Origin of the sequence: Stenotrophomonas sp. JAI102 (assembly GCF_013409105.1) — a bacterium.
Classification (GTDB): Bacteria; Pseudomonadota; Gammaproteobacteria; order Xanthomonadales; family Xanthomonadaceae; genus Stenotrophomonas; species Stenotrophomonas maltophilia_AA.
In genome coordinates this window covers 794,138-851,808 of the sequence record NZ_JACCCI010000002.1, presented here as the reverse complement: position 1 = coordinate 851,808, position 57,671 = coordinate 794,138, and the positions used below count along the sequence as shown (strand labels likewise).

Genomic DNA, 57,671 nt, shown 5'->3' with positions numbered 1-57,671 from the left:
TCGCCGCCCCGCTCTCGCGGGTGCGCTCGGCCAGCAGCGCATCGCGCTGCGCGTGCTTGCCACGCTCGTAGGGGGAGGCATTGGGCACGATCACCAACTGCGCGCCGGCGCGCACGGTATCGGCCAGCGGTTCGGCGAACCACAGGTCTTCGCAGACCAGCACGCCGACCGGCACGCCCTTCAGCTCGAACACGCAGCTGCCGCCGTCCGGATCGACATCGAAGTATCGGCGCTCATCGAACACTGCGTAATTGGGCAGCTCGCGCTTGCGGTAGGTGTGTTCGACCTTGCCATCGCGCAGCACGCTGGCTGCGTTGTAGACCACCGCACCCGCCGCCTGTGGCCAGCCAACCACGGCCGCGATGCCGGTGGTGGCCGCCGCGATGCGCTCCAGCGCCTGCTGGCAGTCGTACAGGAAGCCCGGGCGCAGCAGCAGATCCTCCGGCGGGTAGCCGCTGATCGCCAGCTCCGGGAACACCACCAGCTCGGCCCCGTACTCATCGCGCGCCTCGGCGATCATCGCGATAATGGTGTCGGTGTTCTGCGCCACTGCGCCAACCGGAAAATCGAACTGCGCCAGGGCAATGCGGAGCGACGTCATGGGGGTCCAGCCTGTGGTTGCAATACGCTCATTGTAGTGCCGGCCGCTGGCCGGCAACCACGCATTCGGCGGCAGCACGATGAGGCGCCGGCCAGCGGCCGGCACTACGTGGCGTGCGTACCGACCAACGGTCGGTACCTACCGGTCCGGGTAGTGCCTGAAACGCAGAAAGGCCGCCCGGAGGCGGCCTTTCTGTTTCAAGCAGCCGAGCATGGCTCGGCTCTACCCGATCGTCAGCCGCTGCGCGGCTGCGGTCTTATTTGACCAGCTTGGCGATGGCAGCGCCCAGGTCGCCCGGCGAGCGGACGGTGACGACACCGGCAGCTTCCATGGCGGCGAACTTGCCTTCCGCGGTGCCCTTGCCGCCCGATGCGATCGCACCGGCGTGGCCCATGCGCTTGCCGGCCGGAGCCGAGGCGCCCGCGATGAAACCGACGACCGGCTTCTTCACGTGGTTCTTGATGTACTCGGCACCGGCTTCTTCAGCGTCACCGCCGATTTCGCCGACCATGATGATGCCTTCGGTCTGCGGATCTTCGTTGAACAGCTTCAGGCAGTCGACGAAGTTCAGGCCGTTGATCGGGTCACCACCGATGCCGATGCAGGTGGACTGGCCCAGGCCGACTTCCGTGGTCTGCTTGACCGCTTCATAGGTCAGGGTGCCCGAACGCGACACGATGCCGATCTTGCCCGGCTTGTGGATGTGGCCCGGCATGATGCCGATCTTGCACTCACCCGGGGTGATGACGCCCGGGCAGTTCGGCCCGATCAGCACGGTGTCCGGATGCGAGCGGGTCAGCACGTTCTTGACGCGCAGCATGTCCAGCACCGGGATGCCTTCGGTGATGCACACGATGACCTGGATGCCGGCAGCGGCCGCTTCCAGGATCGCGTCAGCCGCGTACGGCGGCGGCACGTAGATGACCGAAGCGTTGGCGCCGGTGCTCTGCACGGCGTCGGCAACGGTGTTGAAGACCGGCAGGTCGATGTGGGTGGTGCCGCCCTTGCCGGGGGTCACGCCGCCAACAACCTGGGTGCCGTACTCGATCATCTGAGTGGCGTGGAAGGTGCCCTGCTGGCCGGTGAAGCCCTGCACGATCACCTTGGTGTTCTTGTTAATCAAAACAGACATTGGATTTCCTTCGGTGTCGGATCAGGCAGCGTTCTTGACAGCTTCGACGACCTTCTTGGCACCGTCGTTGATGTTGTCGGCCGGGATGATGGCCATGCCGCTGTCACGCAGCAGCTGCTTGCCTTCTTCCACGTTGGTGCCTTCCAGGCGCACCACGACCGGAACCTTGACGCCCACTTCCTTGACCGCGGCGATGATGCCTTCGGCAATCATGTCGCAGCGGACGATGCCGCCGAAGATGTTGACGAAGATGCCTTCGACCTTGTCCGAGGACAGGATCAGCTTGAACGCTTCGATGACGCGCTGCTTGTTCGCACCGCCGCCCACGTCCAGGAAGTTCGCCGGCTCGCCGCCGTTGAGCTTGATGACGTCCATGGTGGCCATGGCCAGGCCGGCGCCATTGACCATGCAGCCGATGTTGCCGTCCATGGTGACGTAATTGATGTCCAGCTCCGAAGCGGTCACTTCGGTCTCGTCTTCCTGGGTCTTGTCGCGCATGGCGACCAGCGCCTTCTGACGGAACGCGGCGTTGTCGTCGCTGTCGAACTTGCCGTCCAGCGCGTACAGGTTGCCGTCGTCCAGGATGGCCAGCGGGTTGATTTCAACCAGGGCCAGGTCCTTTTCGTTGAACAGGCGGTACAGGTTCACCATGATGCTGGCGAACTGGCCGGCCTGCTTGGCGGTCAGGCCCAGCTTGAAGCCGAAATCACGGCCGTGGTAACCCTGCACGCCTTCAACGAAATCGACGTTGAGCGAGTGGATCAGCTCGGGGGTTTCAGCGGCGACCTGCTCGATCTCCACGCCGCCTTCCGAAGAGGCGATGTAGGTGATGGTCTTGGTGCCACGGTCGACCAGCACCGACAGGTACAGTTCCTTGACGATCTCGCCGGCGGTGGTCACCAGCACCAGGTTGACCGGGAGTTCGACGCCGGCGGTCTGGTAGGTGGCCATCTTGGTGCCGAGCATCTTGGCCGCAGCGGCCTTCACGTCGTCGGTGGTCTTGCAGAACTTGACGCCGCCAGCCTTGCCGCGGCCGCCAGCGTGGATCTGCGCCTTGACCATCCAGGGGCCCTGGCCCAGGGCGTTGGCAGCTTCAACCGCTTCGTCCGGGGTAGCCGCGACCTTGCCGGCCGGAACGGGAATGCCGTACTCGGCAAGCAGCTGTTTTGACTGGTATTCGTGGAAATTCATGCGTCACCGTGGGAATAGGAACGACCGCACGCATCTCCAAGGCTCCCTCACGGGGGCGCCGGTCAGGACCGCGGCGGGCCCACTATTGTGGACGACCCAGCGCGCGTGCGCAAAGAAGTCCGTCCGGAGACAGCCACGCCAGCGGGTTTCCGGCGCAATTTCAGACAGTTGCGGCAGGGGCCGGAAACCGCCTTGCGGACGCCTCGCCGCACCGCCGCGCAGCCGGTCGGCGCCCGCCCACCGTCCCGCCTTCACACGCCCGGCCCCGGCCGCCCGCCCCCAAACCCGGCCGGACCCCCTACACTGCCCCCGTGCCAGAAGGGGAGTTCCGGCGTGTCACCCAGTGCTTCATTGATCGACCGCATCGAATCGATACCGCGGCGCGAGCTGTATTTCTTCGCGTTGTACCGCCTGCTGATGGCCACCGTCATCGGCGCGCTGCTGTTCAGCCCGTTGACCAGCCTGGTCGGGGCCGCCGACCACCCGAAGCTGGCGACGATCGTGGCCAGCGGCTACCTGCTGGTGGCCGTGCTGGTGCTGCTGTTCGGCCGCAACGAGCGCTGGCTGCGCACCATCGTGGTGTGGAGCGTGGCCGCCGACATCATCGCTGCCACCCTGCTCGCCCATGCCCTGCCCGGGGCCAGCGCGGGCATCTCGATGTCGCTGCTGTTCAACATCGCCGCGGCCGCCACCCTGCTGCCCTTGAGCATGGGGCTGGGCCTGGCCGCTGCCGCCAGCGCCGCCACCGCCGGCGAATACCTCTGGAAACAACTCGAAGGCGGCGACCCGACCCGCACCCTGGCCGAGCTGGCGATGTTCGTCACCAGCTACCTGGCCATCGCCTTCATCAGTTACCAGGTCGGCAACCGTGCCCGCATGAACCAGCAGCTGGCCAACCAGCGCGGCGATGAAGTGGCCAACCTGTTCCAGATCAACGAGCTGATCATCCGCCGCATGCGCACCGGCGTGATCGTGGTCGATGGTGCCAACCGCATCACCCTGGCCAACGAGGCCGCCTCCACCCTGCTCGGCGATGCCGACGGCAACAGTGGCAGCGGCCGGCTGGAACTGGGCAGCGCCGCGCCCGAGCTCAGCCGCCGGCTGCAGCGCTGGCGCAACGGCTGGACCAACGAGGAAATGCCGCTGCAGCTCTCGCCGGACCAGCCCGAAGTGCAGCCGCGTTTTGCCCGCCTGCTTGCCGGCAGCGACCTCACCCTGGTGTTCCTGGACGACTCCACCGTGGTCTCGCGGCGTGCCGAATCCTTGACGCTCTCGGCGATGGGCCGCTTCTCGGCCAGCCTCGCCCATGAGATCCGCAACCCGCTGGCAGCGATCAACTACGCCGCCCAGCTGCTGGAAGAATCCACCGACATCGGCGACACCGACCGCCGCCTGCTGCAGATCATCAACCAGCAGTGCCAGCGCACCAACGGCATCGTCGAGAGCGTGCTCGGGCTGGCCCGGCGCGAGCGCGCCAACCCGGAAAACGTGGACCTGGCCGCGTTCGTGCGCCGCTTCGTGCTCGAGTACAAACAGGGCCTCTCGCTGGAGACCGACAGCGTGGAGCCGATCATCAGCGAGACCTCGGTGCACGCCCTGGTGGACCCGCGCCACCTGCACCAGATACTCACCGTGCTGGTCCACAACGCGCTCAAGTACGGCCGCGTGGCGGAAGAGCCTGCGCGCGTGCGGCTGCGCGTGGCGCGCCAGGACCGCACCGCCATCATCGATGTGATGGACCGCGGTCCCGGCATTCCCGAGACCGTCGCCAGCCAGCTGTTCCGGCCGTTCTTCACCACCTCCGAGCATGGCACCGGGCTGGGCCTGTACATCGCCCGCGAACTCTGCCGGGCCAACCAGGCACGGCTGGAGTACGTCTCGGTGCCCGCCGGCGGCGCCTGCTTCCGGCTGGTGCTGGCCGGCCCGCACACGATGATGGCCGGATGAGCCGCGCACACCCGCTCACCACCGTCGAACATTTGTCGCCAACGACCGCCCTCCGCTATCTTCCTTCCTTATGAATGACACCCGCAGCGCCCTCGTCGTCGACGACGAGCGTGACATCCGCGAACTGCTCGTACTGACTTTGGGCCGCATGGGCCTGCGCATCAGCACCGCGGCCAACCTCGCCGAAGCCCGTGAGCTGCTGGCCAGCAACCCGTACGACCTGTGCATCACCGACATGCGGCTGCCCGATGGCAACGGCATCGAGCTGGTCACCGAGATCGCGCAGCACTACCCGCGCACGCCGGTCGCGATGATCACCGCGTTCGGCAGCATGGACCTGGCGGTGGAAGCACTGAAGGCCGGCGCGTTCGATTTCGTCAGCAAGCCGGTGGATATTTCGGTGCTGCGCGGACTGGTCAAGCACGCACTGGAACTCAACAACACCGAGCGTGCCGCGCCCGCAGCGCTGGCCCCGGAACAGGCCGCACGCCTGCTCGGCGATTCGCCGTCGATGGACGTGCTGCGCGCCACCATCGCCAAGGTCGCGCGCAGCCAGGCGCCGGTCTACATCCTCGGCGAATCCGGCGTCGGCAAGGAGCTGGTCGCCCGCACCATCCACGCGCAGAGCGCGCGTGCGCCGGGCGCATTCGTGCCGGTCAACTGCGGCGCGATTCCCTCGGAGTTGATGGAGAGCGAATTCTTCGGCCACAAGAAGGGCAGCTTCAGCGGCGCGCATGCCGACAAGCCCGGGCTGTTCCAGGCCGCGCATGGCGGCACCCTGTTCCTGGACGAAGTAGCCGAGCTGCCGCTGCAGATGCAGGTCAAGCTGCTGCGCGCGATCCAGGAGAAATCGATCCGCCCGGTCGGCGCCGCCACCGAGGTGCCGGTCGACGTGCGCATTCTCTCGGCCACGCACAAGGACCTGGGCGAGCTGGTCGAAGACGGCCGCTTCCGCCACGACCTGTATTACCGCATCAACGTGATCGAACTGCGTGTGCCGCCGCTGCGCGAGCGCCGCAGCGATCTGCCCGCACTTGCCGCCTCGATCCTGGCACGGCTGGCCCGCACCCACGGCCGCCCGACCCCGCTGCTGGCGCCCTCGGCGCTGGACGCCCTGGCCCAGTACCACTTTCCCGGCAACGTGCGCGAACTGGAGAACATCCTCGAGCGCGCCCTGGCCTTGGCCGAGGAAGACCGCATCGGCGCCAGCGACCTGCGCCTGCCGCAGCACGCGCCGCGTTTCGGCGCCGGCAATGCGCCCGCCAGCCAGGAAGAAGCGGTGGTCGACCTGCCAGCCGGCAATGGCGCCCTGCCCTCCTACATCGAGCAGATGGAGCGCACCGCGATCCAGAAAGCGCTGGAGGAGAACCGCTGGAACAAGACGCGCACGGCTGCGCAGCTGGGTATTACCTTCCGCGCGTTGCGGTACAAGCTGAAGAAGCTCGGCATGGAGTAGAGCCACCCCATGGGTGGCTGCCCAGCATCCATCGCCCCAGAAACGGAAAGGCCCGCTTGCGCGGGCCTTTCCGTATCAGCCCACCGCGCTGATCAATCCTTGGTCACCCGATTGATCTCCGCCAGACCCGTCACACCGGCGGCGGCCTTGATCAACGCCGACTGGCGCAGGTCATTGACCCCGGCCAGCTGCGCCGCTTCGGCAATCTGCAGCGCATTGCCACCGGCCAGCACGATCGTGGAAATCTCATCGGTCATCGGCATGACCTGGTACAGACCGGTACGGCCCTTGTAACCCTCGGTGCACTCATCGCAGCCGACCGGCTCGAACAGCTTGATGCCGGCGTCCAGCTGGGCCTGGGTGAAGCCTTCCGCCAGCAGCGCGTTGGCCGGCAGCTCCACCGGGCGCTTGCAGTTGTTGCACAGCCGGCGGGCCAGGCGCTGGGCGATCACCAACGTCACCGAACTGGTGATGTTGTACGGGGCGATGCCCATGTTCATCAGGCGCGCGATGGTCTGCGGCGCATCGTTGGTATGCAGCGTGGAGAGCACCATGTGGCCCGTCTGCGCCGCCTTGATCGCGATCTCGGCCGTTTCCAGGTCGCGGATTTCGCCGACCATGATGATGTCCGGATCCTGGCGCAGGAACGAGCGCAGCGCCGCGGCGAAGGTCATGCCGCGCTTGACGTTCTGCTGCACCTGGTTGACGCCGGGCAGGCGGATTTCCACCGGGTCTTCCGCGGTGGAGATGTTGCGCGTTTCATCGTTGAGGATGCCCAGCGCGGTATACAGCGACACCGTCTTACCCGAGCCGGTCGGGCCGGTGACCAGCACCATGCCATACGGCTTGTGGATCGCATCCAGGAACAGTTTCTGCTGGGCCGGCTCATAGCCGAGCTTGTCGATACCCAGCTTGGCCGCGCTGCCATCGAGGATACGCAGTACCACCTTCTCGCCGAACAGGGTCGGCAGCGTGCTGACGCGGAAGTCGATCTGGCGGGTCTTGGACAGGTTGAGCTTGATGCGCCCATCCTGCGGCACGCGTTTCTCGGCGATATCCAGCTGCGCCATCACCTTCAGGCGCGCGGCGATGCGCTGGTTGAGCTTGACCGGGGCCTTGGCCACGTTCTTGAGCAGACCATCGATGCGCAGGCGCACCCGATAGTCGTCTTCGTAGGGTTCGAAGTGGATGTCCGAGGCGCCTTTGCGGATGGCGTCGACGAGGACTTTGTTGACGAACTTTACGACGGGGGTGTCGTCGCCTTTGGCGTCGACGCCGGAGTCGATCGACCCGCCCTCTTCGTCGCCTGCGGAGACGTCCAGGTCGCCCATTTCGTCGTCAGTGCCAAGCGCTGAACCGAGCGTGTCCTGTTTGGACTGCCACTGCTCCAGCGTCCGGCGGATCTGCTCCTCATCCACCAGGATCGGCTCGACCACCAGATTGGTGTGGAACTTGATTTCGTCCAAGGAATGCGTGGGATTACTGGTACCGACGAACAGCTTGCCGCCGCGCTTGAACAGCGGCAGTACGTGGTGCTTGCGCAGCAACTCCTCGCTGACCAAGCCCATTGCGTTCTGGTTGTTGTCGAACGCTGAAACGTCCATCAGCGGCATGCCGAACTCAACCGCGTTGGCGGCTGCCAGCTGAGCACTGGTAACCAGCTTCTTCTGGGCAAACCACTGCGGCAGAGGGAGCCGCGCGGACGCAGCCTGCGTCATCGCTTCACGCGCGGCAGCCTCCTCAAGCACTCCATCCTGCACAAGACGACGGGCAATGCCAGTGATTCCGACCAGATTGGCTGACGTGACAGCGTTCATGTTCATCATTCCATTCAGTTCTCATGATGCGATTCACGACGCTCATGCATGTCAGACACGGGCGAGCCAAGTGCCGCCAGATATGTCAGCAGCCGCAATCGCCCACTACTGCGAGCATCCGGCGAGAGCTTGCTCCAGTACTTATCTTTCAGCTCACGCGCCTTTGAGGCATTCCCCATAACCAATGCAGCGTGCTGCATGGCACCGAACAGATAGTAGCCAGAAGTGCCGTCCGCCATAAGTTGCTTCCCATTCTCGCCCTGAAGCAATGCCTGGCCAAACATGAGAACGTCTTCGTGCCGACCGGCAGCCGCCGCAGACACTAGGCGCAACGCGTCGCCAGCTGAGCCCTCGTCCGTCTGGCACGCAAGCCATCGATCATTGTTCCACAGCGTGACACGCTCCGCTTCAGGCAAGTACGGGATCGTTTCCCAAGCCAGCGAAAAGATCAGGCTCGTCGCATCTACACCTGAGTCATTCAGCCTACATGCCGAGGCCACGCCCCGAAGCGCTTCAGCCTGCGTGAAATCGACGGCACTGGCCCACTTCCGCTCGACTTGAGACGCCCCGGTCATCACCAAGGACAGCTCAGCCGCCGCGCGTCGCTTGTCTAACAGACGAGATGGAAGCAAATTCTTCCTCTCGTCAAGCTCGCGGTGTAACGGGGGCGAAGAACCCAGAGCCTCTCTCATAGGCCAAGGAGCTGTCATCACTGCCTCAAAGTCACCTACCCTTGCCTGACGGAACCGAGCCGTCGGTGCGTTGAGCTTGAGAACGGGGAAATAGTCAGAGTTCTGAGATGATGGATACAGTGGAACAAATGCTCGCAACGCCTGATCATTCATCGCCAAAGTGTCCTCCAGATCCACCAAACCGTGAACTCCAATGCGAGCGAGCTCCGCACGCAGCATGGGCTGGTCAAAGACATCCGACGATAGTGCCGGCAGTTTACCCTTTGGGGTAGCCACAAGAATCAAGTCACCCTTGTTGGCAAGGTACGCGCGCACGTCAGAGAACTGCCCGACCATGCCTGCGAGCACCGAACTCACCAGCTCGGGAGTGATCTCATACAGCTGCAACCACTGCACAAATATGCCGTCTTCATTGAGATGACGCGGCACAAACGCATAGAACTCTTCAGTAAACAAGGATGCCGTCCCGCCAACCCAAGGATTGGAGGGCTCTGAGACGATTAGATCGTACTTGCGTGGACTGGCTGCGAAGTACGCCTTGGCATCATCGATCACAACATGTGAACGCGGATCTTCGAATGCACGCGTCACGCGATCGCCAAACAGCCGCGCACCTTCAATCATTGCCGGCTCTATTTCTACGGTATCCACTTGGCCTACGCGGCTGTCCCCAAGTAGCGTGTGTGTCGTCAGCCCTGACCCAAAACCAATCACACCGATGCGTTCATAGCCATCCCGCATCGCGAGTGGCAACGCACCAAGCAGGATCATCGTTGATTCGTCGCTGGTCGGCGCCTGATCCATCGAAACCGCCATGCCGGCGTCAACTTTTCCATTGGTAGCGACGGAGCGAATGGTACCGATTGCACTGTCATTCTCGTAAAGAGAAATTGTCGCCGTCGCACCGTCCCTAAAGTACAGCATTCTGGCAGATTCGCTGAGACGCGTACTGCCATGGCGGTAAACAGAGGAACTGAGTACGAGAGGATCAAAACGAACAAATGCGACAGCCGCAATGACGCCAGCGACACTAACTAGAGATGCACGAAGGGCCGGATGATGAAGGTAGGACGCGACGTTCGAACTGCTGTACTGCAGCAGCCAAAGCCCCAACCCAAGGTCAACTGCCGCAGCCACGATCAATGCGTACTTCAAGCCCAACATAGGCATGAGAATATGCACCGCAGCCAGCACACCCAATATGGCGCCAACAGTGTTGAATGCATACGTCTGACCGATAGCCTTCTCACCGTGACCCGCCCGCAAGAGTACGAGCGTGAGCAACGGAAGCGTCATACCCGCGAAGAATGCAGCGGGAAACATCACGAGCGCCGCAATCACTGCACTGGCCAGATTGTAGAGACCGTAGCCGTCCGCACTGCGGACAATAACTCGCATCAACCATCCCACCCACTCGAACGACTGGGCATACACAAACATCGAAGCGAGCGCAGCGAGGCCCATCCAAATTTGGACCCATCCAGCCACACGCAAGGGCGACAGCATGCGGTCGGCGCGGTGACGCAGCCAGAAACCGCCGAATGCGATGCCTGCAATAAACGCAGCTAGCATCAGTTCAAAGGAATGCAGCGTCGTACCAAGTGCGAGCGAAAGCATGCGCACCCAAGTGATTTCGTAGACAAAGGAAGACGCTCCGGTCAAAGCGGCTACCAGCAACACCATGACTACGAGGCGAGAGTTAGTCGGCGGTTCATTTGCAGAGGCCGAGAGAGCAACAGAAGTTGGCGTCGCAGCATGTACATTGCGACTCAAGGGGTACACCAGCACTGCTACTGCGAAGTTCAGCAGCCCTGCAGCCATGACTGTACCAGGCAAACCAACGGCAGGCAGAAGTAGATACGTTGAGGCTAGGGCACCACATGCTGCACCCAAGCTGTTGGAAAAATACAAACCTGCGAGCACTTGGCCCTGCGCGTTCGGCTGCATCCGCATGTAGCCGGCGCTCATCAACGGGAAAGTCGCACCTAGCAGCACACACTGTGGGAGAACCAACACCGTCGCGAGCACCCAGCGGAAAGAAGACAGCGAAGCTCCCTCCAGTCCGGGCATGACCTGCGTGTAGGCCCAGCTAGTAACCGCCTGGAATATCTCATCAAATCCGAGACCAAGCGCACCGATGAGCAGTTCAATGATGGCGTAGACCAGAAGCGGCCTGCGCAAACTGCTACTGCGCCTACTCACCAGCCACGCGCCAACAGCCATGCCCCCCATAAACAGCATGAGGACCAGCGATTGGGCGTGGGATGAGTGACCGAGGAACAGGCCAAGGTACTGTGTCCAGATGGACTGATAAATAAGCCCTGCAAATCCCGAAAGAACAAAGATCGCGAGAAGCCAGTTACCTCGAGCATTGCTAAATCTGATCACAACTCCCCCATCAACACGTATTCTTGCCCCATACACGCAGCCCTTGCGTGCCATTCCCAAGCTTACGCTCATTAATCTGAAAGCTCGACGGTGGCTCTTCAAGCGACGCTACCCGAGTCCTTCAGCAATCGCCAAAACCTGTATTCGAGCAACTGCAATTTGGCTGCCAGCTTCCCGCTCAATCAAATACACCGGCCACTCTGACTTCAAAAACAAGGAAAGGGGGCAAAGCCCCCTTTCCAGCACCACAATACTTGAGCTAACGAAGAAGCTGTTAGTCAGCCTTGGTCGCCGCGCCCTGGCAGCTACCCGGACGATACTTGCTTTCGATCGTACCTTCGCAGGTCCAGCTCGGCAGGACGCCATCTTCCAACTTCGTTGCATCCGGAGTCAGGGTGATGGTCTTGGTATCGATATCGTCAGAAATGTTCTGAGCGGTAGCAGTGATCGTCTTGCCGGTGGCATCCCATGCCAGCGACTTGACATACTGGGTTTCCTGGAAGTCTGGCACCCAAGTGGCAGGCGGCAACGCATTGTTGCTTGCGACGTACTCAGAGAGATCCGTACGCAGTGACGAAGCGGCGAGGATCACTTCCGAGACCTTGGCCTTCTTGGTGTAGTTCGAGTATGCCGGCAGCGCGATAGCGGCCAGGATGGCAATGATCGCGACAACGATCATCAGTTCGATCAGGGTAAAGCCCTGCTGCTTCTTCATGAGTACATCCCCTAGAGGTAGAAATATAGATAGGGCACTGGGCCATTGCCTAACCGGCGAACCGGGTGAGCGAGGCGGGCGCCCTGTGCGGGTGGATCGAAGCAGGTTGCGTGCCAACAGTGCCAGCAATGCTCCCCAGCATTCCCCGGCGCAATGATGGCACCAATCTTCAGGATTGGAACCCCCCTCACAACAATTTGCGACGCATCCGGCAATGTGACGTGCTGCGTCACCTTTTGACACCCTTGGTCGGCGCGCGTTGCCCGCGCTGGACACCGATGAGGACTGCCAACACTCCCCGGAACCAGCTACCATGCGGCGAGAAGCCCGCCTGGGGATGGTGTGGCTGGGGAGCCCTGTATGTCTGTCAGCCGTAGCGCGATCAAGAAAGAGCCCGTGGCGCGTAATACCATGGAGTTGAAGCCGTTTGTCTGGGAGGGGACCGACAAGCGGGGCATCAAGATGAAGGGCGAACAGCCCGCCAAGAATGCCAACCTTCTGCGCGCCGAGCTGCGGCGACAGGGGATCATGCCAAGCATCGTCAAGCCGAAGCCAAAGCCCCTATTCGGCCCGGCCGGCGCCCCTGTAAATGCAAAGGACATTGCATTCTTCAGTCGCCAGATGGCGATCATGATGAAGTCGGGCGTGCCAATTGTCAGCTCGCTGGAGATCATCGCCAGTGGCCATAAGAACCCCCGTATGAGGAAGCTGGTCGATACCGTACGTAACGATATCGAGGGCGGCTCCTCCCTGCACGAAGCCATCAGCAAGCACCCCGTTCAGTTCGATGAGCTGTATCGCAACCTCGTACGGGCGGGTGAAAGTGCCGGCGTGCTTGAAACGGTGCTGGATACCATCGCCACGTACAAAGAGAACATCGAAGCCCTGAAGGGAAAGATCAAGAAGGCGTTGTTCTACCCCGCCATGGTTGTAACCGTCGCCATCTTGGTCAGCACGATTCTGCTGATCTTCGTCGTGCCTCAGTTCGAAGAGGTGTTCAAGAATTTCGGTGCTGAGCTACCGGCCTTCACCCAGATGATCGTCTCAGCATCTCGCTTCATGGTGGCGTACTGGTGGGTCATGCTCGCTGTCGTGTTGGGGTCGTTGTTTGGCTCGATATACGCTTACAAACGCTCGCCAAAAATGCAGCACACCATGGATCGTCTGATCCTGAAGGTGCCTGTGATCGGCCAGATCATGAACAACAGTGCGATCGCCCGGTTTGCCCGCACCACGGCCGTGACCTTCAAGGCAGGCGTGCCGCTGGTGGAAGCGCTGGGTATCGTCGCCGGCGCCACCGGCAACAAGGTCTACGAGGAAGCGGTGCTACGCATGCGCGACGACGTGTCGGTCGGCTACCCGGTCAATATGGCCATGAAGCAGGTCAACATCTTCCCGCACATGGTGGTGCAGATGACCGGCATCGGCGAAGAGGCCGGCGCGCTGGACACCATGCTGTTCAAGGTGGCCGAGTATTATGAGCAGGAGGTCAACAATGCCGTGGACGCCCTGAGCAGCCTGCTGGAACCGATGATCATGGTGTTCATTGGTACCATCGTCGGCGGCATGGTGATCGGCATGTACCTGCCCATCTTCAAACTCGGCGCGGTAGTTGGATAACTAATCAATGGCATTTCTCGACCAGCATCCCGGTCTCGGCTACCCCGCCGCGGTCGGACTGGGACTGCTGATCGGCAGTTTCCTCAACGTGGTGATCCTGCGCCTGCCCAAGCGGCTGGAGTGGGAGTGGAAGCGCGATGCGCGCGAGGTCCTGGAAGAACCGGACATCTACGAGCCGCCACCGCCCGGGATCGTGGTGGAGCCCTCGCACTGCCCGCACTGCAAGCACAAGCTGTCCTGGTACGAGAACATCCCGCTGTTCAGCTGGCTGGCCCTGCGCGGCAAGTGCCGCCATTGCCATGCGCCGATCTCGATCCAGTACCCGCTGGTGGAGCTGCTGACCGCCGTGCTGGTGGCTGCCAGCGTCTGGCAGTTCGGCTTCGGCTGGCAGGGCTTCGGTGCGATCGTACTGAGCTGCTTCCTGGTGGCCTTGTCCGGGATCGATCTGCGTACCCAGCTGCTGCCCGACCAGCTCACCCTGCCCTTGATGTGGCTCGGCCTGATCGCGGCCAGCGACAACCTCTACATGCCGGCCAAACCGGCCCTGCTGGGCGCGCTGGCCGGCTATCTGTCGCTGTGGTCGGTGTGGTGGCTGTTCAAGCAGCTGACCGGCAAGGAAGGCATGGGCCACGGCGATTTCAAGCTGCTGGCGGCCCTGGGCGCCTGGTGCGGGCTCAAAGGCATTCTGCCGATCATCCTGCTGTCGTCCATCGTGGGCGCCATCATCGGCTCGATCTGGCTGTACTCGCGCGGCCGCGACCGGGCCACGCCGATCCCGTTCGGGCCGTATCTGGCCATCGCCGGCTGGATCGTGTTCATGTGGGGCGAGCCGTTGATCAACGGTTACCTGAGCTACGCCGGCCTGCGTTGAGGGCCGCGCGATGAGCCGCTTCGTGATCGGACTGACCGGCGGCATTGCCGCCGGCAAGAGCGAGGTCAGCCGCCGCTTCGAGGCGCTGGGCATCACCGTGGCCGATGCCGACCTGGCCGCACGCGCGGTGGTGGCCCCGGGCAGCGAGGGGCTGGCCCGGATTGCCGCTCACTTTGGCACCGACATCCTGCTGGCCGACGGCCAGCTGGACCGCGCTGCCCTGCGCGCGCGCATCTTCGATTCGGCGCAGGACCGCCAAGCGCTGGAGGCGATCACCCATCCGGCGATCCGCCAGCAGCTGCGCCAGGCCTGCGAGCGGGCCGAGGGACCGTATGCGATCGCGGCGATTCCCCTGCTCACCGAGGCCGGTGGCCGCCAGCAGTACCCCTGGCTGGACCGGATCCTGTTGGTGGACGTGCCGGTGGCCGTGCAGCACGCGCGGCTGATGCAGCGCGATGGCATCGACGCCGCCCTGGCCGACCGCATGATCGCCGCACAGGCCAGCCGCGAGGCGCGCCTGGCCCTCGCCGATGACGTGGTGGTCAATGACGGCCACCCGGACCACCTGCAGGCGCATGTGGAGCGGCTGGATCGGGCCTATCGGGAGTTGGCGGCGCGGTAGATCTGGAGGAGCCGACCAACGGTCGGCTCTACCGTGTCAGGCGGGGGAGAAGGTCAGCGTGGCGATCACGCCGCGCCCGGCACCCGGACGGACGTTGACCTGCCAGCCGTAGAGATCGCACAGACGGCTGACGATCGACAGACCGATACCGCCGCCCTGCGAATGCCCCGCGTGGGTGCCGCGGTAGCCACGCTGGAACAGCTTGGCCGCATCTTCCTCGCTCAGGCCCGGGCCGCTGTCGATCACCTCGACCGCGTTGGCACCGACGCGTACCCGCACCGCACCTTCCTTGGAATACTTCACGGCGTTGCCGATCAGGTTGCCGAGTGCGACCGACAGGGCCGATTCCGGCGCGTCGATCACCAGATCGTGGTTGCCTTCCAGGACCAGCTCCAGCGGCTTGCCACCCAGCTGGGCGCGATGCGAATCCAGCAACTGCTCCGAGACGCGGGCGACATTGCTGCTGCCCTGCCCGCGCTCGTTGCGCGAGAGCAACAGCAGCGCGCCGATCAGATCGGTGCATTGCTGTTCGGCGCGCTGGATGCGCTGCAGCCGCTGCAGCACCTTGGGATCGAGGTCCGGGCGGGTCAGCAGCAGTTCGGTGGCGCCGCGGATCACGGCCAGCGGCGTGCGCAGTTCGTGGCTGACGTCCGCATTGAACTCACGGTCGCGCTGCACCACTTCGGTCAGCCGCGCGGAGTAGTCATCCAGCGCCTGGGCCAGCTGGCCCACTTCATCGTCCGGGAAACGCGGCGCCAGGGGTTCTGGCTCGCTGGTGCCACCGCGGTAGGCGCGCAGGCGGGCGGCCAGATCGGACACCGGCTTCATCACCTTGGAGGCGGACCACCAGCCCAGAACGAGGGACAGCACACTGAACACCAGGACCGAGAAGAACAGCGCGCGGTTGAGCTGACTCTCGCCGCGGATGCTTTCCGTCATGTCATAGGCCAGGAAGAACCACACCTCCGGCGTTTTGCGTACCGCCAGCTTGTAGGAAAACGGCTTGCCGCCGTCATCCACGCCGCTGACACCGTGGATGCCATCGTTGAACTCATACCAGTCCGGCTGTTCCAGGCGCAGCGCCTCGAACTTGTCCGGCCGGACCAGTCGGGCGTACATCTGCTGCACCGGAAGGTCTGGGCTGCGCGAGGGGTCTGCCGCGAAACGCTTGGCGTACTCGTTGATGTTGCGGTTCATCACATCTTCGACCAGCTGGTTCTCCACGCGGGCGCGGGTCCAGTTGGTGGCGAACGCAAACAGCGTGGTCAGGCAGAAGCCCAACAGCACGAACGAGACGATGATGCGGCTGCGCAGCCGGCGCCGATATGGCGCGCGGCGACGCCCCCCCCTGCCCGTCACCGGATCAGGCTTCCGGCGCGGCGATGCGGTATCCGATGCCATGACGGGTCTGGATCATCGGAACCTCGAAAGGCTTGTCGACCACGGCGCGCAGGCCGTGGATATGCACGCGCAGGGAATCCGAATCCGGGAGCTCTTCGCCCCACACGCGGGTTTCCAGCTCCTGGCGGGTGACGACGGCCGGGGAGGCCTCCATCAGCGCCTGCAGGATCTTCAGCGCGGTCGGGTTGAGCTGGAGCAGCTTGCCCTGGCGACGCACTTCCAGCGTATCCAGGTTGTACTCCAGGTCACCGGTTTCCAGCACGCGGGTCTGCACGCCCTTGCCGCGACGCGACAGGGCGTTCAGACGCACCTCGACTTCCTGCAGCGCGAACGGCTTGATCAGGTAGTCATCGGCACCGGAATCGAAGCCGGCCAGTTTGTTGTCCAGGGAATCGCGGGCAGTCAGCATCAGCACCGGGGTCTGCTTGCGCGCCTCGTTGCGGAGCTTGCGACAGACCTCGATCCCATCCATGCCGGGCAGGTTGAGGTCCAGCACGATCGCGTCGAACTCATGGACGACGGCCAGGTGCAGGCCGGTGACGCCATCGGCAGCGAAGTCCACGGTGTGGCCGCGGTCTTCGAGGTAATCGCCCAGGTTGGCGGCAATGTCGCTGTTGTCTTCGATTACAAGGATTCGCACTGTGACCTCTAGTTGGAAAAACGACCGACGCGCTGCGCTTGGTCCATGCTGCTCTGGGACGTGTTCTTGATCCGTTCCCGCTGGGCGACCGTCATGCACTGCGTCTGCGGCATGTTGGAGCCCACCACGCGCTCACGCCTGCATATTAGACGGCTATCTTCGCGCGCCTGTGTCAAAACGGTGTTCACCACCTGCTGGTCGTTGAACAGTTCGGTGCGGTTGGCCGCAGACAGGGAGGCCTCGCTGCCGCTCCGCTCGATGATGCCACGCATATGCCCCAAGGCCTGACGGACCCGGCTGCGCTGATCCACGGTGATCTCCGAGTAGGTCTCGCCGCCGTTCAAGTCCGCTTCGATCTTGGTGATCTGTTCAGCCATGGGCTTGCCCGGCTCAAAGATCTCCTTGTTCTTCGGCGCCGCTGCGGCGCTTCCCATTGCCAGTGCCAGTGCCGCGGCCGCCATGGCCATCGTCAAACGCTTCATGTCGAGCTGATCCGTGCTTTGAAGTGAACGCCGAATGTATGCCGGGCCTGCCGGTGGCAGCAAGTGCTGGAGGTCAGGGAGAAAAAGGCCCAGGCGTTTCCGCCTGGGCCTGAAGGTGTTTCCCGATTACCGATCCTGCTGAGGAGGGCAGAGCTGCGGTTCGACAGAGCCTACGCCCGGGTCGATTAAACCGATGTTAAGACCCTGCCCCACCTTGAAAATACGCATCAACTCTTTGTATTTGCTGGCTTTTTCAACGAGGCAACGTGATCGATGATGCGCCCGGCGAGGTCGGCTTGGCAGATCGCCTCGATGCCTTCCAGCCCGGGGGTGGAATTGACCTCCAGCACCAGCGGGCCGCGGCTGGAGCGGATCAGGTCCACCCCCGCCACCCCCAGCCCCAGGGCTTTGGCCGAGCGCACCGCCACCAGCTGTTCGGCCCGGCTGGCCTTGGCGGCGCGGGCGCTGCCGCCGGCATGCAGGTTGGAGCGGAAGTCGCCCTCCGGGGCCTGCCGCTGCATCGCCCCGACCACCTGGTCGCCGACGACCAGGCAGCGCAGGTCGGCGCCCTGCGCCTCGCCGATGAACTCCTGCATCAGGAAGTTGGCATACAGCCCCCGCAACGCCTCCACGATGCCGCGCGAGGCGCTGGCCTTCTCGGTCAGGATCACGCCACGGCCCTGGGTGCCCTCGTTGAGCTTCACCACGTGCGGCGGCGGGCCGAGCATCGAAAGCAGATCGACGGTGTCATCCGGGTTGTCGCCGAACACCGTGACCGGCATGTCGATGCCCTTGGAGGCCAGGATCTGATGCGCCCGCAGCTTGTCGCGGGCACGCAGGATCGCATCGGAGGGATTGGGAGTGCGCGCGCCCATCATCTCGAACTGGCGCAGCACCGCCGTGCCATAGCGCGTGACCGAAGCGCCGATGCGCGGGATCACCGCGTCCACCCCGGTGATTGGCCGCCCTTTGTAGTGCATGGTGAAGCCGTCCGCCGCGATCCGCATGTAACAGCGCAGCGGATCGAGGATGCGCACGGTATGGCCACGCGCACGCGCGGCCTCCACCAGGCGGCGCGTGGAGTACAGCTTGCTGTTGCGGGACAGGATGGCGAGTTTCATCGCGGCGCAGGGGGCGGGAAAGCGCGAAGCATAGCGTGCTGCAGGTAGAGGGCGATGACGACATTCCCCTTCATTTTTCAGCACGCCAATGGCGCCGGCAGCCGGCAGAGCACGTTGGAAAAGGGATTCAGCAGAAGTGCGCGGAAGATGGAGCGGGTGAAGGGAATCGAACCCTCGTCAGTAGCTTGGGAAGCTACAGCTCTACCATTGAGCTACACCCGCAAGGCGCGGCGTAAGTCTATTCGGGCGGGGCCCTCAAACGCAACGGGCGGCACTGGGCCGCCCGTTGTTTCACGCTTCCAGCATGCGTGCGCGGCGCCCGCGGACGGGCGCTGCGCACGGTGGATCAGAAGCTGCCGCCGAAGCTGGCGAACAGCGACACGTCACGGGCGCGCTTCTGCATCGAGGTGGTGCTCATGCCGATGTTGCTGCTCAGGCCCCACAGGTTCAGGCGCGCACCCAGCACGGCGGTGGCGTAATCCTTGTCGAACTCGAGGCCCGGCACCTTGTACATGCCCACGTCCGGCATGGACTGCAGCCAGGCGCTGGCCTGCTTGCCGTCTTCGAACTCGTGGTCATAGGTGACCTGGACGTACGGCTTGACGTTGCCGCCGTCGAAGCGGGCCTGCCAGCCGACGCGGCCGACGGTCGAGTCCGTGTCCTGGTCGGCATAGCCCAGCGCCGAGGCGCTCGGGTTGGACTCGGTGTAGCCGTCCAGCTTCACCTTCTGCCAGATCACGGCGGCGACCGGACCGTGGCGGAAGCCGCCCTCGGTGCCGAACTCATACCCGGCGTTCAACGCGGCGGTCAGGTTGCTGCCTTCCGGCGAGCCCTTGTGGATGCGCGTGGCCGGGCCGAGCTGCAGCTTGCGGGTCACGTCGTAGTCCAGCCAGCTGTAGCTGAGCTGGCCGTTGACCCAGGCGCGGTCGCCATACCAGCCGGCGAACAGGCCCAGCGTGGTGTCGGACTGGGTGAAGTCGCCCTTGTTGTTGCCGAAATCGGCGTCCATGCGGCCGTAGCCAGCGAAGCCACCGACCACTATGCCGTCACGCGCCCAATCCACACCGAACAGGCCGGCCGGGGCCATGCCGTCGTACAGATCGGCGTGGGCATAGCGCTGCATGTCGCCGCGCAGGTTGCCCCACCAGCTCAGGCCGTCGGCCGGACGGCCGTCGACGTGCCAGCTCACCTGGTCGGCGCGCGAGCGGCCGATGGTCTGCGCGGAGTGGGTCAGGATCTGCTGGTTGCGCGGGGCCTCCAGGATCGACAGCGTGTACTCGCCCAGCATCTGGTGGGTGGCGGTGGTCGGGTGCACGCCATCGGCGAACACGTAGCTGTTGGCGGCGTCCGGGGTGGCGTAGCTGGTCGGGTTGCAGGTCAGCGACGAGGCCGTGGTGCAGGCCGGGCTGGTGACGTTGACGAACCCGTACTCGCCCGGGTTGGCGACGATTTCCTGCAGGATGTGGAAGGTGTCGACCGGGATCACCTGCAGGCCGGCGGCCTTCAGACCACCGAACAGGGCGTCGTTGTAGGCCTTGGCCAGCGCGGTACCGGCGGCCATGCCGGCCGGGCCACCGGCGCGGGCGCCCGGGGTCAGGCCGACGTCCGGAATGGTCGGCACCACGATGTACTCGGCGCCGGCGGCCTTCAGGGTGCCGACGATGCCGACCTGGTCGCGGACCGCGTTGGTCAGGGTCGCGACCAGCGGTGCGCCGGCCTGGATGGCGAACAGGTCATTGGCACCGCCCCACACGGTGTACAGGGCGTTCGGGTCGGCTTTGCCGCCGTTGGCGGCCAGGTACTGCGCGGTCTGGGTCTTGAGCGAGTACACCGGCACCGCCGGCGCGCCCGGGGCGAGGATCTGGCTGGTGTCCACGCCGACACGGGCGCCGCCGATGGCGTAGTTGTCACCGTTCTGGCCGTTGCCGTGTGCAGCACCGTTGGTGCCGTAGTAATGCGCCACGTGCTCGGCCCAGACCCAGCCCGGGTTGGTGGTGAACTGGCCGGTCACCGGCTGCACCGAGGCCGGCAGCAGCGGACGGAAATAGCCCGCATCGGTCAGGCTGTCGCCAATGAAAACGGTCTTGGTGTACGGCGACTGCGCCATGGCCGGCATCGCCGCCAGGGCGATGGCCACGGCCATGAGGGAGCGGATCGGGCGTTTGCTGAGCAACATGAAAACTCCTTGAAGGTGGGGAAGACGGCGGACGTACGCCGGCGCACGGTGCATGGTTCCACTGCACCCCGCCGGCATCACGCTGCGCTGCGGCATGAATGCCCAGCCCCGCCGCCCGGCCATCGTTGGCCTGGCGCTCGCGGCACCTCTGCCGCGGGGCGCACAGGGTACGCACTGTGGTGTGATTGGGGGACAATACCGTCATGAACATCCAGCTCAACGGCGAGAACCGCCAGCTTCCGCACACCGCCACCGTCCATGACCTGCTGCACAGCGAGCAACTGCTCGAGCGCCGGGTGGCGGTCGAGGTCAACGGCGAGATCGTCACCCGCAGCCAGCACGCCAGCCACGGCCTGCGCGAAGGCGACGTGGTCGAGATCGTGCATGCACTGGGCGGTGGTTGAGGCAGCATCGTGACGCGTGATAGGCGATAATTCGGGCCATGAATGCACCTGCCCCCACTGATTCGCTGGTGATCGCCGGCAAGACCTATGCTTCCCGCCTGCTCACCGGCACCGGCAAGTTCAAGGATCTGGAAGAAACCCGCCTGGCCACCGAGGCCGCCGGCGCCCGGATCGTCACCGTGGCGATCCGCCGCACGAACATCGGGCAGAACCCGGGCGAGCCGAACCTGCTCGACGTGCTGCCGCCGGACCGTTACACCATCCTGCCCAACACCGCCGGCTGCTACACCGCCGAGGACGCCGTGCGCACCTGCCGGCTGGCCCGCGAGCTGCTGGACGGCCACAACCTGACCAAACTGGAAGTGCTCGGTGACCAGAAGAGCCTGTACCCGGACGTGGTGCAGACCCTCAAGGCGGCCGAGCAGTTGGTCAAGGACGGCTTCGAGGTGATGGTCTATACCTCCGATGATCCGATCCTGGCCAAGCGCCTGGAAGAGATCGGCTGCGCCGCGGTGATGCCGCTGGCTGCGCCGATCGGCTCGGGCCTGGGCATCCAGAACAAGTACAACCTGCTGCAGATCATCGAAGACGCCAAGGTGCCGATCATCGTCGATGCCGGCGTGGGCACCGCCTCCGATGCGGCGATCGCGATGGAGCTGGGCTGCGATGGCGTGCTGATGAACACCGCCATCGCCGGCGCGCGCAATCCCGTGTTGATGGCCAGCGCGATGCGCAAGGCCGTGGAAGCGGGTCGCGAAGCCTTCCTGGCCGGGCGCATTCCACGCAAGCGCTACGCGAGTGCCTCCTCGCCGATCGACGGGTTGATCGGCTGATGACCAATCCTTTCGACAGCGCCGGTGCCAAGGCACCGCCCAAGCCCTTCACCATCACCGAAGGCCGCCGCGAGGTCCGCAGTTTCGTGCTGCGCCAGGGCCGCTTCACCCCGGCCCAGCAGCGTGCGTTCGATGACCGCTGGCCGCGCTTCGGTCTGGACTTCACCGGTGAGCCGCGCGATCTCGATGCCACCTTCGGGCGCGATGCGCACAAGGTGCTGGAAATCGGCTTCGGCAACGGTGCCGCACTGCGCTTCGCCGCGCAGCAGGATCCGAGCCGCGATTACATCGGCCTGGAAGTGCACGCCCCTGGCGTGGGCCGCCTCCTCAATGCCCTGGCCGACGACGACGCCGACCACGTGCGCCTGTACCACCACGATGCCGTGGAGGTGCTGGAGAAGGAAATCGCCGATGGCGCGCTGGATGAAGTGCGCATCTACTTCCCGGACCCGTGGCACAAGAAGCGCCACAACAAGCGTCGCCTGATCCAGCCCGGCTTTGCCGAACTGCTGGTGCGCAAGCTGCGCGTGGGTGGCCGCCTGCACTGCGCCACGGATTGGGAAGACTATGCCGAGCAGATGTGGGAGGTGCTCGACGCCACTGCCGGGCTGACCAACCGCGCCGGTCCGCGCGGCCAGGTCGAGCGTCCGGAATGGCGCCCGCAGACCCATTTCGAAACCCGTGGCCAGAAACTCGGCCATGGCGTGTGGGACCTGTTGTACGACCGCACCTGATCCCTCAAGGAACCGCGCCACCCCATGGATACCGCGCTGACGCTGACTACCGACATGAAGCTCGTCCTCGGGCTGGTCGGCTTCACGATGGCGATGTTCCTGTTCGAGCGCATCCGCGCCGACGTGGTGGCGCTGGTGGTGCTGGTGGTGCTCGGTGTCACCGGGCTGATCGCGCCGGAGGAGATCTTCGGTGGTTTCTCCGGTAACGCGGTGATGAGCATCATCGCCACCACCATCCTCGGCGCAGGCCTGGACCGCACCGGGGCACTGAACCGGTTGGCGGCATGGCTGCTGCGGCGCGGGCACGGCGTGGAAACGCGCCTGCTGATGATGACCACCGCGATCGCCGGGTTGAACTCCTCGTTCATGCAGAACCCCTCGGTGATGGCGCTGTACCTGCCGGTCGCTTCGCGCCTGGCCGCACGTACCGGGCTGACCCTGCAGCGCCTGCTGCTGCCGATCGCCGCGGCCATCGTGATGGGCGGCGCGCTGACCATGGTCGGCAACTCGCCGCTGATCCTGCTCAACGATCTGCTGGCCTCGGCCAACAACAACCTGCCCTCGGGCCTGGCCACCATCGAGCCACTGCGCATGTTCGCGCCGCTGCCGATCGGCGTGGCCCTGCTGATCGCCTCGCTGCTGTATTTCCGCTACTTCGGCGACCGCAAGCTGGTCGAGGAAGAGACGCTGGCCAATGACGGCGTCACCCCGTCGCGCACCGAAAGCTACTTCGCCAAGACCTACGGCATCGAAGGCGATGTGTTCGAGCTGGTGGTCACGGCCGAAAGCCCGCTGGTCGGCATGACCCTGGGCGAGGCCGAGAACGTGCACGATGCGCCGCTGCTGCTGGCGCTCAAGACCGGCAACGACACCCGCCTGGCCCCGCCGGCCGAGATGCGGATCTGGGTCGGCAGCGTGCTCGGCGTGATGGGCGCGCGCCAGCAGGTCAGCGATTTCGCGCAGAACCAGTTCCTGCGGATGTCCTCGCGCCTGAAGCACCTGGGCGATCTGTTCAACCCGAGCCGCGCCGGCATTTCCGAAGCGGTGGTGCCACCGACCTCGGACGTGATCGGCAAGAGCGCCTCGGACCTGCGCCTGCGCAAGCAGCGCGGCATCAGCCTGCTGGCGATCAACCGCGACAAGCAGGTGATCCGCGAAGACGTGCGCAACGTAGCGCTGCGCGCGGGCGACATGCTGGTCTTCCACAGCATCTGGACCGATCTGGCGCAGGCGGCCAAGAGCCGCGACTTCGTGGTGGTGACCGACTACCCGAAGGGTGAGCAGCGGCCGCACAAGTTCAAGATCGCGATGAGCATCTTCGCCCTCACCATCCTGATCGCGCTGACCTCCAAGCTGCCGGTGGCGCTGACCCTGATGACCGGCGTGGCCGGCATGCTGCTGACCGGCGTGCTGCGCATGGACGAGGCCTACGCTTCGATCAACTGGAAAACCGTGTTCATGATGGCCGGGCTGATTCCGCTCGGCTGGGCGATGGACAGCAGCGGCGCGGCGGCGTGGATCGCCGGCCACACCATCGACCGCCTGCCGACCGGCATCCCGGTGTGGGTGCTGGAAATCGCGCTGGCCTTGCTGACCACGATGTTCTCGCTGGTGATCAGCCATGTGGGCGCGACGATCGTGATGGTGCCGATCGCGGTGAACCTGGCGCTGGCCGCCGGTGGCAGCCCCACCGCGTTCGCGCTGATCGTGGCGTTGTCGGCGTCCAACAACCTGATGACCGCCTCGAACCCGGTGATTTCGATGATCACCGGCCCGGCCAACTACACCCCGCGCGAGCTGTGGCGCGTCGGCGCCCCGCTGTCGTTGATCTATACGGCGGTGGTGGTGCTGATGATCAACCTGATGTTCTAGGTAGTGCCGGCCGCTGGCCGGCTCGCCCGATGCCCCAGGTAGTGCCGGCCGCTGGCCGGCTCCACGTACGGTTGGCCATCAAGAGCAGCCGGCCAGCGGCCGGCACTACCGGTCGGGTGCGATCGAGATTGGCGGCGTAGCGACCAACGGTCGCTACCTACCCGTGGGTTGGCGACCCGCCGCTCGTTGTCACGCCAGCCAGACCTGGCCGTCGCGCACCTGCACGGGGACCGTGCGCAGGCGATCGCCGCGGCACGGGCCGGCCACGCAGTCGCCGTTGTCCAGCGAGAACGAGGCGCCATGCGCCGCGCAGACCAGGTGCCCTTCCCTGCTTTTCAGGAACTGCCCCGGTGCCCAGTCCAACCGACGGCCCGCGTGCGGGCAGATGTTCAGCCAGGCGCGCACCTGGTCACCCTCGCGGTACAGCACCACCGATTCGCTGTCGCCGTCGATACGCACGTCGGTTTCGGCAAATCCCCAGTCCGCCAAGGCGTCCAGGGCGATGAGGGGGGTGGTGGTGGTCTCGGGCACGGACATGGCATCCAGGTAACAGGCAGTGGAGGCACAGTGTCTCACGCGCTCATGTCACTGGCTCCCGGATGAATACAAGTCATTGATTTGCAATGAACGCGCGGTGCGTTTAACGACTTTTTCACTCAATGACAAAAGCCAGCACGGATACTCATCCACTGCTGACCTCAGCCAAAAGAGTGCCATGTACAGCCGCTTCTTCCAGTTCAACCAATTCCGCACCCTGTTCGCGCCGCGCAAGCCGCGCCATCCGCTGGTGCGCGTCGCGGTCGGTCTGTTGGGCCTGGCGATCCTGGCCGCGCTGGTGTTCGTCGGTGTATTCGTGGGCGCGGCGATGATCATCGCCGGCCTGGCATGGAAGCTGCTCGCCCAGCGCAAGAGTGCGCGCACCGCTCCGTCGCAGGTCGTGGACGGTGAATACCGCGTGGTCCGCAAGCAGGCCTTGCCGATGTCGCGTTGATCGACGCGCTTCCCTCCTGATGACGGCCGCGCCCTGCGCGGCCGTTTCTGTTTGTGGGACCGGAAAAACGCTCTAGACTGCGGCGAAACCTCTCCACAGGACGCACGCATGACCGATGTAATCCCCCCGCCCGAGCAGCCCCGCATTCCGGTCGCCGGTGGCGGTACGTTTCCGGTGCGTCGCATCTACTGTGTCGGCCGCAACTTCGCCGATCACGCGCGCGAAATGGGTGCCGCGGTGCCGTCTACCGATGATCGCGGCCGCCCGATGTTCTTCAGCAAGCCGGCCGATGCGATCGTGGTCGGCCATGACGATGTGATCCCCTACCCGCTCGCCACCCAGGACCTGCACCACGAGGTGGAGCTGGTGGTGGCGATCGGCAAGGACGCGCCCGCCGGCGAGCTGCCGGTCTACCAGGCCGAAGCGCTGGTGTTCGGTTATGGCGTCGGCCTGGACCTGACCCGCCGCGACCTGCAGGCGCAGGCCAAGGCCAAGGGCCATCCGTGGGATCCGGCGAAGGGCTTCGATCAGTCCGCCCCGGTCAGCGAGCTGGTGCCGGCCGGCGAAGTCGGCGACCTGGCCGCGCTGAACCTGTCGCTGGAGATCAATGGCGAAGTGCGCCAACAGTCGCTGCTGGACCAGATGATCTGGAACGTGCCGGAGATCCTGCACGAGCTGTCCAAGCTGTGGGCGCTGCGCGCGGGCGATCTGGTGTTCATGGGCACGCCGTCCGGCGTAGCCGCGTTGAAGCCGGGCGACCGTTTCAGCGCGCGCCTGGAAAACGTGGCCGAGCGCCACGGCGTCATCGCTGGATGACAATGGCTACGTTACGCTGCGGCGTCATTTGATTCCCCACTACGACAGGAGAGCCCGATGGGTGTACTGACTGAGTTCAAAGAATTCGCCATGCGTGGCAACGTCATCGACCTGGCGGTCGGTGTGGTCATCGGTGCGGCGTTCGGCAAGATCGTCACCGCGCTGGTGGACAAGATCATCATGCCGCCGCTGGGCTGGATGATCGGCCGCGTCGACTTCTCCGAGCTGGCCTGGACCCTGGCCCCGGCCCGGATCGCCGCAGATGGCAAGGAGATTCCGGCGGTGGTGATCGGCTACGGTGATTTCCTCAACACCGTGGTGCAGTTCGTGATCGTGGCCTTCGCGATCTTCATGGTCGTGAAGTTCATCAACCGCCTGGCCCGCAAGAAGGAGGCCGAGCCGGCCGCCCCGGCGGCGCCGAGTGAAGAAGTGCTGCTGCTGCGCGAAATTCGCGACAACCTGAAGCACTGAGGCAGCGACACCGGTAGTGCCGGCCGCTGGCCGGCAGCACGGAGAAGGTAGTGCCGGCCGCTGGCCGGCTCCACGGATATCCTGCATCGCGCTGAGCCGGCCAGCGGCCGGCACTACCTTGAGACCCCGCTCCGGCGGGGTTTTCGCTTTTGGAAAACAGCATTCGCCGGAGCATGACCTACCGCCCATGTGCGCGCCGGACAGGCTGGTAAGCTCGGACGCTTCCGCCCCGTTTCCGGAGTTCGTCCATGCGTCGCCGCGTCCTTGCCATCGCATCTTCCCTCGCCCTGCTGGCCGCGCCCGCGTTCGCGGCGACCGGTATCACCACGCTGCCGCCGACGTCGCTGGCCACCGCCGCCGAGCTGCGTGAGCAGGCCCTCAAGGACGACACCGGCTGGAAGGTGGTCGAGTCGCTGACCACCGAAATCGGCCCGCGCATCGCCGGCAGCGAGGCCGACGCGCGCGCGGTGGCCTGGGCGGTCGCCAAGTTCAGATCGCTCGGCTTCGACAAGGTCTGGACCGAGCCGGTCACCTTCCCCAAGTGGGAGCGCCGCAGTGAGCATGCCGCGGTGATCGGCAAGCACGCCCAGCCGCTGGCCATCACCGCCCTCGGCGGCAGCCCGGGCGGCACGGTCGAGGCCGAGGTGGTGCGTTTCGCCGATCTGGCTGCGCTGCAGGCCGCGCCGGAAGGTTCGCTGAAGGGCAAGATCGCCTTCGTCGATTATCAGATGACCGCCTACCGCGATGGCCGCGACTACGGCAACGGCGGCGCGGTGCGCAGCAAGGGCCCGTCCGAGGCGATCCGCAAGGGTGCGATCGGCTTCGTGATGCGCTCTGCCGGTACCGACTCGCATCGCGTGCCGCACACCGGCATCACCCGCTTCGATGACGGCCTGACCCCGGTGCCGGCCGCCGCGCTGTCGGTGCCGGACGCCAACCAGCTGGCGCGCCTGGTCGCGCTGGGCAGCACCACGCTCAAGCTCAGCCTGGATTGCGGCTGGGACGGCAAGGCGACCTCGTACAACGTGATCGGCGAGATCACCGGGCGCAGCCTGCCCAAGGAAGTGGTGGTGATCGGCGGCCATCTCGATTCCTGGGATCTGGGCACCGGCGCGGTCGATGACGGCGCCGGCGTGGGCATCACCATGGCCGCCGGCCATCTGATCGGCCAGCTCAAGCAGGCGCCCAAGCGCACCATCCGCGTGATCGCGTTCGCCAACGAGGAGCAGGGCCTGTACGGCGGCAAGGCGTACGCCGAAGCGCACGCCAAGGATGTGGTGCTGCACCAGCTCGCGGCCGAGAGCGATTTCGGCGCGGGCCGCATCTACGCCTTCAACACCGGCTCACCGAACCCGGCCAACTCGCGCGAGGCGACCCGCCAGATCGCCGAGGTGCTCAAGCCGCTCGGCATCGCGTACGCCGCCGACAAGGGCGGCCCGGGCCCGGACGTGGGTCCGCTGGCAGCCAAGGGCGGTGCGTGGGCGTGGCTGGCGCAGGATGGCAGCGACTACTTCCACCTGCACCACACTGCCGACGACACGCTCGACAAGATCGACCCGGCCGCCCTGGCGCAGAACGTAGCGGCGTATACCGTGTTCGCCTATCTCGCCGCCGAGGCCGAGGGCAGCTTCGGCAGCGAAGCCAAGCCGACCACGCCGCCGAGCGAGTAATCCCAACACGCAAGCGGCATGTGCTGGCAGATGGTAGGTACCGACCGTTGGTCGGTACAAAAAAAAGCCCGGTCGCATTGCGACCGGGCTACCGGGATAACGTCACACCCCACGCGGTGAGCGCCGCTAGACCTTCGCGCTCCGGACAAGCGGATCGCCGCGCTGCGGGGGTGTCTCTCCTCACCCACGCAGCGCAGCGTCCACCCGGCACTGTGCGCAGTTTTCACTGCGTGCACTATGCGATTAATCCGAAAGCGATGTAGTCACGACGATTTCGGTGAAACCGATCACACCGTGGGTGGCGCGAATGACGCCGCGCTCTCCCCGAAAACGCACGCACGGGTCAAACGCGACTGCGTCCGAACCACTGCGCCAGCAACACTGCCGTCGCCGAGGCGACGTTGAGGCTTTCCACCGCACCCGTGCCCGGGATGGACACCTGGTGGTCGCACGCCTGCGCCAGCTCGCGATCCATGCCTTCGCCTTCGGCGCCCATCACGTAGACCAGGCGCGCCGGCAGCGTGCTGGCGAACAGATCATCGCCGCCCTCCACCAGCGTGGCGGCCAGGCTCAAGCCGGCGGCACGCAGCTGCGCCATCGCTTCGGGCAGTGCCGGCAGCCGCACCAGCGGTACCGATTCGGCACCCCCTTCGGCCACGCGCGCGGCGGCCCCGGACAACGCCAACGTCGCACCCGGCGGCAGCAGCAGCCCGGCCACACCGAAATGCGCGGCCGAGCGCAGGATCGCGCCGAAGTTGTGCGGGTTGCCCACGCCATCCAGCCACAGCGCCAGCACCGGCGCGTCGGCGGGCAGCGTGGCCAGCCACTCCTCCAGCTCCAGCATCGGCGCGCGCAGCACGTCGGCGACCAGGCCTTCGTGATGCGTGGTCGCGGCGAGCTTGTTCAGATCGCCGTCTTCCACTACGCGGTAACCGACGCGGTTGGCCACGCACCACTTCAGCACCGGCTGCATGCGCGGGATCAGCGCCTCGGTCAGGTACAGCTTGCGCAGCGCCTGCGGGCGATGCTCGAACAGGGCCTGCACGGCATTCCAGCCGTACAGGCGCAGCTCGTCGTTGCCACGGCCGGGCGGCGGCGGCGTGCCACCTTCGCGGGGCGGCAGCGGCGTGGCGCGCGGCGGCCGCGAGGACGGACGGCGCGCATTCTTCCAGGGATCATTCACTACGGGACAGCTCCAGCTTGCGGGTACGCCAGAAATCGGCGTTCTTGATGCCCAGGGCATCGGGGTCGAAGATCGGATCCAGGCCGAGCTTCTTCTGACGCTCATAGTCGCGCAGCGCCAGGAACGCCGGCTTCTGCACGATCAGGATCGCGATGATGTTCAACCAGGCCATCAGGCCCACGCCGATGTCGCCCAGCGCCCAGGCCATGCCGGCATTGTGGAACGCGCCGAAGATCACCATGCCGATGATGCCCAGGCGCAGCAGCAGCACGGTCAACGGACGCCTGGCGTTGTTGTTGACGTAGGTCAGGTTGGTTTCGGCCATGTAGTAATAGGCCATGATCGTGGTGAAGGCGAAGAAGAAGATCGCGATCGCCACGAAGGCCGCGCCGAAGCCCGGAATGACGGTTTCCACCGCCGCCTGCGCATAGCCTGCGCCTTCGGCCACACCGGCCAGGCCGGCGAACACGGGCGCGCCGCCCGGCACCGGCGAATACACGTTGTAGGTGCCCGCAGCCAGAATCAGGAATGCAGTAGAGGTGCACACCATCATCGTATCGAAGTAGATCGCGAAGGCCTGCACATACCCCTGCTTGGCCGGATGCGAGACCTCCGAAGCGGCCGCCGCGTGCGGGCCGGTACCCTGGCCGGCCTCGTTGGCGTAGATGCCGCGCTTGACGCCCCACTCCACCGCCAGGCCCATCATCGCGCCGAACGCAGCGTGCGCACCGAAGGCGCTGCTGAACACCGTGCGGAACATGTCCGGCACGCGGTCGTAGTTGATGATCATGATGGTGATGGCCATCAGGATGAAGGCAGCGGCCATGAACGGAACGACCACCTCGGCGAAGTTGGCGATGCGCTTGACGCCGCCGAAGATCACCACCGACAGCAGCAGCGCGACCACGATGCCGATGCCCAGCTTGAGCGCCTGCACCGATTCCAGGCCCATGAACTGGCCGTCCAGCGGCCCGCACAGGCTGCCGCCGCGGCAGGCGTTGATGATGCTGTCGGCGATGGCGTTGGCCTGCACGCCCGGCATCAGAAAGCCGGCAGCGATGATGGTTGCCACGGCGAAGGCCAGCGCGTACCACTTCAGGCCCATCGCCTTTTCGATGTAATACGCCGGGCCACCGCGGTAGCGGCCTTCGGCATCCTTGGTCTTGTAGATCTGCGCCAGGGTGCATTCCACGTACGATGTGGACGCGCCGAGGAAGCCCATCACCCACATCCAGAAGATCGCACCGGGGCCGCCGAAAGCGATCGCGGTGGCGACACCGGCGATGTTGCCGATGCCCATGCGCCCGGCCATGGACATGGCCAGCGCCTGGAACGAGGACACGCCCGCGTCGGATTTCTCACCCTTCACGGTCAGCCGGCACATCTCCACGAAACCGCGGATCTGCATGAAACGGGTGCGGGCGCTGAAGTACAGGCCTGCGGCAAGACACAGGAAGATCAGAGCTTTGCTCCAGATGATCCCGTTGATGAAACTGACTACTTCTTCCACGCGCTCTCTCCAGTCGGCGGAAACAAAAGGAACGTCCCCGTCGGCTGGGACCCGGTCGATTCTCCACGATCCGCGCCGGGCTGCGTAGTGGCAATTTCGATGAATGGGCGACAATGCCGCCCATTCCGGTCAGGCATGGCCGCCCACGGAGGGGGTTTCGGCTTCCTGGCGGGCCAGTTCGCGTGCCACCGCTTCCGGCGAGCGCGTATACGGCGCCAGCAGCGAGTAGAACGCCGGCACCACGAACAGCGACAGGAAGGTGGACACGGTCACGCCGAAGATCACCACCACCCCGATCGTGCCGCGGCTGGCCGAGCCGGGGCCACCGGCCACCACCAGCGGGATCGCACCGACCACGGTGGCGATGGAGGTCATCAGGATCGGGCGCAGGCGCACCATCGCCGATTCGACGATGGCCTGGTGCACGTTGCGGCCCTCGTCGCGCAGCTGGTTGGCGAACTCCACGATCAGGATGCCGTTCTTGGCCGCCAGTCCGACCAGCATCACGATGCCGATCTGGCTGAACAGGTTGATCGTGCCGCCGCTGACATACAGCCCCAGCAACGCGCCGAGCACGCCCAGCGGCACGGTGAGCATGATCACCAGCGGATGGATGAAGCTCTCGAACTGCGCGGCCAGCACCAGGAACACCACCAGCAGGGCCATCGCGAAGGTCAGCAGCACGGCACTACCGGCGTTCTGGTACTCGCGCGATTCGCCCTTCCAGCTGACCTGCGCGTGCTGCGGCAGCTCTTCGCTGGCCACCTGCTGGGCCCAGGCGATCGCCTCGCCCAGCGGATAGCCCGGGGCCAGGCCGGCGTTGATGGTGATCGAGCGCAGGCGGTTGAAGCGGTTGAGGCTGCCGGCTTCGGCCACTTCGCTGAGCGTGACCAGGTTGGACAGCGGCACCAGCTCACCACCACTGGCGCGCACCCGGATCGCGGCCAGATCGGCCGGCGAGGCGCGTCCTTCGCGGCCGGCCTGGACCAGCACGTCGTACTCTTCGCCGTTGTCGACGAAGGTGGTGACGCGGCGCGAGCCCATCATGGTTTCCAGCGCGCTGCCGATCGCGGTGACCGACACGCCCAGATCGGCCGCACGCTGGCGGTCGATGTTCACGCGCATCTGCGGGCGGGTTTCCTTGTAATCCGAGTCCGCGCCGACCAGACCGGGGTTGTCGGCCATGCGCAGCAGCATGCGGTCACGCCACTGCGCGATTTCCGCGTATTCCGGGCCACCGAGCACGATCTGGAAGGGCTGGCCCTGGCTGCGGACCAGGCCACCCCCGACCTGGGTGCGCACGCGCACACCGCGGATGCCATCCAGGTGTTTCTGCAGGTCGGCCGCCACCTGCGGTGTATCCACCTCGCGCTGCCGCCACGGCTGCAGGAACACGCTCATGCGGCCGGTGTGCATTTCCTCGCTGGCGCCGAAGCCACCCGGCACGCGCGGGTTGGCGCGCACGATCGGCTTGTCCTCGCCGACGAACGCCGACACGATCTGCTCGACCTGCTGGACCTGGCCCACGGTGTAATCGAAGCCTGCACCTTCAGGGCCATCGATCATGATCTGGAAGGAACCGCGGTCCTCGGCCGGTGCCAGCTCGGACGGCAGTACCTTCAGCAGCAGCGCACTGGCCAGCAGCGACAGGATCATGACCACGATGTAGATCCAGGTGCGGGTCACGTGCGCTTCCAGGAAGCGACCGTAGGCCACCGACAGGCGATCCAGATTGCGGTTGATCACCCCGTGCAGGCCCTTGGGCGCCTGCCCGGTGTGCGGCTTGAGCAGCTTGGAGGCCATCATCGGGGTCAGCGTCAGCGACACGAACGCCGACAGCGCCACCGCTGCTGCCAATGCCACGGCCAGCTCGCGGAACAGCCGACCAGTATTGCCTTCCAGGAAGCCGACCGGCAGGAACACCGCGACCAGCACCGCCGTGGTGGCGATTACCGCGAACGCCACCTGCGCGGTGCCGCGCTTGGACGCCACCAGCGGTGGCTCGCCCAGGTCGATGCGACGCTGCACGTTCTCCACCACCACGATCGCATCATCGACCACCAGACCGATGCACAGCACCAGCGCCAGCAGGGTCAGCAGGTTGATCGAGAAGCCGAACGCATACAGTGCGATGAAGGCGGCGATCAGACACACCGGCACCGTCACCGCGGGAATCAGGGCCGCGCGGAAACTGCCCAGGAACAGCCAGATCACCGCCAGCACCAGCAGCATCGCCTCCACCAGCGTGGCGTAGACGCGATCGACGGCGGCTTCGATGAAGGTGGTGTTGTCGAAGGCCACAAAGATATGCGTGCCTTCCGGCAAGGTCTGCCCTATCCGTTCGGCCTCGGCGCGCGCGTTGCGGGTCACATCCAGCGCGTTGGCCGTGGAGGTCTTTACGATGCCCAGGCCGATGCCCGGCTCCCCGTTGCTGCGGTAATAGGCGCGGCGCTCCGAGGAGGCCAGCTCGATCTTCGCCACGTCGCCCATGCGCACCACGTAGCCGTCGCTGCCCTTGCCCAGCGGGATGGTCGCGAAGTCTTCGGGCTTCACGTAGTTGCGCTCAACGCGCAGGGTGAAATCGCGGTCGGCTGACTCGATGCGACCGGCCGGCAGTTCGACGTTCTCGTTGCGCAGCGCGCCTTCCACATCGCCCACGGTCAGGCCACGCGCGGCGAGCTGGTCACGGTCCAGCCAGATCCGCATGGCATAGCGCTGGCGCCCGCCGATGCGTACCTGGGCCACGCCGTCCAGGCTGGAAAAACGGTCCACTACGTAGCGGTCGGCGTAGTCGCTCAGCGCCAGCGTGTCCATGCTGGAGGAGGTCATGTTGAACCAGATGATGGCGTCCGCGTCGCTCTCGACCTTGGCGATTTCCGGCGGCCGCGCCTCTTCGGGCATGCGGTCGGCGACACGACTGACCGCATCGCGCACGTCGTTGGCGGCCGCTTCGATATCGCGGTTGGAGGTGAACTCGATGCTGACCTGCGAGCGCCCGTTGGAGCTGCGCGCGTTGATGGTGTCGATGCCTTCGATGCCGGCCAGGGCATCTTCCAGCACCTGGGTGATGCGGCTCTCGATGACCGCCGCGGAGGCACCGGTGTAATCCACCGAGACCGACACGATCGGCGGATCGATGGCAGGCAGCTCACGCAGGGTCAGGCGGGTGAACGACATGAAGCCCAGCACGACCAGCAGCAGGCTCATCACCACGGCGAAGACCGGCCGCTGGATGGAAACGTCGGAGAGTTTCATCCGGCGGTGTCCGGTTCGGCGGTCGTCGGCGCGGCCGGCCTGACCGGTGCAGCCTCCTCGGCCTGGATCTTCAGGCCCGGGCGGAGCTTGCCAGTGCCGTCCACCACAATGCGGTCACCGGCGGTGAGCCCGTCGCGGATTTCGACCACGCCACTGCGACGCGCGCCGGCGGTGATGTCCACGCGCTCCACGATGTCGTCCTTGGCAACCCGGAACACATAGGAATCGCGCCCGACCTGGACCACCGCGATCTCGGGGATCACCAGCGCTTGGCGCTCGGGGCGGAACATCCGCACATCCAGCAGCATGCCCGGGCGCAGGGCGTGATCGGCGTTGATGAAATCGGCGCGCACGGTGACCGCGCGCGTGCCCGGATCGACCCGGGTATCGATGGTGGCGACCTCGCCTTCGAAGTTGCGGCCCGGATAGGCCACGCTGGTCGCGTTGACCTTGTCGCCGCTGCTCAGCGAGGCCAGCTCGGCTTCGGGCACCTGGAAGTCCACGTGCATGCGCTCGATGTCGTCCAGCGTGGTGATCGCGGTGCTCGGGGTGACCAGCGAACCGGCACTGACCTGGCGGATGCCGAGCACGCCGGCGAACGGCGCGCGCACGCGGCGATCACCGATATCCGACTGCATTTCACGCACGCGTGCATCGGCGGCATCGCGGATGGCGCGCTGCGTATCCAGGGTGGAGCTGGCCACCAGCTGCTGGGCGGCGAGTTCGCGCTGGCGCTTGTACAACTGGTCCGCTTCCAGGAACGTCGCCTGGGCCTGCAGCAGGGCCGCTTCCTGGGCCTGGCCGCGCAGGGTCACCAAGGGCGTGCCGGCGCTGACCTGCTGGCCGCTTTCGAAGTGGACCGTCTCGATGATTTCGCTGACCTTGGCGGTGATCGTCACCGACTCGCGCGCCTTGGCCGTGCCCAGCGCCTGCAGGGTGTCGCTCCATGCCGAGGCCTGCACCACCTGGGTAGTGACCGGTACGGCGCCTGCCTGCCGGCGAGCGGCCTCGTCTTTACTGCCACACCCTGCCAATGCGACCAAGGCGATGCCAGCGGCGAAGCGCGCTGCGATGCGTCCCAACATGTAATGCAATCCCGGCTGTTTCTCGACCGCCGAGTGTATAGAGGCCCCGGGTGAAGGCATATGTGCCAAGCGTTTACCGGGGTCTTCACATCTGCCGGTGACGGGCGAAAGCCCTTTTGTGCTGGGCGGCAGCGGACGTGTATCGCCATGTATCGGCGCATGTCGAAATGCCCGCCACCGTGCTGCCCTGTCGTGGCTGGCGCAGCAGGCGCCGGGCGAGGCGTGAACGCCCCGCCCGGCCGTCTTGCTCAGTAACGATAGTTCACTTTGAGCCAGGCGGTGCGGCCGGGCTCGTTGATCCGCACCGGATCGGCCGGGAAGCCGAAATCGGCGCTGCCCGCCAGGTTCAGGTGCTCGCTGTAGGCGCGGTCGAACAGGTTGTCGACCCCTGCACTGAGCAGCAGCGCCGCGTTGAACCGGTAGCTCGCGTTCAAGGCCAGGGTCGCGAAGCCGGCACTGGGCCCCAGATCGCGGGCGACCACGTTGCCCTGCCCCGCCGCGACCCGCCCCTGGCGGGAGACCGCACGCGCCAGCGCACCGACGGTCCAGCGCTCGCCTTCCCACGCCGTGCTGAGCCGTGCTTCCAGCGGCGGCATCTGCGGCAGCGCGCGGCCGTCGCTGCGGTTCTCGCCCCAGGCATAGGCCAGCGTGCCGCCGAGTTTCCACTGCTGCGCCAACTGCCACTCCGCGCCCGCCTCGGCGCCGGCAATGCGTGCATCGACATTGCTGGCCTGGCTGGTGCTGCCCATCATGCCGCCGTCGCGGTAGGTGAACAGGATGTAGTCCTGGATGCGCCCGGCATACGCCGAGACCCAGGCATTGAGGCGAGCGGTGCGGTACTGCAGGCCCAGATCGAGCTGGGTGGTCTGTTCCGGCTGCACGCCGGTGAACGCATTCACCGCGCCGGCCGGGCCGAGGTTCGGCGAGAACAGCTCCCAGTAGTCGGGCATGCGCTCGCTGTGGCCGACACCCGCGTACCAGGTCAGGGCGGGCGCGATGTCACGCTCGAACCGGACGAAGCCGCTGCCCAGGTTCTCGCGGCGGGTCTGCCCGGCGGTGGGATTGCGCATCGCCATCATGCCGCTGGTGGCGCGCGCGTCCTTCACCTCGGCACGGTCCATGCGCAGGCCCCCCACCCAACGCTGTGCGGTGCCCTCGCCCAGGGTGATCTCGGTGAACGCGCCGAGGTTGTCGAAGCGCGCATCCGTGCGCCACGGCTGCTGCCGGTACACATTGCGCCCCATTCCATTGCGGCTGCGGTGACGGCTGTCCTGCGCGTCCACGCCGGCCACGATTGCGATGTCCTGCCAGCGCCATTCCGAGGCGATACGGCCCCCGGTGGTGCGGCGATCGACGTTGGACGCCATCGGCATCGGCATGCTGCTGGCCGGGTTCGGCGTGCGCAGCGTGTAGTTGTCCATCACGTGGTCGGCGTCGTTGTAGTACAGGTTCGCCTGCAGCTTGTCCCACGCACCCGGCAGGTTGTCCTTTTCGAAACGAGCGGCGTAACTGGTGCGCTTGAACGAGGCGCCGTCCATGCCACGACCGGCGTAGCGCGCGATCGCATCGCCGGTGCCGGCCGAGAGTTCCAGCACGGTATCGACATCGGGCGTCCAGCCGACGGCCACGTCGCTGTTCCACTTGCGCCACCGGGAGGGGACCACGTCGCCGTTGCCGTCCTTGTAGTCATCCGATTCGGAACGGTTGCCGTTGACGCGCACATAGCCAGGCGAGGCACCGGCGTTGAGGTCGAGCACCTGGTCGTTGCGGTTGCGCGAGCCGACCAGCGCACTGGCGTTGATGTCCATGCCCGGCTGGTCGAAGCGCGGCGTATCGCGCTCGAAGCGCACCGTGCCCGCGGAAGCACCGGCACCCCAGCGCACGCTCTGCGGCCCCTTGATGATGGTCAGCCGATCGAAGGTTTCCGGCGCGATGTAGGACAGCGGGTTGTCCATCCGCGAGGGGCACGCACCGATCAGATTGCCTTCGTTGCTGACGATGTTCAGGCGCGAGCCGAACATGCCGCGCAGCACCGGATCGCCGTTGGTGCCGCCATTGCGGATCGCGGAAAAGCCGGGAACCGTCTTCAGATAGTCCGCGCCATCGCTGGCCGGGACCGGCTGCCGCGGCAGGCGCGGATCGGTGACCCAGTGCAGGGGTGAGGACGGCGCGGAGGCGGTGACGACCAGCGTATCGAGGGTGCGGGCGTCGTCGGCGGCGGCCTGCAGCGGCACCGCGACCAGGGCCAGCGACAGGGAAACAGACAGGCGCGTCAGTGCGCCCGCGCTGCGGGAAGAAACGTTCATGGTGGAACTCCAGAAAAGCACGCAGGCACGCGTCGCCATCACGGCGACACGGGCAGGAAGGGCGGTGGTTTCAGGAGATCGCGGGCGGGCCGCGGGCAGCGTGGGCCGGCCAGCGCAGGCTGCGGGGCGTGGGCACTGCGCGCAGGACGCGCGGTGCGATGACCGGCATCGCCGGCAACAAGAGGATCAGGACCGCCAGCCACGGCATCAGGCGCGAGGCCATCATGCAGTATTCGCAGGCGTCACCATGCCCGGCGTGCTCGCTCATCGGCGGCGACGGTACGGGGGCGTCATGGGCATCGGGCGTGGCGCGCATCGGCGTGGGCTGCATCGCCATCTCGTGGTGCGGCATGTCGCCGTGCTGCATGACGTGGTGTTGCCCGTCGTGCTGCGGCATGCCGTGCCCGGCGTGGGCATCCGGCAGCGCCGGCAGTGCGTGGGTCATGCCGGTCGGCATCAGCATCACCGGCGCCTCCGCATGCGCCTGCTGCCAGCGGCTGACCAGCGGCGCCAGCGCCATCAGCAGCGTCGCCACGAAGGCAAGCTGCAGAAAAACGGCATACGGGCGACGACGGACATTCACCCCGTCATGGTAGCGCCCGACCGTGGGCAGGGCAGCCCGACGCCCTGCGACCAACCGTCGCAGCGGCGCTTTCGAAGCGCCAACCGCCCCCTCAACCCCTCTGGAGAAAAGCCCCCTTCTGTTGAAGGGGGCGCGCCAACGGCGCGGGGTAGAGGTGGAATGCGCGGGCAGCCATCACCGTCGTTAGACGGTGATGGTCTGCGTCAACGACTCCCAGGTCGGCGGCAGCGGCCAGTTGGCCTCCTGGTTGCCGTCGATCACCCGGCGCAGATCGCGGGTGTCGATCTGCGGGGCCAGCACGTGCACCAGCTCCAGCGCGTAGTCGCGCAGTACGCGGTCACGCGGCAGTACCGCCCAGGCGATGCACTCGTCGATCGGCGCCGGGGCTGGCCACGCGCGCAGGTCTTCGTCACTGGCGTTGACCGCCATTTCCGCGAGCAGGCCGACGCCCAGGCCGGTGCGTACATAGGTCTTGATCAGGTCCGCATCGAGGGCGGTCAAGGCGATGTCCGAGCTCAGTCCGGCGCTGGCGAAGGCGCGCTGCAGCGAAGAACTGCCGCGGGTGGAGGATTCGTAGCTGATCAGCGGATGGCTGGCCAGCGCCTGCAGGTCCGGCGCCGCACCCGGGCGATCCAGCGCGTGCCCGCGCGGCACCAGCACCAGCCGGCGCCAGCGGTACAGCGGAATGGCCAGGCCAGCCGTGGGCTCGCCGCCGGCGGTGCTGATGATGGCGATGTCCGCATCGCCCTGGCTGAGCAGGTCCAGCGCATCGCTTTCAGCGGCCTGCTGCAGATGCACGCTGACCTGCGGGTAGGCCTGCTTGATCCGCGCCACCGCCGGCGGCAGCACGAAGCGCGCCTGGGTGTGCGTGGTGGTCAGCACCAGCTGGCCCTGGCTTTCGCGGCGCTGGTTGGCGGCATAGGTGCGGATGTTGTTGGCTTCGCCGAGGACGGCGCGGGCGCGGCCGATCACTTCCACGCCGGCCGGGGTCACCGCTTCCAGGCTGCGGCCCTTGCGCACGAACAGCAGGAAGCCCAGTTCATCCTCCAGCTGCTTGAGCTGCTTGGACAGGCCGGGCTGGGTGGCGTGCACGCGGGATGCCGCCAGCGTGATGTTCAGCTCGGCGTCGGCGATGGCGACCAGATAGCGAAGTTGGGTCAGCGTCATGGGCGGGCGATACGGCGCATGGAGAGGGGGCCATCCGACTGTAGGGCAAATGCCGTCACCAGCTTATAACCAAACGTTGTTTAAGAAGGTAATCAGGTCATTTCGCGCGGTCATATGCCAGCGGTACGGTCTGACCGACCCCGGGCCGGCCGCGACCAGGCGCCTGCCGCCGCCACCCGCCCGGCCCTTCCCCGCCGCACGGCCCCCGGGCGGCAACGACTTCTCCGGAGCATCCCCATGGCCCTGTACGACTCCATCCTGGACACCATCGGCAACACCCCGGTGGTGCGCCTGCACCGCCTCGCCCCCGAGCACGTCACGCTGTACGCCAAGGTCGAGTCGTTCAACCCGGGCGGCTCGGTCAAGGACCGCCTGGCGCTGGCGATCATCCTCGACGCCGAAGCCAAGGGCCTGCTCAAGCCGGGCGACACCATCGTGGAGGCGACCTCCGGCAACACCGGCGTGGCCCTGGCGATGGTGGCGGCCGCGCGCGGCTACAAGTTCGTGGCCACGATGGTGGAGACCTTCTCGATCGAGCGCCGCAAGCTGATGCGCGCCTATGGCGCCAAGGTGATCCTGACCCCGGCCGCCGAGCGCGGCTCGGGCATGGTCCGCCGGGCGAAGGAACTGGCCGAGGAACACGGCTGGTTCCTGGCCAGCCAGTTCGCCAACCCGGCCAACCCCGCCTATCACCGCAACACCACGGCGCCGGAAATCCTGCGCGACTTCGCCGGCAAGCGGCTGGACTACTTCGTGACCGGCTGGGGCACCGGCGGCACCCTGACCGGCGTCGGCGAAGTGCTCAAGGTCGCGCGCCCCGAGACCCGCATCGTCGCCACCGAGCCGGAAGGCGCCGCCCTGCTCAAGGGCGATGAGTGGAAGCCGCACAAGATCCAGGGCTGGACCCCGGACTTCGTGCCGGACGTGCTCAACCGCGGTGTCTACGATGAGCTGCTGACCATCGACGACGCGCGGGCGATCGAGACCTCGCGCCGGCTCGCTGCCGAGGAAGGCCTCTTCGTGGGCATCTCGGCCGGCGCCACCGTCGCCAGCGCGCTGGACATCGCCGCCAAGGCCGCGCCGGGATCGGTGATCCTGGCGATGCTGCCCGACACCGGCGAGCGCTACTTCTCGACCCCGCTGTTCGCCGACATCAACGAAGGCTCCGACGACGACTGGCTGGCCGGTCTGCCCTGATCCCCGCGTTGGTCCGTATGAACGGAGCGCCCGCCCTGACCGGCGGGCGTTCTGCTTCCTGGGCGCTTCATCTGCGGTGAAGCGATCCGGCGGCATCGTGTGAAGGTCAGCCAGCGCTCGCCGGGTCGCACTGCCTGAGACGACGATGACGCAGCCTAGATGTCCTGCAGGTTACGGTGCAGGTCAGGCACGTCATTTCGTTGTATGGACCCGGTATCAGTACGTAAGGAGCGGTACGCATGAAGATCGAAGTGTGGCAGGGCGACATCACGACCCTGGCGGTGGATGCGATCGTCAATGCGGCCAACGAATCCCTGCTGGGCGGCGGCGGCGTGGACGGTGCGATCCATCGCGCGGCCGGTCCGCAGCTGCTCGAAGCCTGCCGCGCCCTGCCGGAGATCCGCCCCGGCATGCGCTGCCCGACCGGTGAGGTGCGCGAGACGCCCGCCTTCGCGTTGCCGGCCAGGCATGTGTTCCATACGGTCGGCCCGGTCTGGCAGGACGGCCTGCGCGACGAGCCGGCGCTGCTGGCCAACTGCTATTGGAAGTCCCTGCAGCTGGCGGAGAAGCTCGATCTGGAATCGATCGCGTTCCCGGCGATCAGCTGCGGCGTGTTCGGGTATCCGCTGCACCAGGCCGCCCACATCGCCGCCACCGAAACCCTGACCTGGCAGCGCTCGCACCGCCAGCCGCGCCGGATCATCCTGGTGGCCTATAACGCGGCGACGTACAAGGCCTACCAGTCGGCGCTGGCGGCGCTCGGCCAGCCTGTCGAACCGTCGACCTCGGCGATCTTCGCGCCGCTGGCGTTGGGAATGCCGCCCGCGGCAGCGCACTGAGCAGACCCGCGCGCAAACAAAAACGCCGGCACATGGCCGGCGTTTTCGTTGAGGGCGGTCAGGCGTGAATCAGCCGTTCCACTTGCCCAGGGCGGCCTGGCCGTTTTCCTTGGCGCGGTCGAACACGGTCTGCTGTGCCTTGGCGACGTTGGCCTTGGTGTCCTTGGCCCACAGCTTCAGCGCGGCCTGCTGCATGGCGCGGCCGTAGGAGAAGCTCAGCGGCCACGGCAGGTTGCCCATCTGGTTCATGGCGTTCAGATGCGCGGTGGACTGCTCATCGCTCTGGCCACCGGACAGGAACACCACGCCCGGCAGGATCGCCGGCACGGTGCTCTTGAGGCACATCACGGTCGACTCGGCCACTTCCTCGACGTCGGCCTGCTCTTCGCAGCCCTTGCCGGAGATGACCATCGAGGCCTTCAGGATGGTGCCTTCCAGCAGCACGTTCTGCTGGTACAGCGCATCGAACAGCGAACGCAGGGTGGCTTCGGTGACTTCGTAGCAGGTCTCGATGTCGTGGTCGCCGTCCATGATCACTTCCGGCTCGACCATCGGCACCAGGCCGCATTCCTGGCACAGCGCCGCGTAACGGGCCAGCGCGTGGGCGTTGGACTCGATGCAGGTGCCCGACGGGATGCTTTCACCGATGTTGATGACCGCACGCCACTTGGCGAAGCGCGCGCCCAGCTTGTAGTACTCCTGCAGGCGCTCGCGCAGGCCGTCAAGGCCTTCGGTGACCAGCTCGCCCGGGCAGCCGGCCAGGGCATGCGCGCCCTTGTCGACCTTGATGCCCGGAATGATGCCCTGGGCCGCCATGTACTTGGCGAACGGGACGCCGTCCTTGGTGGACTGACGGATGGTCTCGTCGTACAGGATCGCGCCGGAGATGTGCTCGTTCAGCTTGGGCGTGGTGAGCAGCAGTTCGCGGTAGGCGCGACGGTTCTCCTCGGTGTTCTCCAGGCCGACGCTGGCGAAGCGCTTGCCGATGGTGCCGGTGGATTCGTCGATCGCGATGATGCCCTTGCCCGGGGCGACCATGGCCTGTGCGGTTTCAGCCAGCTGTTCGATGCTCATGTACTTCCTGTGGCGGGTGCGGGAAAACCCCAATTATAGACCCCGCCTCCCGTGAACTGGCCGTCCACGGAATCTGGAAACGATTCCACCGGAAAACGGGCCCAGGCGATCGAATGTGTCTGGGGGAAAGCCCCCTGAGTGAGGGGGCGGCCGCGAAGCGGCGGGGGTCTGGGAGATGGTAAGAAGGAGCCCACGGTTTGCAGCGCAAACCGTGGGGCGACAGCGCGTATGCGATGACGCGTACCCTTAGAGCTCGCCCAAGCCGCTGGCACGACCGTCTTCGCCCACTTCCAGCAGGCGCAGCGTGTTGGTGGCGCCATGGGTTTCCATGTGCTCACCGCTGGTGAAGACGACGCGGTCGCCGCTCTGCAGCTGGTTCGCTTCAAACAGCAGGCGGATGCTGCCGCGCGCGGCTTCGCGCGGGGTCAGGCCGCGGCTGTCGAAGTTGATCGGGAATACATCGCGCATCAGCGCCATCTGGCGGCGGGCGCCGTCATGGCGGGTCACCGCGAACACCGGTGCCGAGGCACGGAAGCGCGACAGGTACCGCGCGGTGCCACCGGATTCGGTCATCGCCACGATCGCGCGCACGCCCACATGCTGGGACAGGAACATGGTGGCCATGGCGATCGCCTGGTCGGCACGCTCCAGGTTGCGCGGCGAGGCACCGAAATCGGTCTCGGTCTGGAACTGGCGTTCGGCACCGAGGCAGATGCGTGCCATGGCTTCGACCGCCTTGACCGGGTACATGCCGGCGGCGGTTTCGGCCGACAGCATCACCGCGTCGGTACCGTCGATGACCGAGTTGGCCACGTCCAGCACTTCGGCACGGGTCGGGATCGGGCTTTCGACCATCGACTGCAGCATCTGGGTAGCGGTGATCACCACCTTGTTCTGCGCCAGCGAGGCCTTGATGATCTTCTTCTGCAGGCCCGGCAGTTCGGCATCGCCGATTTCCACGCCCAGATCGCCACGCGCGACCATGACCACGTCGCTGGCGTCAACGATCTCTTCGAGGTTGTCGATCGCTTCGGTGCGCTCGATCTTGGACACCAGCGCCGCGTAACAGCCGTGCGACTCGGCGATCTCGCGCGCGTCGTTCATGTCCTGCGCATTGCGGCAGAACGAGACGGCGATGAAGTCCACGCCGATCTTGGCCACGATGCCGATCAGTTCTTTGTCGCGCTCGGTCAGCGCGCCCAGCGACAGGCCACCGCCCTGCTTGTTCAGGCCCTTGCGGTCGGACAGCACGCCGTCGTTGAGCACGGTGTTGATGATGCGCTCGCCCTGCACTTCGGTGACCTGCAGCTGCATCAGGCCATCGTCGAGCAGCAGGATGTCACCCGCCACCACGTCCTGCGGCAGGCCGAGGTAGCTCACGCCCACCTGGGTGGTGTCGCCGGCCGGTGCGTTCGGCGAAGCGACCAGGTCGAAGCGGTCACCCGCCTTGAGCTTGATCTTGCCTTCGGCGAAACGCTCGATGCGGATCTTCGGGCCCGGCAGATCGGCCAGGATGCCCACTTCCACGCCCACGCGGGCAGCGGCGGCACGCACGTCGGCGGCGCGCTTGGCCTGGCCGGACGGGTCACCGTGGCTGAAGTTGAGGCGAACCACGTTCACGCCGGCGCGGAAGAGATCCTCCAGCACGCCCGGCGGGTCGGTCGCCGGTCCGAGGGTGGCAAGGATCTTGGTGCGACGCTGACGCTCAATCATGGTTAATGGGCTCCCGTTAAAGGAGTGAAATTAGCACACCCATCACGTCCCATGAATACGATTACACCGCTGGCACGCTTGGGTTTCGCTGTTGTCCTGCAGACAGCCCGAGACGGGCGGGCGGACAGTCGTTTGACTGCCCGGCGGCCAGCGCCAATCGCGGCGGGCCTTTGCGCAGGACATGCGGCGGCGTACGGATCGCCGCCGCGGCCCTCAATCGATCAGGGTGAGCAGGTCGTCCGGTGCCTGCGCGAGGTGCGCGGTCCCGGCTGCCGTGAGCTCCTCGGCACCGCCGAAGCCCCACAACACGCCGATATTGCGCAGACCGTGATGCCGCGCGCCTTCGATATCCATGCGCCGGTCGCCGATCATCCAGCACCGCGCCGGGGTCAACGACAGCCGGTGCAGCGCCTCGGCGACCAGCTGCGGCTTCTCGCTGCGGCTGCCATCCGGGGTGGCCCCGATCACGTCCTCGAAGCAGTCGCCGAACGGCAGGTGCTCGACGATGCGCCGCGCATGCGGTTCGTTCTTGGCAGTGACGATCGCCAGCCGATGGCCGCGATCCTTGAAGGCCTGCACGACCTGGCCGATCCGCGGGTAGACCTCATGCTCGCGCCAGCCGACCACGTCGAAGCGTTCGCGGTAATACGTCACCGCCTGCTCGACCTGGGCCGGATCGTTGAACAACGGCGCGAAGCTGGTGCGCAGCGACGGCCCGATCCAGCGCCGCAGTTCGGCCTGCGGCGGGACCGGCTGGCCCATCTGCGTGAGCGCATGCGCCACGCACTGGGTGATCCCGACGGCAGAATCGATCAGCGTGCCGTCGAGATCGAAGAACAGGACATCGCGGCTCACGCGCCGCGGGCCTCCAGCGCGGCGACGGCCGGCAGGGTCTTGCCTTCCAGGAACTCCAGGAACGCGCCGCCACCGGTGGAGATGTAGCTCACCTCGCCCGCGATGTCGTACTTGTCGACCGCGGCCAGGGTATCGCCGCCGCCGGCGATCGAGAACGCCGGCGAGGCGGCGATGGCACGGGCCAGGGCTTCGGTGCCATGGCTGAAGGCCTCGAATTCGAACACGCCGACCGGGCCGTTCCAGACCACGGTGCCGGCCTTGGCGATCAGGCCGGCGTAGTGCTGTGCGGTGTCCGGGCCGATGTCCAGAATCAGGTCATCCTCGGCCACGTCGGCAACGGCCTTCACCGTGGCTTCGGCGTCCGGCAGGAACTGCTTGGCCACGACCACGTCGGTCGGCAGCGGGATGTCGGCGCCGCGCGCCTTGGCATCGGCGACGATCTTCTTCGCGGTGTCCAGCAGGTCCGGCTCGTACAGCGACTTGCCGACCGGGTAGCCGGCGGCCGCGATGAAGGTGTTGGCGATGCCGCCGCCGACGATCAGCTGGTCGACCTTGCCGACCAGGCTGGAGAGCAGTTCGAGCTTGGTGCTGACCTTGCTGCCGGCCACGATCGCCAGCAGCGGCTGGGCCGGGGCGAGCAGCGCCTTGGCCAGCGCGTCCAGCTCGGCCATCAGCAGCGGGCCACCGGCAGCCACCGGGGCGAAGCGGATCACGCCGTGGGTGGAGGCCTGTGCACGGTGCGCGGTGCCGAAGGCATCCATCACGAACACATCGCAGAGCGCGGCGTACTTCTTCGCCAGCGCTTCATCGTCCTTGCCTTCACCGACATTCATGCGGCAGTTTTCCAGCAGCACGATCGAACCCGGCGCGACGTCCACGCCGTCGACCCAATCGCGCACCAGCGGCACCTCGGCACCCAGCAGCTGCGACAGACGCAGCGCCACCGGCGCCAGCGATTCGGCCTCGCTCCACACGCCTTCCTTCGGACGTCCGAGATGCGAGGTCACCATCACGGCGGCGCCCTTCTCCAGCGCCAGCTTCAGCGTCGGCAGCGACGCGGTGATGCGCTGCTCGGAGGTGATCTGGCCGTTGTCGATCGGCACGTTCAGATCCTGGCGGATCAGCACGCGCTTGCCGGAGAGATCGAGGTCGGTCATGCGAACGATGGACATAAGCAACTCTTTGGCTCTGAAGAAGGAAGGGCGCCGCACGGCGCAGACGGTCATTGTCCCGGCTGGCGCGGTGCATCGCAAATTCATGACGGGGACGGAGGTAGGCGGCGACCGTTGGTCGTCGCGCGCTTCTTAACGGGGACGGAGGTAGTTAAGCGCGCTTAACTACCTCCGTCCCTATTTGGTTGGCGCAGGAGGCTGACTGCGAAGCCGCCGACGATCAGCACGCCGATCACCAGCAGCGCCCACAGCAGCCACTGCTTCCAGTCGCGCTGCGGCGCCACCGCGGCATCGCCGGCGAGTACCTGCGGTTCGCCCTGGATGCTCGCCTGCGCCGGCTGCCACTGCGCGCCGTGCTGTTCGCGCAGCTGCGCGATCACCGTGGCGACCGGGGCATCCTGGCGCTCCGCGCGTACGCTGCCGGCGGCTACCGTGTAGGGCGGCTCGCCCTGGCTGAGGAACACCAGCGCTTCGGGCTGGTAACCGAGCTTGAGCGTCGGCGCCGGCATCGACTGCGGCTGGCCGGCCACCAGCTTCCAGTAGCGGTCGCGCGTGCTGCGCGTCAGCGGCTGGGTCTGCGATTGGCGGCGGTCGGCGGCGTCCTGCAGCTGATAGGCCACCCATGGGCCGGCCCGTACCTGCCACGGCTGGTCGGCATCGTCGCGGCTCAGCAGCGTCCACTGCACCACGCTGTTGTCGGCCGTCGCGATATCGGCCTGCGCGATCGGGAAGCGCCCATCAAGCTGATACTCGAACTCGCCGGGCTTGCCGGCGGCACCGGTCAACGACTGCCAGCGCCAGGCGATCGCCTGCGCGGTCGGCGCCAGCTCGGCCTGCACCGTGGACAGCGCCGGCAAGGCATCGGCACCGATCGGCAGGATGCGGAAATAGCGGGCTTGGCGCGCGATCTCGATGCGGCGCTGCTGCAGGCGGCGGCCTTCGTGCTGCAGGTCGACCAGCGGCACGTCATCGGCAATGCGCAACCAGTCGCGCAGGTCGTTGCTCATCTCCACGCGCACACGGGCCTGCAGGGGCACCTGCGTCTGCCAGTCCAGGCGCAGCGCCTGCACGCCGGTCTTCAGCGCGCTGGCATCGATCAGCCAGCCTGCGGGTTGTCCAGCCGCCCCGCCCCGCCCCAGCCGCGCCTCGACCCGGCGCACGCTGCCGTCGGTGTTGCGCTCCGTGAGCAGTTGCAGGTCATCGCCGGAGGTGCCGGCCATCGGCGGCAGCGGGAACCAGGACAGCGTCTGCCACTGCGGTGCCTGCGCCAGCGGCTGGTCGGCGGCCAACAACGCCGACGGCAGTGCCTGGCCCTGTGCGTTGAACACCTGCACATCGGCCAGCCGCGGCGACACTGCGGTGCTGTAGACAACCTCGTCGAGCGTCAACCGGTACGCACCGGCCTGCGGCTGCGCGAGCTGCAGCGGCCATTGCTGGCGATAGGCCTCGCGGCCGTCGGCGGCCTGGGCCTGGCCCTGGGCCAGCGCCGGAAGCGCCAGCGCAGCGAGGAGGATCAGCGGGCGAAAGGTCTTCAAGACTGCGGCTCCACGGCGGGGTCCGGCGCGCGCGGCGGCGCCGGTGCCAGATAGCCCACGACCGTGCACAGCAGGCCGTAGGCGATGAAAGAAGAAATCCCGAGCAGGTTGCCCAGATGCTGGCGATCGATCAGCACCAGCTTGGCCAGCACCACGCCCATCAGCACCGCGCCCACCAGCCACAGCACGCGTTGCCCGCGGCGCGAGCCCCACACCCAGCTGATCACGCCGAGCACGCTCCACACTACGGTCAGGCTGGTCTGGGCCAGGGTCGAGGACCACAGGCGCTCGTTCCACGGCACCCCGCCCCAGTGATGCACGGCATGCAGGGTGACGCTGGTCAGCGCGACGAAACCAGCGATCGCCAGCACCGGGATGCGGATCGCACGCAGGCCCTCCGGCGCCTGCCCGGACCACAGCCAGCGTGCGGCCAGGACCAGCACCGCCAACTGCGCCAGTTCCACCGGATTGAGCAGCGGCAACCACGGCAGCGGAGCGGCGCCGGCCGGCACCAGCAGCAGGCCCGCCCAGCTCACGCCGAGCACGGCGAACAAGGTGCCTTGCAACGCACCGCGCATGCGATCGAAGCGTTCGCCCAGCGGCACCGTCAGCCACGGCCAGCGCAGCAGCGCCACCGCGGTGACCAGCAGCCACGGCAGCAACATCAACCCCAGGCCCCAGCCCTGTGCCAGCGCAAATCGGTCCGCCAGCCACAGGCAGGCCAGCGACACCACGGACGGCCACAGCAGCCACCACAGGAACTGCGCCGCCAGCGACGTGCGGTCGTCACCCGCACGCAGGCACCACAGGCTGCGCACACCCAGCAGCGCGAACACCGCCCAAGCCAGTGCGCCATAGCCGGCGAACGGTTGATCGTGCACATCGGCCTGCCACAGCGCCAACGGGAACGCGGCCAGCACCATCGCCAGCGTGGTCAGCACCAGCGCGCGCGCCGGCCAGCGGCGATGCATCTCGGCGGCCAGCCAACCGGTCACCGCTGCAGCAATCAGCAGCGCATCGGGCTCGTTGCGGTGAGCGACGAAGCGCAGGATCTCGTGGCTGACGCTGCCCAGCCACCACAGCAGGCCCCAGAGGTAGTAGACGATGGCCGGCGCATCCTGCTGCGCACGGCGATAGCTGAAGGCCGCGGCGAACCCGGCCAGTGCCAGCAGCAGGCCGCTCATGAAGGTGGGGTTGGCGATCGCCGTGGCATCGAGATGCCAGTAGTCCGCGCCGACCACGAAGCCGAACGCGGCGCCCAGGGTCAGCAGCGCACCGGCGATCTGCGGCAGCCAGCGCTGCTGGCGCAGCCCCAGCCAGGCCAGCGCCGCCCCTTCCAGCGCGAACACGCTGGCGGTGGCCCGTGCGGACAGCGCCAGCGGCACCGCCAACGTGGCGAAGCCCACCGCGAGTACCGCATGCGACTGGCCCAGCGCGGCATAGCGCTCGCGCTTGATCAGCACCCACGCAAGGCCCGCATACAACGCGGCCAGTGCCAGCGAGCACAACGCCAGCAGCAGGCGGTCGTCATGCAGCAGGCCGGCCTGCAGCGAGAACGCGATCAGCGGCGTGCCGAACACCAGGCTGCCATCGATCAGGTCGCGCTTCTCCGCGCTCTGCCGACGCGCATAGAGGATCGGAATCAGCAGGTAGAAGGCGAAGAACAGCAGCAGGAACGGCTCGGTACTGGCGAACTTGTCCGCGCTGTACTGGAGCACGCCCCAGGCGGTGCCGATGCCGAAGGTGAAGGCGAAACCGAGCAGGTTCAGCGCGCGCCACGGACGCCACCAGGCAATCGCCAGGATCGCCGCATTGAGCACGGCGTAATACGAGAACAGCGCGACATGGTTGCCGCTGCCGGTGGACAGCCAGATCGGCGCCATGAAGCCGGCCAGGATGCCGAGCACGGCCAGCGTGCGCGAGTTCTGCACCACCGCCAGCACGCCCATGCCGGCAATCAGCAGCACGCTGAGCGCGAAAGCCGGCACGGCGGGAATCAGGTCGTAGCGCTTGAACGCGGCGAAGATGGTCAGCAGCAGGACGCCGATCGCCCCGCCCTGCAGCGCCAGCGCGAACAGGCGCCGGGTATCGCGCTGCACCCAGCCGAACACCAGCCCGGCCAGCGCCGCCACCGCGATGGCGGCCAGGCGCAGCTCGATCGGGGCGTTCAACCAGCCCTGGTCGCTGGCGTACTTGAGCAGCGCGGCCACACCGGCCAGCAGTACCAGCATGCCGATCTTGACCGGCACGTTGCCCTCGGTGAACCACTGCTTGATGGTGCCGACGATGCGTTCGCCGATGCCCGGGCCCTGGGGTTCAACCGGTGCCACCGGCGGCGTGGGCCTGGGCGTCGGAATCGGCGCGGAGGACGGCAGCGGCGGCGGCATCGCCCCCGCCGCGGTGGGTGCAGCCACGGTGTCCGCGGTCTCGACGGGCGTTTCGACCCCGGGCTGCATGGCGAAGTCCAGCGGCGCGGCCACGGTGTCGACGGATGCAATATCCGTCCAGCGCAGCGGCCGTTCGGCTTCGGCTTCGGCTGGCGCCGGCGCAGCGTCCCAGGCAGACCCGGCCGCGCGGTGTTCCAGCGCGGCCACGCGGCGGCGCAGGCCCGCGATCATCACCAGCGCCACGATCAGCAGCAGCGGGATCGCCAGCAGTACCAGCACCAGCAGGACAATCAGAGCTTCCATTCCAGGCCATCCTCAAGAGGGTCGCCACGGCTGCACCGGGCAGGTGCAGTGCCGGCGGCACGCGGGCCATGCTAATGGATCGGCGGTACGCGCGGGATCACCGGCGTGAATGGTCCGCCTGAAACGACAGACCCCGGCACGGGGCCGGGGTCTGTGGAATGACGCAGGGGCAGCGCAGACTTACGCCGCGACGACCTTGACCATTTCCAGGCACTTGTTGGAGTAGCCCCATTCGTTGTCGTACCACGACACCAGCTTGACGAAGGTGCTGTCCAGCGCGATGCCGGCGTCGGCGTCGAACACCGAGGTGTGGGTCTCGCCACGGAAGTCGGTCGCCACGACCTTGTCTTCGGTATAGCCCAGGATGCCCTTCAGCGCGCCTTCGCTCTGTGCCTTCACTTCCGCGCAGATCTCGGCGTAGGTGGCTTCCTTCTCCAGCTCGACGGTCAGATCGACCACCGACACGTCCGAAGTCGGCACGCGGAAGCTCATGCCGGTCAGCTTCTTGTTCAATTCCGGGATCACCACGCCGACGGCTTTGGCCGCACCGGTCGAGGACGGAATGATGTTCTCCAGGATGCCACGGCCACCGCGCCAGTCCTTGTTGGACGGGCCATCGACGGTCTTCTGGGTCGCGGTCGCCGCGTGCACGGTGGTCATCAGGCCACGCTTGATGCCCCACTTGTCGTTGATGACCTTGGCCAGCGGGGCCAGGCAGTTGGTGGTGCACGAGGCATTCGAGACGATCGCCTGGCCGGCGTAGGTCTTGTCGTTCACGCCGAACACGAACATCGGGGTGTCGTCCTTCGACGGCGCCGACAGGATCACTTTCTTGGCGCCCGCGTCGATGTGCTTCTGCGCGGTTTCCTTGGTCAGGAACAGGCCGGTGGATTCGATGACGACGTCCACGCCGACTTCGTCCCACTTCAGGTTGGCCGGATCGCGTTCCTGGGTCAGGCGGATCTTCTTGCCGTTGACCAGCAGGTCGTTGCCGGAGACGTCCACGTCGGCCTTGAAGCGACCATGCACGGAGTCGTACTTCAGCATGTACGCCAGGTAGTCCGGCTCCAGCAGATCGTTGATGGCGACGATTTCGATGTCATTGCCGAAGTTCAGCACGGCCGAACGCAACACGTTGCGCCCGATGCGACCGAAACCGTTGATGCCAACCTTGATTGCCATGTTCACAAGCTCCTGCAGCCGCGACGGTGCGGCGCCGATGGAAAGGGGTGTTCATTCTAGCAGGGCCGGAACCGGCCCGGCCCGGGGAAGACGAATGGGAACCGGTTACAACGGTAAATACCCGGATTGATCCGGATCAAGGCGCGCAGCGGCGCGAGCGGGAAAACTGGCGCCATTCCAACCCGCCACGAGACCGCCTCATGCGCAAGACCTCCCCCCTCCTGCTCTCCAGCCTGGCCGCCGCCCTGGCGCTGGCCGCCACCCCCGCCATGGCCCAGTCCAAGGGCGACTGGACGATCGGTGCCGGCGTGCACCAGGTCGCCCCGAAGTCCAACAACGGCTCGCTGGCCGGGGGTACGCTGAAGGTCGACGTCGACAACGACATCAAGCCGACCATCACCGGTGAGTACTTCATCGCCGACAACCTCGGCATCGAGCTCCTGGCCGCGTTGCCGTTCAAGCACGACATCAACATCGCCGGCCTCGGCAACGTGGGCAGCACCAAGCACCTGCCGCCGGTGGTGTCGCTGCAGTACCACTTCAACAGCAAGGGCAAGGTGTCCCCGTTCCTGGGCGCCGGCATCAACTACACGACCTTCTTCAGCGAGAAGACCGGCGGCGCGCTGGCCGGCAGCAAGCTCAAGATGGAAGACTCCTGGGGCCTGGCCGCCCACGCCGGCCTGGACTTCGCGATCAACGACAAGGGCTCGCTGCGCGTGGATGTGCGCTGGATGGACATCGACAGCAAGGTCAAGCTCAACGGCGAAAAGATCGGCACCGTCAACATCGACCCGCTCGCCTACGGCGTGTCGTACGTGTTCAAGTTCTGATCGGCGGATCAGAACCCAACAGGGCAACACCCTCGCAGCAAGACAGTTCCCCGGCTTCGGCCGGGGTTTTTTTTGCCTCATTCGGCCAGCAGATGCCGCCCCCCCCCCCCCCCCCGACGAATGCTGCAGCCGGCCAGATCCTGGCAAGCCGGCATGGCGGCCGGCCCGCTAGAATGCCGCGGATGAAAATGCCTTCCCTGCTTCCGGCCACCGCCCTCGCGCTGGCACTCACCCTTGTTTCCACCGATGCCCTGGCCTGGGGCGCGCAGGGCCATCGGCTGGTGGCGCGGATCGCCGAAACCCGGCTGACCCCGCAGACCCAGGCCGAAGTCGACCGCCTGCTCGCCACCGAGCCGGACCCGACCCTGCACGCCATCGCCCCGTGGGCCGATCAGCTGCGCGCCAAGGACCCGGGGCTGGGCAAGCGCTCGGCCGGCTGGCACTACGTCAACATCGGCGAAGACGATTGCCACTATGAGGTGCAGAAGCACTGCAAGAACGGCAACTGCGTGGTCGAGGCGCTGAAGGCGCAGACCGCGATCCTCGCCGACCGCAGCAAGTCCGACGCCGAGCGCGCGCAGGCGCTGAAGTTCGTGGTGCATTTCGCCGGCGACATCCACCAGCCGATGCATGCCGGCTACGGCCACGACAAGGGCGGCAACGATTTCCAGGTGCAGTTCAACAACCGCGGTACCAATCTGCATTCGCTGTGGGACAGCGGCATGCTGAACGAGCAGACGCTGGATGACGACCAGTATCTCAAGCGCCTGCTCGCCCTGCCCAAGCCCACGCTGGGCAAGCGTTCGAACATCGATGTCGATGCCGTGCAGTGGGCCGAAGCCAGCTGCCGGATCGCCATTGCACCCGGGGTTTACCCGGCAAAGCGCACCCTGGATGCCAGTTATGCGGCGACCTATCGCCCGGTCGCAGAGCGCGAGCTGCGCCTGGCCGGTGAACGCCTGGCGGTGCTGCTCAACGACACTCTGGGCAAGCGCTGAGGTCAGTACCATGTCATTGCACGTCGCCGGTTTCTTCCACCCGGACAGCCACACCTTCAGCTACGTGGTGCATGACCCGGCGACGTTGCAGGCGGCGGTGATCGACCCCGTGCTGGACTACGACCCGGACACCGATGCACTCGGCGCCGGGCCGCTGCAGCCGTTGCTTGCCCATGTGCGAGGGCACGGCCTGCAGGTGCGCTGGCTGCTGGACACCCATGCCCACGCCGACCATGTCAGTGCCGGGCGCTGGCTGAAATCCGAGTGGCCGGACGCGACGCTGGCGATGGGCCAGGGCATCGTGCAGGTGCAGCGCACCTTCGCACCGCGTTACGCGCTCGATGTACCGACCGACGGCTCGCAGTTCGATCATCTGTTCGCCGATGGCGAGCGCTTCACGCTCCGGGATATCGCCGCCGAGGTGATCGCGGTGCCGGGACACACCAGTGACAGCGTCGCGTATCGGATCGGCGACGCGTTGTTCACCGGCGACTCGCTGTTCATGCCCGACGGCGGCACCGCCCGCTGCGACTTCCCGGGCGGTGACGCGGCGCAGTTGTACCGTTCGATCCAGCGGCTGCTTTCGCTGCCCGATGCGACCCGTGTGTTCATCTGTCACGACTACGGCCCCGGTGGCCGCGAGGTCGCCAACGAGACCACCATCGGCGCGCAGCGCGCGCACAACATTCACCTGCATGACGGCATCAGCGAAGCCGAGTTCGTTGCCACCCGCCAGGCGCGTGATGCCACCCTGCCCGAGCCGAAACTGATGGAGCCCTCGGTAAAAGCCAACATCCAGGGTGGCCCGACAAGGTAGTGCCGGCCGCTGGCCGGCTCCCCTGCAACGTGCTGCCCGTCCGTCGTTTTCCTCAGCGCCCCTGCCGGCGCACCACGTGCTGCCCTTTCACGATCTCGAACGTGAAGCCGTACAGCAGACTCACCGGCACCGGTTCAATGCGCTCGGCGCCCTCGCAGCTACCCCGATCCGTTGGCACGCGCTGCGGAGGGAAATGACAGACGGCCGCGGGGACAAAGCGCCACATCGCCACCGCTTCCTGGGCAGCCTGCATGAGGGGCGCGTTCTCCGGCGCATTGCCGGCGGCACAGTCGCTGCGATCGCTCACGGGCAGACTGCGTTCGACCTTGCCTTCCGTATCGATCACCAGTTGCAGGCACACCGTCGTCGGTGCCAGCGCGCGGCGCGGATCGCGATCACCGACAGCCGGGTCCGGCCCCGCATTGAGCTGCGGCATCCGGTAGCCTTCGGTCGGCCCCAGCTGATACGTCTCCACCTTCCCGCTGCCATGACTGCCGACATTCGGTTCCAGACGCTGGTGGTCCACGTTCTCGGCGCGAGTGTCCACCGTGGTGATCTGGTCGTGGCCGGCACAGCCTGCCAGGAGGGCCACCGACAGCACGGTCGCTGCCGCGCGCATTACGCGCATCACGGCGCGGACTCCTCGTCATCCATCGCGAAGGTGACCGGAATCTTCAGCGCCGAAGCCACCGCCTTGCCGTTTCTGATCGCCGGTTCGAAGGTCCACTGCTTCGCGGCAGCGACCGTCGCGTCATCGAATACACCCGCCGGGCTCGCCTCAAGCACGCGCACGTCGGTCGCTGTGCCTTCGGCATCCACGTCCACCCGGACGACGACCTTGCCGACGATGCGCTGCTCGACGGCGATCTTCGGGTAGGACGGTGGCGGCATTCGGTGGGCGATGGCCATGCGATCGGCCACCACGGCGCTCCCGCCGATCCCGCCGGCCGCCGCGACTGCATTGCCCTGGCCAGCCCAGGCCACGGTCCCCATCCCCACGCACAGCCCGATCACCATCACCTGCCCCGTCAACCACGGCACCGTCCTGCGCTTGTGTTCCTTCAACATCGCAATCCGCTCCTTCAACATCGGTTGGCTGCGCCAGTGGCAGGCCATCGGCGCAACCGGGTGGACCAACTGCGCCTTGAGCAGCGCGGTGGCGTAGAGCCGGCGCAGGGCCGGATGCGGGTCGACCGTGCGCGCGTCGCAGGCCAATTCCTGGTCACGCAGGAAGCGGCGCGCCGCCCACGGCAGCAATGGGTGGAACCAGAACACGCAGCGCAGCAGGGCCAGCGCGGCGTTTGCCCAGGGATCGCCATGACGGCGATGGCTGTGTTCATGACGCAGGATCAGGTCCTGCTCGGCCGGGCTGAAACGCTGCTCGAAGTCGGGGCCGACCACGATCCGCGGGCGCCACAGGCCGACCAGCGCCGGCAGGCCCGGGTCGCCACTGGCCTGCCAGCTGCCGTCCGTGCGCGGCTGGAGCTCGCCCAGTGCATGCTCGAAGCGGCGCTGCGCTCGCCAGCTGAAGCAGGCCACCGCTACCGCGCCCAGCAACCACACCGTCAACAGCAGCAGCGGCCACTGCGAGGCGTCGGTGGGCACGGCCGGCGGGCGCAGGGCCGACGCCATGACCATGACCGGGTCCATTTCAGTCATCGGCAGCCGCGGCAGCGGCAGGTACGGAACCACAAGGATCAACGGCAGCAACCACCAACTGCGGTAGGCGAGCGCTGGGCCTCCGAGGCGCAGCAGCAGGGGCCTGGCCGCGGCCAGCACCAGCGTCGCCACCGACAGCCACACGCTGGCCTGCAGTAGTCCCTCGAGCAGCTCATTCATGGTCCATCTCCTGGATCAGCTTTTTGAGCTCGGCGATGTCCTGCGCGCTGAGCTCCCCGCGCTGGCTGAAGTGCGCCACCAGCGGCGCGACGCGGCCGTCGAAAACGCGGTCCAGGAAGCCCTCGCTCTGTTCGGCCACCCAGGCCTGGCGCTGCAGCACCGGCGAGTACAGATAGCGACGCCCGTCGCGGCTGGCGCTGATCGCGCCCTTGGTCAGCAGCCGGTTGAGCAGGGTCTTGATGGTGGGCTCGGCCCAGTCGCGGCGGGCCAGCGCGACGACCACCTCGTCGGCGCCCAGCGGATGGTTCCGCCACAGCACCTCCATCACCACGGCTTCGGCTTCACTGATCTGGCTCATCATTTACATCCGTAATCGACAACTCGATTACGCCCGTAATCAACCCGGGTGTCAACCCTTCGACAGCCGGTTCATGCAGCCGCTGCCAGCATCGGCGCATGCCCACGGAGCCCTCGATGAGACGCTACCGAACATTCGATGAAGTCTCGCGTGGCCGTCTGTTCAAACCGGAAATGCTGTAATGACCCGCATGATTTCGCAGGATAGCGCCGCATGACCGAACACCTGACCGACCTGGACGCCGCCGTCGACTGGCTGCTGCAGCGGGTCGATGGCCCCCTGCGCATCGGCGCCCCGCTCGCCTTGGGCAAGCCGCACCGGCTGCTCAACGCGCTGTATGCCCGTGTTGAAAACGATGCCTCGCGGCCGCTGCAGTTGTACACCGCGCTGTCGCTGAATCCGCCGCGCGGCGGTGCGGGGCTGGAAGCCCGCTTCATGAAGCCGTTCGCCGAGCGTCACTTCGGGGAGGATTTCCCGCGGCTGGCCTACGCCGATGCAATGGTGCGCGACCAGCTGCCGGCGCATGTGCAGGTGGAAGAGTTCTACATGCAGTCGGGCGCGCTGCTCGGCTCATCGCAGGCCCAGCGCAGCTACACCAGCCTGAACTACACGCACGCCGCCGATGCGGTGGCGCAGCGCGCCCCGCATGCGATCGTGCAGAAAGTGGCGATGCGCGCGAATGATCGGCGCTTGTCGCTGTCGTGCAACAACGACATCACCCAGGACACGCTGGATGCGATGGTCGCGCGCGGGTTGCCCCGCCCGTTGATGATCGCCGAGATCGATCCGCAACTGCCCTACCTGGCGGGCTCGGCCACGG

The 57,671-nt window shown here is 66.4% G+C and carries 48 protein-coding genes and 1 tRNA gene (2 of these 49 running past the window's edge); 19 read left to right on the top strand and 30 right to left on the bottom strand.

Features of this window, described 5'->3' with window-relative positions:
• The 3 genes from HDC96_RS12400 to sucC all read right to left on the bottom strand — a co-directional run.
• On the bottom strand, window positions 1-601 hold the beginning of the coding sequence (locus tag HDC96_RS12400; RefSeq protein WP_179460233.1) for an NAD+ synthase. It extends 1,034 nt beyond the left edge of the window; 601 of the gene's 1,635 nt are visible here — the first part of the coding sequence; the start codon lies at window positions 599-601; its stop codon lies off the left edge, out of view.
• Between the two features lie 256 nt (window positions 602-857).
• Window positions 858-1,733 (bottom strand): succinate--CoA ligase subunit alpha, encoded by an 876-nt coding sequence (gene sucD / locus HDC96_RS12395; protein WP_176988385.1) that lies wholly within the window; start codon window positions 1,731-1,733, stop codon window positions 858-860.
• A gap of 21 nt (window positions 1,734-1,754) precedes the next feature.
• Window positions 1,755-2,924: an ADP-forming succinate--CoA ligase subunit beta gene (sucC, locus tag HDC96_RS12390; RefSeq protein WP_179460232.1), complete on the bottom strand. Its 1,170-nt coding sequence runs from the start codon at window positions 2,922-2,924 to the stop codon at window positions 1,755-1,757.
• Between the two features lie 333 nt (window positions 2,925-3,257).
• Between sucC and HDC96_RS12385 the strand changes: the two genes are divergently transcribed.
• Complete coding sequence (locus HDC96_RS12385; RefSeq protein ID WP_179460231.1) at window positions 3,258-4,871, top strand: ATP-binding protein; 1,614 nt, start codon at window positions 3,258-3,260, stop codon at window positions 4,869-4,871.
• A gap of 70 nt (window positions 4,872-4,941) precedes the next feature.
• Window positions 4,942-6,327 (top strand): sigma-54 dependent transcriptional regulator, encoded by a 1,386-nt coding sequence (locus tag HDC96_RS12380; protein WP_179460230.1) that lies wholly within the window; start codon window positions 4,942-4,944, stop codon window positions 6,325-6,327.
• Between the two features lie 92 nt (window positions 6,328-6,419).
• Here the strand turns inward: HDC96_RS12380 and pilB are convergent, their stop codons facing one another.
• The 3 genes from pilB to HDC96_RS12365 form a co-directional block, all read right to left on the bottom strand.
• On the bottom strand, window positions 6,420-8,144 hold the full coding sequence (gene pilB / locus HDC96_RS12375; protein ID WP_179460229.1) for a type IV-A pilus assembly ATPase PilB: 1,725 nt from the start codon (window positions 8,142-8,144) through the stop codon (window positions 6,420-6,422).
• A gap of 14 nt (window positions 8,145-8,158) precedes the next feature.
• Entirely contained in the window at window positions 8,159-11,278 is a 3,120-nt protein-coding gene (locus HDC96_RS12370; protein WP_179460228.1) for a fused MFS/spermidine synthase, read from the bottom strand.
• Window positions 11,279-11,498: 220 nt separating this feature from the next.
• Window positions 11,499-11,939 (bottom strand): pilin, encoded by a 441-nt coding sequence (locus tag HDC96_RS12365; RefSeq protein ID WP_179460227.1) that lies wholly within the window; start codon window positions 11,937-11,939, stop codon window positions 11,499-11,501.
• 360 nt (window positions 11,940-12,299) lie between these two features.
• Between HDC96_RS12365 and HDC96_RS12360 the strand changes: the two genes are divergently transcribed.
• Genes HDC96_RS12360 through coaE form a run of 3 tightly spaced genes read left to right on the top strand, consistent with a single transcriptional unit; the run spans window position 12,300 to window position 15,052 of the window.
• A complete protein-coding gene (locus HDC96_RS12360; protein ID WP_179460226.1) occupies window positions 12,300-13,559 on the top strand; it encodes a type II secretion system F family protein in 1,260 nt (419 codons plus the stop codon).
• Window positions 13,560-13,566: 7 nt separating this feature from the next.
• Window positions 13,567-14,430, top strand: a complete 864-nt coding sequence (locus tag HDC96_RS12355; protein ID WP_176988378.1) for an A24 family peptidase — start codon at window positions 13,567-13,569, stop codon at window positions 14,428-14,430.
• 10 nt (window positions 14,431-14,440) lie between these two features.
• A complete protein-coding gene (coaE, locus tag HDC96_RS12350; protein ID WP_179460225.1) occupies window positions 14,441-15,052 on the top strand; it encodes a dephospho-CoA kinase in 612 nt (203 codons plus the stop codon).
• A gap of 36 nt (window positions 15,053-15,088) precedes the next feature.
• On the opposite strand, the gene HDC96_RS12345 is transcribed toward coaE, so the two are convergent.
• The 6 genes from HDC96_RS12345 to HDC96_RS12320 form a co-directional block, all read right to left on the bottom strand.
• On the bottom strand, window positions 15,089-16,453 hold the full coding sequence (locus tag HDC96_RS12345; RefSeq protein WP_176988376.1) for a HAMP domain-containing sensor histidine kinase: 1,365 nt from the start codon (window positions 16,451-16,453) through the stop codon (window positions 15,089-15,091).
• Window positions 16,416-17,093, bottom strand: coding sequence for a response regulator transcription factor (locus HDC96_RS12340; RefSeq protein WP_019183933.1), 678 nt, complete (start codon window positions 17,091-17,093; stop codon window positions 16,416-16,418). Before HDC96_RS12340 ends, HDC96_RS12345 begins: the two co-directional genes overlap by 38 nt.
• Window positions 17,094-17,101: 8 nt before the next feature.
• Complete coding sequence (locus tag HDC96_RS12335; protein ID WP_179460224.1) at window positions 17,102-17,575, bottom strand: hypothetical protein; 474 nt, start codon at window positions 17,573-17,575, stop codon at window positions 17,102-17,104.
• 227 nt (window positions 17,576-17,802) lie between these two features.
• Window positions 17,803-18,696: a 30S ribosomal protein S6--L-glutamate ligase gene (gene rimK / locus HDC96_RS12330; protein ID WP_179460223.1), complete on the bottom strand. Its 894-nt coding sequence runs from the start codon at window positions 18,694-18,696 to the stop codon at window positions 17,803-17,805.
• A 148-nt stretch (window positions 18,697-18,844) separates the two neighbouring features.
• A tRNA-Gly gene (locus HDC96_RS12325) sits at window positions 18,845-18,918 on the bottom strand.
• A gap of 124 nt (window positions 18,919-19,042) precedes the next feature.
• Window positions 19,043-20,872: an autotransporter domain-containing protein gene (locus HDC96_RS12320; RefSeq protein ID WP_179460222.1), complete on the bottom strand. Its 1,830-nt coding sequence runs from the start codon at window positions 20,870-20,872 to the stop codon at window positions 19,043-19,045.
• A 203-nt stretch (window positions 20,873-21,075) separates the two neighbouring features.
• Between HDC96_RS12320 and thiS the strand changes: the two genes are divergently transcribed.
• Genes thiS through HDC96_RS12300 form a run of 4 tightly spaced genes read left to right on the top strand, consistent with a single transcriptional unit; the run spans window position 21,076 to window position 24,715 of the window.
• The gene (thiS, locus tag HDC96_RS12315) at window positions 21,076-21,276 is read left to right on the top strand and encodes a sulfur carrier protein ThiS (protein WP_176988371.1); all 201 of its coding nucleotides are present in this window, start codon (window positions 21,076-21,078) and stop codon (window positions 21,274-21,276) included.
• Between the two features lie 38 nt (window positions 21,277-21,314).
• Window positions 21,315-22,109 (top strand): thiazole synthase, encoded by a 795-nt coding sequence (locus tag HDC96_RS12310; RefSeq protein WP_070471215.1) that lies wholly within the window; start codon window positions 21,315-21,317, stop codon window positions 22,107-22,109.
• Window positions 22,109-22,843: a tRNA (guanosine(46)-N7)-methyltransferase TrmB gene (gene trmB / locus HDC96_RS12305; RefSeq protein ID WP_179460221.1), complete on the top strand. Its 735-nt coding sequence runs from the start codon at window positions 22,109-22,111 to the stop codon at window positions 22,841-22,843. Before HDC96_RS12310 ends, trmB begins: the two co-directional genes overlap by 1 nt.
• A gap of 24 nt (window positions 22,844-22,867) precedes the next feature.
• On the top strand, window positions 22,868-24,715 hold the full coding sequence (locus HDC96_RS12300; protein ID WP_179460220.1) for an SLC13 family permease: 1,848 nt from the start codon (window positions 22,868-22,870) through the stop codon (window positions 24,713-24,715).
• Between the two features lie 189 nt (window positions 24,716-24,904).
• On the opposite strand, the gene HDC96_RS12295 is transcribed toward HDC96_RS12300, so the two are convergent.
• On the bottom strand, window positions 24,905-25,252 hold the full coding sequence (locus HDC96_RS12295) for a Rieske (2Fe-2S) protein (RefSeq protein WP_179460219.1): 348 nt from the start codon (window positions 25,250-25,252) through the stop codon (window positions 24,905-24,907).
• 178 nt (window positions 25,253-25,430) lie between these two features.
• Between HDC96_RS12295 and HDC96_RS12290 the strand changes: the two genes are divergently transcribed.
• From HDC96_RS12290 to HDC96_RS12275, 4 genes are all read left to right on the top strand, one after another.
• Window positions 25,431-25,706 carry a hypothetical protein gene (locus HDC96_RS12290; protein WP_176988368.1) on the top strand — a complete coding sequence of 92 codons (276 nt, stop codon included), beginning with the start codon at window positions 25,431-25,433 and terminating at the stop codon, window positions 25,704-25,706.
• A 108-nt stretch (window positions 25,707-25,814) separates the two neighbouring features.
• Window positions 25,815-26,522, top strand: coding sequence for a fumarylacetoacetate hydrolase family protein (locus HDC96_RS12285; protein WP_179460218.1), 708 nt, complete (start codon window positions 25,815-25,817; stop codon window positions 26,520-26,522).
• A 57-nt stretch (window positions 26,523-26,579) separates the two neighbouring features.
• Complete coding sequence (mscL, locus tag HDC96_RS12280; protein WP_179460217.1) at window positions 26,580-26,993, top strand: large-conductance mechanosensitive channel protein MscL; 414 nt, start codon at window positions 26,580-26,582, stop codon at window positions 26,991-26,993.
• Between the two features lie 248 nt (window positions 26,994-27,241).
• Window positions 27,242-28,663, top strand: coding sequence for a M28 family peptidase (locus tag HDC96_RS12275; protein WP_179460216.1), 1,422 nt, complete (start codon window positions 27,242-27,244; stop codon window positions 28,661-28,663).
• Window positions 28,664-29,006: 343 nt separating this feature from the next.
• Here the strand turns inward: HDC96_RS12275 and HDC96_RS12270 are convergent, their stop codons facing one another.
• The 7 genes from HDC96_RS12270 to HDC96_RS12240 form a co-directional block, all read right to left on the bottom strand.
• Complete coding sequence (locus HDC96_RS12270; RefSeq protein ID WP_179460215.1) at window positions 29,007-29,846, bottom strand: TrmH family RNA methyltransferase; 840 nt, start codon at window positions 29,844-29,846, stop codon at window positions 29,007-29,009.
• The gene (locus HDC96_RS12265) at window positions 29,839-31,356 is read right to left on the bottom strand and encodes an alanine/glycine:cation symporter family protein (RefSeq protein WP_179460214.1); all 1,518 of its coding nucleotides are present in this window, start codon (window positions 31,354-31,356) and stop codon (window positions 29,839-29,841) included. The genes HDC96_RS12270 and HDC96_RS12265 overlap by 8 nt, the downstream gene beginning before the upstream one ends.
• 129 nt (window positions 31,357-31,485) lie before the next feature.
• Window positions 31,486-34,611, bottom strand: a complete 3,126-nt coding sequence (locus HDC96_RS12260) for an efflux RND transporter permease subunit (RefSeq protein ID WP_179460213.1) — start codon at window positions 34,609-34,611, stop codon at window positions 31,486-31,488.
• A complete protein-coding gene (locus HDC96_RS12255; RefSeq protein ID WP_179460212.1) occupies window positions 34,608-35,696 on the bottom strand; it encodes an efflux RND transporter periplasmic adaptor subunit in 1,089 nt (362 codons plus the stop codon). The genes HDC96_RS12260 and HDC96_RS12255 overlap by 4 nt, the downstream gene beginning before the upstream one ends.
• Before the next feature lie 248 nt (window positions 35,697-35,944).
• Window positions 35,945-38,002, bottom strand: coding sequence for a TonB-dependent copper receptor (locus HDC96_RS12250; protein WP_179460211.1), 2,058 nt, complete (start codon window positions 38,000-38,002; stop codon window positions 35,945-35,947).
• 70 nt (window positions 38,003-38,072) lie between these two features.
• Complete coding sequence (locus HDC96_RS12245) at window positions 38,073-38,585, bottom strand: hypothetical protein (RefSeq protein ID WP_179460210.1); 513 nt, start codon at window positions 38,583-38,585, stop codon at window positions 38,073-38,075.
• Between the two features lie 183 nt (window positions 38,586-38,768).
• Entirely contained in the window at window positions 38,769-39,752 is a 984-nt protein-coding gene (locus HDC96_RS12240; protein ID WP_179460209.1) for a LysR family transcriptional regulator, read from the bottom strand.
• A gap of 237 nt (window positions 39,753-39,989) precedes the next feature.
• On the opposite strand from HDC96_RS12240, the gene cysK reads away from it, so the two are divergent.
• Complete coding sequence (gene cysK, locus HDC96_RS12235; protein WP_179460208.1) at window positions 39,990-40,949, top strand: cysteine synthase A; 960 nt, start codon at window positions 39,990-39,992, stop codon at window positions 40,947-40,949.
• 239 nt (window positions 40,950-41,188) lie between these two features.
• Window positions 41,189-41,788 carry an O-acetyl-ADP-ribose deacetylase gene (locus HDC96_RS12230; RefSeq protein ID WP_179460207.1) on the top strand — a complete coding sequence of 200 codons (600 nt, stop codon included), beginning with the start codon at window positions 41,189-41,191 and terminating at the stop codon, window positions 41,786-41,788.
• Window positions 41,789-41,857: 69 nt separating this feature from the next.
• Here HDC96_RS12230 and HDC96_RS12225 read toward each other — a convergent pair whose 3' ends face one another.
• The 7 genes from HDC96_RS12225 to gap form a co-directional block, all read right to left on the bottom strand.
• Window positions 41,858-42,862, bottom strand: a complete 1,005-nt coding sequence (locus tag HDC96_RS12225) for a class I fructose-bisphosphate aldolase (RefSeq protein ID WP_088432708.1) — start codon at window positions 42,860-42,862, stop codon at window positions 41,858-41,860.
• A 246-nt stretch (window positions 42,863-43,108) separates the two neighbouring features.
• Complete coding sequence (pyk, locus tag HDC96_RS12220) at window positions 43,109-44,575, bottom strand: pyruvate kinase (protein ID WP_121039358.1); 1,467 nt, start codon at window positions 44,573-44,575, stop codon at window positions 43,109-43,111.
• Window positions 44,576-44,788: 213 nt separating this feature from the next.
• On the bottom strand, window positions 44,789-45,430 hold the full coding sequence (locus tag HDC96_RS12215; protein WP_179460206.1) for an HAD hydrolase-like protein: 642 nt from the start codon (window positions 45,428-45,430) through the stop codon (window positions 44,789-44,791).
• Window positions 45,427-46,602, bottom strand: a complete 1,176-nt coding sequence (locus tag HDC96_RS12210) for a phosphoglycerate kinase (RefSeq protein ID WP_179460205.1) — start codon at window positions 46,600-46,602, stop codon at window positions 45,427-45,429. The genes HDC96_RS12215 and HDC96_RS12210 overlap by 4 nt, the downstream gene beginning before the upstream one ends.
• Window positions 46,603-46,763: 161 nt before the next feature.
• Entirely contained in the window at window positions 46,764-48,119 is a 1,356-nt protein-coding gene (locus HDC96_RS12205) for a DUF3999 domain-containing protein (protein WP_179460407.1), read from the bottom strand.
• A gap of 14 nt (window positions 48,120-48,133) precedes the next feature.
• Complete coding sequence (locus HDC96_RS12200; RefSeq protein ID WP_179460204.1) at window positions 48,134-50,827, bottom strand: DUF2339 domain-containing protein; 2,694 nt, start codon at window positions 50,825-50,827, stop codon at window positions 48,134-48,136.
• A gap of 180 nt (window positions 50,828-51,007) precedes the next feature.
• Window positions 51,008-52,009 (bottom strand): type I glyceraldehyde-3-phosphate dehydrogenase, encoded by a 1,002-nt coding sequence (gene gap / locus HDC96_RS12195; protein WP_179460203.1) that lies wholly within the window; start codon window positions 52,007-52,009, stop codon window positions 51,008-51,010.
• 200 nt (window positions 52,010-52,209) lie between these two features.
• Between gap and HDC96_RS12190 the strand changes: the two genes are divergently transcribed.
• From HDC96_RS12190 to HDC96_RS12180, 3 genes are all read left to right on the top strand, one after another.
• A complete protein-coding gene (locus tag HDC96_RS12190; protein ID WP_179460202.1) occupies window positions 52,210-52,839 on the top strand; it encodes an OmpW family outer membrane protein in 630 nt (209 codons plus the stop codon).
• A gap of 182 nt (window positions 52,840-53,021) precedes the next feature.
• On the top strand, window positions 53,022-53,837 hold the full coding sequence (locus HDC96_RS12185; protein WP_179460201.1) for a S1/P1 nuclease: 816 nt from the start codon (window positions 53,022-53,024) through the stop codon (window positions 53,835-53,837).
• Between the two features lie 10 nt (window positions 53,838-53,847).
• Entirely contained in the window at window positions 53,848-54,654 is an 807-nt protein-coding gene (locus HDC96_RS12180; protein ID WP_179460200.1) for an MBL fold metallo-hydrolase, read from the top strand.
• Between the two features lie 52 nt (window positions 54,655-54,706).
• Here HDC96_RS12180 and HDC96_RS12175 read toward each other — a convergent pair whose 3' ends face one another.
• From HDC96_RS12175 to HDC96_RS12165, 3 genes are read right to left on the bottom strand one after another with little or no spacing between them, the layout of a single operon-like run.
• Window positions 54,707-55,273: a hypothetical protein gene (locus tag HDC96_RS12175; protein WP_179460199.1), complete on the bottom strand. Its 567-nt coding sequence runs from the start codon at window positions 55,271-55,273 to the stop codon at window positions 54,707-54,709.
• 8 nt (window positions 55,274-55,281) lie between these two features.
• The gene (locus HDC96_RS12170; protein WP_179460198.1) at window positions 55,282-56,493 is read right to left on the bottom strand and encodes a TonB family protein; all 1,212 of its coding nucleotides are present in this window, start codon (window positions 56,491-56,493) and stop codon (window positions 55,282-55,284) included.
• Window positions 56,486-56,851, bottom strand: coding sequence for a BlaI/MecI/CopY family transcriptional regulator (locus tag HDC96_RS12165; protein ID WP_179460197.1), 366 nt, complete (start codon window positions 56,849-56,851; stop codon window positions 56,486-56,488). Before HDC96_RS12165 ends, HDC96_RS12170 begins: the two co-directional genes overlap by 8 nt.
• Before the next feature lie 213 nt (window positions 56,852-57,064).
• Between HDC96_RS12165 and HDC96_RS12160 the strand changes: the two genes are divergently transcribed.
• Window positions 57,065-57,671: the beginning of an acetyl-CoA hydrolase/transferase C-terminal domain-containing protein gene (locus tag HDC96_RS12160; RefSeq protein ID WP_179460196.1), read on the top strand. 1,346 nt of this gene lie beyond the right edge of the window; 607 of the gene's 1,953 nt are visible here — the first part of the coding sequence; it begins with the start codon at window positions 57,065-57,067; the stop codon falls past the right edge of the window.

Excerpts from the sequence above, each read along its gene's own strand:
- sucD (WP_176988385.1), bottom strand. The coding sequence starts at position 1,733 with ATGTCTGTTTTGATTAACAAGAACACCAAGGTGATCGTGCAGGGCTTC.
- sucC (WP_179460232.1), bottom strand. The coding sequence starts at position 2,924 with ATGAATTTCCACGAATACCAGTCAAAACAGCTGCTTGCCGAGTACGGC.
- HDC96_RS12380 (WP_179460230.1), top strand. The coding sequence starts at position 4,942 with ATGAATGACACCCGCAGCGCCCTCGTCGTCGACGACGAGCGTGACATC.
- pilB (WP_179460229.1), bottom strand. The coding sequence starts at position 8,144 with ATGAACGCTGTCACGTCAGCCAATCTGGTCGGAATCACTGGCATTGCC.
- HDC96_RS12370 (WP_179460228.1), bottom strand. The coding sequence starts at position 11,278 with ATGGCACGCAAGGGCTGCGTGTATGGGGCAAGAATACGTGTTGATGGG.
- HDC96_RS12365 (WP_179460227.1), bottom strand. The coding sequence starts at position 11,939 with ATGAAGAAGCAGCAGGGCTTTACCCTGATCGAACTGATGATCGTTGTC.
- HDC96_RS12360 (WP_179460226.1), top strand. The coding sequence starts at position 12,300 with ATGTCTGTCAGCCGTAGCGCGATCAAGAAAGAGCCCGTGGCGCGTAAT.
- HDC96_RS12355 (WP_176988378.1), top strand. The coding sequence starts at position 13,567 with ATGGCATTTCTCGACCAGCATCCCGGTCTCGGCTACCCCGCCGCGGTC.
- coaE (WP_179460225.1), top strand. The coding sequence starts at position 14,441 with ATGAGCCGCTTCGTGATCGGACTGACCGGCGGCATTGCCGCCGGCAAG.
- HDC96_RS12345 (WP_176988376.1), bottom strand. The coding sequence starts at position 16,453 with ATGGCATCGGATACCGCATCGCCGCGCCGGAAGCCTGATCCGGTGACG.
- HDC96_RS12335 (WP_179460224.1), bottom strand. The coding sequence starts at position 17,575 with ATGAAGCGTTTGACGATGGCCATGGCGGCCGCGGCACTGGCACTGGCA.
- rimK (WP_179460223.1), bottom strand. The coding sequence starts at position 18,696 with ATGAAACTCGCCATCCTGTCCCGCAACAGCAAGCTGTACTCCACGCGC.
- HDC96_RS12320 (WP_179460222.1), bottom strand. The coding sequence starts at position 20,872 with ATGTTGCTCAGCAAACGCCCGATCCGCTCCCTCATGGCCGTGGCCATC.
- thiS (WP_176988371.1), top strand. The coding sequence starts at position 21,076 with ATGAACATCCAGCTCAACGGCGAGAACCGCCAGCTTCCGCACACCGCC.
- HDC96_RS12310 (WP_070471215.1), top strand. The coding sequence starts at position 21,315 with ATGAATGCACCTGCCCCCACTGATTCGCTGGTGATCGCCGGCAAGACC.
- trmB (WP_179460221.1), top strand. The coding sequence starts at position 22,109 with ATGACCAATCCTTTCGACAGCGCCGGTGCCAAGGCACCGCCCAAGCCC.
- HDC96_RS12300 (WP_179460220.1), top strand. The coding sequence starts at position 22,868 with ATGGATACCGCGCTGACGCTGACTACCGACATGAAGCTCGTCCTCGGG.
- HDC96_RS12295 (WP_179460219.1), bottom strand. The coding sequence starts at position 25,252 with ATGTCCGTGCCCGAGACCACCACCACCCCCCTCATCGCCCTGGACGCC.
- HDC96_RS12290 (WP_176988368.1), top strand. The coding sequence starts at position 25,431 with ATGTACAGCCGCTTCTTCCAGTTCAACCAATTCCGCACCCTGTTCGCG.
- HDC96_RS12285 (WP_179460218.1), top strand. The coding sequence starts at position 25,815 with ATGACCGATGTAATCCCCCCGCCCGAGCAGCCCCGCATTCCGGTCGCC.
- mscL (WP_179460217.1), top strand. The coding sequence starts at position 26,580 with ATGGGTGTACTGACTGAGTTCAAAGAATTCGCCATGCGTGGCAACGTC.
- HDC96_RS12275 (WP_179460216.1), top strand. The coding sequence starts at position 27,242 with ATGCGTCGCCGCGTCCTTGCCATCGCATCTTCCCTCGCCCTGCTGGCC.
- HDC96_RS12260 (WP_179460213.1), bottom strand. The coding sequence starts at position 34,611 with ATGAAACTCTCCGACGTTTCCATCCAGCGGCCGGTCTTCGCCGTGGTG.
- HDC96_RS12255 (WP_179460212.1), bottom strand. The coding sequence starts at position 35,696 with ATGTTGGGACGCATCGCAGCGCGCTTCGCCGCTGGCATCGCCTTGGTC.
- HDC96_RS12250 (WP_179460211.1), bottom strand. The coding sequence starts at position 38,002 with ATGAACGTTTCTTCCCGCAGCGCGGGCGCACTGACGCGCCTGTCTGTT.
- HDC96_RS12240 (WP_179460209.1), bottom strand. The coding sequence starts at position 39,752 with ATGACGCTGACCCAACTTCGCTATCTGGTCGCCATCGCCGACGCCGAG.
- cysK (WP_179460208.1), top strand. The coding sequence starts at position 39,990 with ATGGCCCTGTACGACTCCATCCTGGACACCATCGGCAACACCCCGGTG.
- HDC96_RS12230 (WP_179460207.1), top strand. The coding sequence starts at position 41,189 with ATGAAGATCGAAGTGTGGCAGGGCGACATCACGACCCTGGCGGTGGAT.
- HDC96_RS12225 (WP_088432708.1), bottom strand. The coding sequence starts at position 42,862 with ATGAGCATCGAACAGCTGGCTGAAACCGCACAGGCCATGGTCGCCCCG.
- pyk (WP_121039358.1), bottom strand. The coding sequence starts at position 44,575 with ATGATTGAGCGTCAGCGTCGCACCAAGATCCTTGCCACCCTCGGACCG.
- HDC96_RS12210 (WP_179460205.1), bottom strand. The coding sequence starts at position 46,602 with ATGTCCATCGTTCGCATGACCGACCTCGATCTCTCCGGCAAGCGCGTG.
- HDC96_RS12200 (WP_179460204.1), bottom strand. The coding sequence starts at position 50,827 with ATGGAAGCTCTGATTGTCCTGCTGGTGCTGGTACTGCTGGCGATCCCG.
- gap (WP_179460203.1), bottom strand. The coding sequence starts at position 52,009 with ATGGCAATCAAGGTTGGCATCAACGGTTTCGGTCGCATCGGGCGCAAC.
- HDC96_RS12190 (WP_179460202.1), top strand. The coding sequence starts at position 52,210 with ATGCGCAAGACCTCCCCCCTCCTGCTCTCCAGCCTGGCCGCCGCCCTG.
- HDC96_RS12185 (WP_179460201.1), top strand. The coding sequence starts at position 53,022 with ATGAAAATGCCTTCCCTGCTTCCGGCCACCGCCCTCGCGCTGGCACTC.
- HDC96_RS12180 (WP_179460200.1), top strand. The coding sequence starts at position 53,848 with ATGTCATTGCACGTCGCCGGTTTCTTCCACCCGGACAGCCACACCTTC.
- HDC96_RS12175 (WP_179460199.1), bottom strand. The coding sequence starts at position 55,273 with ATGCGCGCGGCAGCGACCGTGCTGTCGGTGGCCCTCCTGGCAGGCTGT.
- HDC96_RS12170 (WP_179460198.1), bottom strand. The coding sequence starts at position 56,493 with ATGAATGAGCTGCTCGAGGGACTACTGCAGGCCAGCGTGTGGCTGTCG.
- HDC96_RS12165 (WP_179460197.1), bottom strand. The coding sequence starts at position 56,851 with ATGAGCCAGATCAGTGAAGCCGAAGCCGTGGTGATGGAGGTGCTGTGG.